This window comes from Microcoleus sp. PH2017_28_MFU_U_A (genome assembly GCF_020738035.1).
Classification (GTDB): Bacteria; Cyanobacteriota; Cyanobacteriia; order Cyanobacteriales; family Microcoleaceae; genus Microcoleus.
In genome coordinates this window covers 1-57,671 of record NZ_JAEQCX010000060.1, presented here as the reverse complement: position 1 = coordinate 57,671, position 57,671 = coordinate 1, and the positions used below count along the sequence as shown (strand labels likewise).

Annotated in this window: 52 protein-coding genes (1 of these 52 running past the window's edge); 26 read left to right on the top strand and 26 right to left on the bottom strand. The window is 45.1% G+C overall.

The features are described 5' to 3' along the window. Positions 1-650 carry the 3' portion of a 3-phosphoshikimate 1-carboxyvinyltransferase gene (gene aroA, locus JGK14_RS15540; protein ID WP_293218637.1) on the top strand. Its footprint begins 706 nt before the window's first position, so 650 of the gene's 1,356 nt are visible here — the last part of the coding sequence; its start codon lies off the left edge, out of view; its stop codon occupies positions 648-650. Positions 651-866: 216 nt separating this feature from the next. Here the strand turns inward: aroA and JGK14_RS15535 are convergent, their stop codons facing one another. Together JGK14_RS15535 and JGK14_RS15530 are read right to left on the bottom strand one after the other, a co-directional pair. Then, entirely contained in the window at positions 867-1,301 is a 435-nt protein-coding gene (locus JGK14_RS15535) for a CAAD domain-containing protein (protein ID WP_293197819.1), read from the bottom strand. A 196-nt stretch (positions 1,302-1,497) separates the two neighbouring features. After that, positions 1,498-2,502, bottom strand: a complete 1,005-nt coding sequence (locus JGK14_RS15530; RefSeq protein ID WP_293218635.1) for a 2-hydroxyacid dehydrogenase — start codon at positions 2,500-2,502, stop codon at positions 1,498-1,500. 244 nt (positions 2,503-2,746) lie between these two features. Here JGK14_RS15530 and JGK14_RS15525 point away from each other — a divergent pair, with 244 nt between their 5' ends. Next, the gene (locus JGK14_RS15525; protein WP_293183844.1) at positions 2,747-3,751 is read left to right on the top strand and encodes an ion transporter; all 1,005 of its coding nucleotides are present in this window, start codon (positions 2,747-2,749) and stop codon (positions 3,749-3,751) included. Positions 3,752-3,889: 138 nt separating this feature from the next. On the opposite strand, the gene JGK14_RS15520 is transcribed toward JGK14_RS15525, so the two are convergent. From JGK14_RS15520 to JGK14_RS15510, 3 genes are all read right to left on the bottom strand, one after another. Further along, the gene (locus JGK14_RS15520) at positions 3,890-4,624 is read right to left on the bottom strand and encodes an energy-coupling factor ABC transporter ATP-binding protein (protein WP_293183842.1); all 735 of its coding nucleotides are present in this window, start codon (positions 4,622-4,624) and stop codon (positions 3,890-3,892) included. Positions 4,625-4,771: 147 nt separating this feature from the next. Next, a complete protein-coding gene (locus JGK14_RS15515) occupies positions 4,772-5,428 on the bottom strand; it encodes an energy-coupling factor transporter transmembrane component T family protein (protein WP_293183840.1) in 657 nt (218 codons plus the stop codon). Beyond that, positions 5,421-6,347, bottom strand: a complete 927-nt coding sequence (locus JGK14_RS15510) for an energy-coupling factor ABC transporter permease (protein WP_293218633.1) — start codon at positions 6,345-6,347, stop codon at positions 5,421-5,423. Before JGK14_RS15510 ends, JGK14_RS15515 begins: the two co-directional genes overlap by 8 nt. Positions 6,348-6,868: 521 nt before the next feature. Here JGK14_RS15510 and JGK14_RS15505 point away from each other — a divergent pair. The 11 genes from JGK14_RS15505 to JGK14_RS15455 all read left to right on the top strand — a co-directional run bounded on the left by JGK14_RS15505 (position 6,869) and on the right by JGK14_RS15455 (position 19,343). Then, positions 6,869-7,501: a hypothetical protein gene (locus JGK14_RS15505; RefSeq protein WP_293183836.1), complete on the top strand. Its 633-nt coding sequence runs from the start codon at positions 6,869-6,871 to the stop codon at positions 7,499-7,501. Between the two features lie 174 nt (positions 7,502-7,675). Next, entirely contained in the window at positions 7,676-8,149 is a 474-nt protein-coding gene (locus tag JGK14_RS15500; RefSeq protein ID WP_293183834.1) for a hypothetical protein, read from the top strand. A gap of 21 nt (positions 8,150-8,170) precedes the next feature. Then, complete coding sequence (locus JGK14_RS15495) at positions 8,171-8,902, top strand: hypothetical protein (RefSeq protein ID WP_325315249.1); 732 nt, start codon at positions 8,171-8,173, stop codon at positions 8,900-8,902. A 202-nt stretch (positions 8,903-9,104) separates the two neighbouring features. Continuing rightward, the gene (locus JGK14_RS15490; RefSeq protein ID WP_293183830.1) at positions 9,105-11,003 is read left to right on the top strand and encodes a DUF3466 family protein; all 1,899 of its coding nucleotides are present in this window, start codon (positions 9,105-9,107) and stop codon (positions 11,001-11,003) included. A gap of 303 nt (positions 11,004-11,306) precedes the next feature. Continuing rightward, positions 11,307-11,741: a ferritin-like domain-containing protein gene (locus tag JGK14_RS15485; protein WP_293153590.1), complete on the top strand. Its 435-nt coding sequence runs from the start codon at positions 11,307-11,309 to the stop codon at positions 11,739-11,741. A 391-nt stretch (positions 11,742-12,132) separates the two neighbouring features. Further along, entirely contained in the window at positions 12,133-13,083 is a 951-nt protein-coding gene (locus tag JGK14_RS15480) for an FTR1 family iron permease (RefSeq protein WP_293183827.1), read from the top strand. A 1,295-nt stretch (positions 13,084-14,378) separates the two neighbouring features. Beyond that, positions 14,379-15,116: a response regulator transcription factor gene (locus JGK14_RS15475; protein ID WP_293153650.1), complete on the top strand. Its 738-nt coding sequence runs from the start codon at positions 14,379-14,381 to the stop codon at positions 15,114-15,116. Positions 15,117-15,640: 524 nt separating this feature from the next. Next, positions 15,641-16,678, top strand: a complete 1,038-nt coding sequence (locus JGK14_RS15470) for a chlorophyll a/b binding light-harvesting protein (protein ID WP_325315251.1) — start codon at positions 15,641-15,643, stop codon at positions 16,676-16,678. Positions 16,679-16,807: 129 nt separating this feature from the next. Further along, positions 16,808-18,283: a chlorophyll a/b binding light-harvesting protein gene (locus JGK14_RS15465; RefSeq protein ID WP_325315248.1), complete on the top strand. Its 1,476-nt coding sequence runs from the start codon at positions 16,808-16,810 to the stop codon at positions 18,281-18,283. 106 nt (positions 18,284-18,389) lie between these two features. Further along, the gene (locus JGK14_RS15460; protein ID WP_293186984.1) at positions 18,390-18,743 is read left to right on the top strand and encodes a hypothetical protein; all 354 of its coding nucleotides are present in this window, start codon (positions 18,390-18,392) and stop codon (positions 18,741-18,743) included. A gap of 84 nt (positions 18,744-18,827) precedes the next feature. Next, entirely contained in the window at positions 18,828-19,343 is a 516-nt protein-coding gene (locus tag JGK14_RS15455) for a transcriptional repressor (protein WP_293186983.1), read from the top strand. Positions 19,344-19,375: 32 nt separating this feature from the next. On the opposite strand, the gene JGK14_RS15450 is transcribed toward JGK14_RS15455, so the two are convergent. Both JGK14_RS15450 and JGK14_RS15445 read right to left on the bottom strand, forming a co-directional pair. After that, the gene (locus JGK14_RS15450) at positions 19,376-20,227 is read right to left on the bottom strand and encodes an Npun_R2479 family HD domain-containing metalloprotein (RefSeq protein WP_293186982.1); all 852 of its coding nucleotides are present in this window, start codon (positions 20,225-20,227) and stop codon (positions 19,376-19,378) included. Between the two features lie 176 nt (positions 20,228-20,403). Next, on the bottom strand, positions 20,404-20,607 hold the full coding sequence (locus JGK14_RS15445) for a hypothetical protein (protein ID WP_293153605.1): 204 nt from the start codon (positions 20,605-20,607) through the stop codon (positions 20,404-20,406). 457 nt (positions 20,608-21,064) lie between these two features. On the opposite strand from JGK14_RS15445, the gene rpsL reads away from it, so the two are divergent. From rpsL to rpsJ, 5 genes are all read left to right on the top strand, one after another. After that, the gene (gene rpsL / locus JGK14_RS15440; protein WP_325315247.1) at positions 21,065-21,427 is read left to right on the top strand and encodes a 30S ribosomal protein S12; all 363 of its coding nucleotides are present in this window, start codon (positions 21,065-21,067) and stop codon (positions 21,425-21,427) included. A gap of 243 nt (positions 21,428-21,670) precedes the next feature. Then, on the top strand, positions 21,671-22,141 hold the full coding sequence (rpsG, locus tag JGK14_RS15435; RefSeq protein WP_006632196.1) for a 30S ribosomal protein S7: 471 nt from the start codon (positions 21,671-21,673) through the stop codon (positions 22,139-22,141). Between the two features lie 339 nt (positions 22,142-22,480). Further along, positions 22,481-24,553, top strand: coding sequence for an elongation factor G (gene fusA, locus JGK14_RS15430; RefSeq protein WP_293186980.1), 2,073 nt, complete (start codon positions 22,481-22,483; stop codon positions 24,551-24,553). Between the two features lie 101 nt (positions 24,554-24,654). After that, positions 24,655-25,884 (top strand): elongation factor Tu, encoded by a 1,230-nt coding sequence (gene tuf, locus JGK14_RS15425; RefSeq protein WP_293186979.1) that lies wholly within the window; start codon positions 24,655-24,657, stop codon positions 25,882-25,884. A 259-nt stretch (positions 25,885-26,143) separates the two neighbouring features. Beyond that, a complete protein-coding gene (rpsJ, locus tag JGK14_RS15420; protein WP_442921454.1) occupies positions 26,144-26,461 on the top strand; it encodes a 30S ribosomal protein S10 in 318 nt (105 codons plus the stop codon). 358 nt (positions 26,462-26,819) lie between these two features. Here the strand turns inward: rpsJ and JGK14_RS15415 are convergent, their stop codons facing one another. The 4 genes from JGK14_RS15415 to JGK14_RS15400 form a co-directional block, all read right to left on the bottom strand. Then, positions 26,820-28,400: a hypothetical protein gene (locus JGK14_RS15415; RefSeq protein ID WP_325315246.1), complete on the bottom strand. Its 1,581-nt coding sequence runs from the start codon at positions 28,398-28,400 to the stop codon at positions 26,820-26,822. 248 nt (positions 28,401-28,648) lie between these two features. Further along, positions 28,649-29,320, bottom strand: coding sequence for a hypothetical protein (locus JGK14_RS15410; protein ID WP_293229742.1), 672 nt, complete (start codon positions 29,318-29,320; stop codon positions 28,649-28,651). A 148-nt stretch (positions 29,321-29,468) separates the two neighbouring features. Further along, positions 29,469-29,642 (bottom strand): hypothetical protein, encoded by a 174-nt coding sequence (locus JGK14_RS15405; RefSeq protein ID WP_293229739.1) that lies wholly within the window; start codon positions 29,640-29,642, stop codon positions 29,469-29,471. Positions 29,643-29,795: 153 nt separating this feature from the next. Further along, complete coding sequence (locus JGK14_RS15400) at positions 29,796-32,099, bottom strand: hypothetical protein (RefSeq protein WP_293229736.1); 2,304 nt, start codon at positions 32,097-32,099, stop codon at positions 29,796-29,798. Between the two features lie 178 nt (positions 32,100-32,277). Between JGK14_RS15400 and JGK14_RS15395 the strand changes: the two genes are divergently transcribed. The 3 genes from JGK14_RS15395 (at position 32,278) to JGK14_RS15385 (ending at position 37,931) form a co-directional block, all read left to right on the top strand. Continuing rightward, on the top strand, positions 32,278-35,838 hold the full coding sequence (locus JGK14_RS15395; RefSeq protein ID WP_325315245.1) for an eIF2A-related protein: 3,561 nt from the start codon (positions 32,278-32,280) through the stop codon (positions 35,836-35,838). Between the two features lie 299 nt (positions 35,839-36,137). Next, positions 36,138-36,779 (top strand): LON peptidase substrate-binding domain-containing protein, encoded by a 642-nt coding sequence (locus JGK14_RS15390; RefSeq protein WP_293213209.1) that lies wholly within the window; start codon positions 36,138-36,140, stop codon positions 36,777-36,779. A gap of 216 nt (positions 36,780-36,995) precedes the next feature. Then, entirely contained in the window at positions 36,996-37,931 is a 936-nt protein-coding gene (locus JGK14_RS15385; protein ID WP_293197702.1) for a PspA/IM30 family protein, read from the top strand. Positions 37,932-37,964: 33 nt separating this feature from the next. On the opposite strand, the gene JGK14_RS15380 is transcribed toward JGK14_RS15385, so the two are convergent. Both JGK14_RS15380 and pheA read right to left on the bottom strand, forming a co-directional pair. Further along, positions 37,965-38,609, bottom strand: coding sequence for a pentapeptide repeat-containing protein (locus JGK14_RS15380; RefSeq protein ID WP_293186437.1), 645 nt, complete (start codon positions 38,607-38,609; stop codon positions 37,965-37,967). A 28-nt stretch (positions 38,610-38,637) separates the two neighbouring features. Continuing rightward, entirely contained in the window at positions 38,638-39,585 is a 948-nt protein-coding gene (gene pheA / locus JGK14_RS15375; RefSeq protein WP_293186435.1) for a prephenate dehydratase, read from the bottom strand. Between the two features lie 212 nt (positions 39,586-39,797). On the opposite strand from pheA, the gene JGK14_RS15370 reads away from it, so the two are divergent. Next, a complete protein-coding gene (locus JGK14_RS15370) occupies positions 39,798-40,376 on the top strand; it encodes a DUF1997 domain-containing protein (protein ID WP_293186433.1) in 579 nt (192 codons plus the stop codon). A 143-nt stretch (positions 40,377-40,519) separates the two neighbouring features. Here the strand turns inward: JGK14_RS15370 and JGK14_RS15365 are convergent, their stop codons facing one another. From JGK14_RS15365 to pgl, 6 genes are all read right to left on the bottom strand, one after another. Next, a complete protein-coding gene (locus JGK14_RS15365) occupies positions 40,520-40,975 on the bottom strand; it encodes an FHA domain-containing protein (protein ID WP_293186431.1) in 456 nt (151 codons plus the stop codon). Next, positions 40,972-41,532, bottom strand: coding sequence for a hypothetical protein (locus JGK14_RS15360; RefSeq protein ID WP_293186429.1), 561 nt, complete (start codon positions 41,530-41,532; stop codon positions 40,972-40,974). The genes JGK14_RS15365 and JGK14_RS15360 overlap by 4 nt, the downstream gene beginning before the upstream one ends. Before the next feature lie 167 nt (positions 41,533-41,699). Further along, complete coding sequence (locus JGK14_RS15355; protein ID WP_293186427.1) at positions 41,700-42,434, bottom strand: PRC-barrel domain-containing protein; 735 nt, start codon at positions 42,432-42,434, stop codon at positions 41,700-41,702. Positions 42,435-42,491: 57 nt separating this feature from the next. Further along, positions 42,492-43,001 carry an FHA domain-containing protein gene (locus JGK14_RS15350; RefSeq protein ID WP_293186425.1) on the bottom strand — a complete coding sequence of 170 codons (510 nt, stop codon included), beginning with the start codon at positions 42,999-43,001 and terminating at the stop codon, positions 42,492-42,494. An 82-nt stretch (positions 43,002-43,083) separates the two neighbouring features. Further along, entirely contained in the window at positions 43,084-43,878 is a 795-nt protein-coding gene (locus JGK14_RS15345; protein WP_293186423.1) for an FHA domain-containing protein, read from the bottom strand. A 204-nt stretch (positions 43,879-44,082) separates the two neighbouring features. Next, on the bottom strand, positions 44,083-44,802 hold the full coding sequence (gene pgl / locus JGK14_RS15340) for a 6-phosphogluconolactonase (RefSeq protein ID WP_293186421.1): 720 nt from the start codon (positions 44,800-44,802) through the stop codon (positions 44,083-44,085). Between the two features lie 429 nt (positions 44,803-45,231). On the opposite strand from pgl, the gene JGK14_RS15335 reads away from it, so the two are divergent. Beyond that, complete coding sequence (locus JGK14_RS15335; protein ID WP_293186419.1) at positions 45,232-46,572, top strand: hypothetical protein; 1,341 nt, start codon at positions 45,232-45,234, stop codon at positions 46,570-46,572. After that, positions 46,573-46,818, top strand: a complete 246-nt coding sequence (locus JGK14_RS15330) for a hypothetical protein (protein WP_325315244.1) — start codon at positions 46,573-46,575, stop codon at positions 46,816-46,818. It abuts the gene before it with no gap. A 411-nt stretch (positions 46,819-47,229) separates the two neighbouring features. Here JGK14_RS15330 and JGK14_RS15325 read toward each other — a convergent pair whose 3' ends face one another. The 7 genes from JGK14_RS15325 to JGK14_RS15295 form a co-directional block, all read right to left on the bottom strand. Next, positions 47,230-48,396 (bottom strand): LptF/LptG family permease, encoded by a 1,167-nt coding sequence (locus JGK14_RS15325; protein WP_293208509.1) that lies wholly within the window; start codon positions 48,394-48,396, stop codon positions 47,230-47,232. Positions 48,397-48,595: 199 nt separating this feature from the next. Beyond that, positions 48,596-49,324 (bottom strand): LPS export ABC transporter ATP-binding protein, encoded by a 729-nt coding sequence (gene lptB / locus JGK14_RS15320; protein ID WP_293186416.1) that lies wholly within the window; start codon positions 49,322-49,324, stop codon positions 48,596-48,598. 409 nt (positions 49,325-49,733) lie between these two features. Next, positions 49,734-50,246, bottom strand: coding sequence for an LptA/OstA family protein (locus JGK14_RS15315; RefSeq protein WP_293186414.1), 513 nt, complete (start codon positions 50,244-50,246; stop codon positions 49,734-49,736). Between the two features lie 504 nt (positions 50,247-50,750). After that, entirely contained in the window at positions 50,751-51,350 is a 600-nt protein-coding gene (locus JGK14_RS15310) for a class I SAM-dependent methyltransferase (protein WP_293208513.1), read from the bottom strand. Between the two features lie 149 nt (positions 51,351-51,499). Further along, the gene (locus JGK14_RS15305; protein WP_293208515.1) at positions 51,500-52,432 is read right to left on the bottom strand and encodes a hypothetical protein; all 933 of its coding nucleotides are present in this window, start codon (positions 52,430-52,432) and stop codon (positions 51,500-51,502) included. 315 nt (positions 52,433-52,747) lie between these two features. Beyond that, the gene (locus JGK14_RS15300) at positions 52,748-53,161 is read right to left on the bottom strand and encodes a DUF309 domain-containing protein (RefSeq protein ID WP_293208519.1); all 414 of its coding nucleotides are present in this window, start codon (positions 53,159-53,161) and stop codon (positions 52,748-52,750) included. 307 nt (positions 53,162-53,468) lie between these two features. Next, on the bottom strand, positions 53,469-53,831 hold the full coding sequence (locus JGK14_RS15295) for a ferredoxin-thioredoxin reductase catalytic domain-containing protein (protein ID WP_293157224.1): 363 nt from the start codon (positions 53,829-53,831) through the stop codon (positions 53,469-53,471). Between the two features lie 299 nt (positions 53,832-54,130). Here JGK14_RS15295 and cas6 point away from each other — a divergent pair, with 299 nt between their 5' ends. Both cas6 and JGK14_RS15285 read left to right on the top strand, forming a co-directional pair. Next, a complete protein-coding gene (cas6, locus tag JGK14_RS15290) occupies positions 54,131-55,255 on the top strand; it encodes a CRISPR-associated endoribonuclease Cas6 (protein WP_293220649.1) in 1,125 nt (374 codons plus the stop codon). A 351-nt stretch (positions 55,256-55,606) separates the two neighbouring features. Next, the gene (locus JGK14_RS15285) at positions 55,607-57,355 is read left to right on the top strand and encodes a sensor histidine kinase (protein WP_293186408.1); all 1,749 of its coding nucleotides are present in this window, start codon (positions 55,607-55,609) and stop codon (positions 57,353-57,355) included. Positions 57,356-57,671: the final 316 nt, after the last annotated feature.

The window sequence follows — 57,671 nt, the reverse complement described above, 5'->3', positions numbered from 1 at the left end:
CAGTCAGTGGCCCAGCGCAACTGCAAGGACAGAATGTAATTGTACCGGGAGATATTAGTTCGGCGGCATTTTGGCTAGTTGCTGGGGCGATCGTCCCAGGTTCCGAACTCGTAGTCGAAAATGTCGGTGTCAATCCCACTCGTACAGGTATTTTGGAAGCTTTGGAGATGATGGGGGCGGACATTGAACTGCAAAATCAGCGAGATGCTGCGGGGGAACCGGTAGCAGATATCTTGGTTCGCTCTTCCCCACAGTTGCGGGGATGCACCATTGCTGGCGACTTAATTCCCCGACTGATTGACGAAATCCCCATTTTGGCAGTAGCCGCAGCCTTTGCGTCGGGTACTACCATCATTCGAGATGCGGCCGACTTGCGAGTCAAAGAGAGCGATCGGCTCGCCGTGACTGCTGCGGAGCTCAACCGCATGGGAGCCAAAATTACCGAGTTACCAGACGGTTTGGAAATTACCGGGGGAACTCCTTTAACTGGCGCGGATGTTGACAGCTACACCGATCACAGAATAGCGATGAGTTTGGCGATCGCAGCCCTCAACGCTACAGGTATTACTAACATTCACCGGGCCGAAGCCGCTGCCATTTCCTACCCCGACTTTACCGCCACTTTGCAACAAGTTTGCCATCCGAATTGAGAGGGGGAGAGGGGAAGATTTGGAAAATATTCCCGGGAGTATGTCATTTTTTCAAAAAACATTTTTTTACAGTGCTGTCCCCGCTCGCGATCAGGGACAGCACTACATACAAATGCAAAACTGAGATGCTCTCAATATTCCCTTTTCCTTCTGTCAACCCTTCTCTAAGCGAGCTGTCAACTGTCAACTGTCAACTGTCAACTGTCAACTGTCTAATTAAGAATCTTGACCGACAACTTGTTCTTTTAAAGAATCAATTTCCGTCAACAACTCTTTGCGGCTAGTAGCATTGAGCAAATAGCGGTAAACAAACCAACCCGTATATCCGATACCAATCAACTCAAAAAATGGAGCTACCAAAGGGACATCATTAAGAGCATCTAAAACTCCCAGCGTTACCTTAATACTAATAGCGCCTGCCAGGATTAAACCAATAGTTATCAGAGGTTTTTGATATTCAACAAAAAAGGTTGAGAGATAAGCTGGAAGCTCGGACAAAATTGTGAGAATTTGATCTTTAATATCTTGGGACTGGCTCCCTGGAGTTTCTGAGGTCATTGTAGTGATGACCCCTGGCTGGTCACTCACTAGGTCTACTGTCACAACTTCAGTGATAGTTTGCGTGTCGTCAGAAAAGTTAGCTTGGGTCATGGGATAATTCCTCCGTTGTCAAGTAAAATTGCACGCTTTGAGTTGCTGCCAATATAATTATCTGGCAATTAGCAAAGCATTCAGGCTGCTGGGGCTAATTGATGAGATTAAGGCAGAGCTTCACCAATTGCAAGCAAAAATAACGATATGGGTTGATTTTAAACAATTGCCTCCGTTGACAAATCGCTCTTTTGACTCATTTTTTCACTTCCCTGAGGTCGATTTGATTGGGACAAGTGCGCCCTTGTTCAAAATCGGTGATATTGCCGATCGTGGTTTCAGCGATATTTTGCAACGCTTCCTCGGTGAAAAAAGCTTGATGTCCGGTAATCAGGACGTTGGGAAAAGTCAGCAAGCGCTGAAATACGTCGTCTTGAATCACCTGATTTGACAAATCCTCAAAAAACAGATCCGTCTCTTGTTCGTAAACATCTAAGCCGAGGTAGCCAATTCTACCAGACTTCAGTCCTTTGGTAACAGCTTTAGTGTCGATCAACTGACCGCGACTGGTATTGATCAACATCATCCCCGGTTTCATTTGCCCGATCGCCTCTGCACCGATTAAATGATAAGTTTCTGGTATCAGCGGACAGTGGAGGCTGACAATATCAGAGTTGGCGAACAGTTGGGCCAGCGCCACGTATTCCATCCCCAAGGCTAAGCAATCGGGGTTTGGGGAAACATCGTATCCCAGCAAGCGACAGCCGAATCCGTGCAGAATTTTGGCAGTTAGCGCGCCTATTTTGCCAGTTCCGACGATTCCCACCGTTTTACCGTAGAGGTCAAAACCCAACAAGCCGTCTAGGGCAAAATTCCCTTCGCGGACTCGGTTGTAGGCGCGGTGGATTTTGCGGTTGAGGGACAAAATCATTGCGACTGCGTGTTCGGCGACGGCGTAGGGAGAATAAGCGGGAACTCGGAGAAGAGTTAAGCCTAAATCGCGGGCTGCGGCTAAATCGACGTGATTGAATCCGGCCGATCGCAAAGCCAACAACCGAACACCATTTTGGGCGATCGCCTGGAGCGTTTTTGCGTCCAAAGAGTCGTTAACGAAGGCGCAGACTGCCGGAAATCCAGCAGTCAGAACGCTAGTTTCCAGGTTCAGGCGCGGTTCAAAAAACACCAACTCGTGTTTGTCGGCGTTGGCTGCTGTCAGAAAAGTGCGATCGTAGGATTTGGTGCTGAATACGGCTACCTTCATGATGTTTGCCTGCAAATCCAGTAATAGTTGGCGATTCCTTCCAGATTAACTCTAAATTTTACTAAAATGCCGTTGCCCCAAACCACCCACTTTCCCCGATCAATATGGAGTTTTGCAACGAAAACATCTCTGAAATAACCAGATTTTTAGCCCTCCTCACAAATCCTACTGACGTTTTCAAAAAAACTTCTTAAGCTATGGTAAAGGGCGAGCATGAATTGCTAATTGTTTAGGAGAAACTCAGGTGCAAAAACAACTCAGACCAATAATTCATGAAATCTTAGAAGGTTCAGAGCGTAGCAATTTATACAGCTTAGCAGGCAATATTATTATCACTGGTTTGATTCTGATAAATGTTGCAGCTTTTATTGCTTCTACTTCCCCCAGTTTCTCCCAAGAACAAAAAAGTATTCTAGAAAAGATCGAAATTGTTGCATCCTTAGTATTTACAATAGAATATGGTTTGAGGCTGTGGGTATGTACAGTAGATCGCAGATATAGCCACCCGCTTTGGGGAAGATTGAGATACAGTCTGACACCACTAAGTCTAATAGATTTAGTTTCAATATTGCCATTTTTTACAGTGCTGTTATTTCCCGAGTTAAGCTTCATCAATTTAATTCGCCTGTTGCGTTTGTTACGGCTGCTAAAAATGAGCCGTTATTCACACTCAGTGCGAACTATGGGAGCAGTATTGTACGCAAAAAAAGAAGAATTAATCGCCACAGCTTTTGCAGTTTTCATTCTGTTAATATTTGCCTCTAGCATCATGTATTTTGTTGAATACGAAGCGCATCCCAAAGCTTTTGGGAGTATCCTCGATTCAATGTGGTGGGGAGTTGTGACATTGACGACTGTCGGCTACGGCGATATTTATCCTATCACTCCTTTAGGTAAATTTTTAGGAGCAATTTTAGCATTTTTGGGAATCGGGATTTTTGCGCTACCCGCAGGGATAATTGCTTCTGGTTTTTCCGAGGAAGTGCAAAGGAGAAAACAGGAAAGAATTGGGGCAAACTTAGACCAATCTGCTAATTGTCAATCGGTACCAATGCTCGGGGAAGTCGAGATTGGTTTTGAAGAACAGCAAAGGGCGATCGCGCTTTACGTCGAAAGTTCCGCCGACTTAATGCAAATGTGCATCAACTCGGCGAAACAGAAATTAGGAAGTCATATTGAGAATGAAGAAGTTCTTCGGGATTTAGCTATTCATCTGTACAACGAGACTGTTCGCAAATTCCAGCTTTAATCAAAGCCATTGACAGTTGACAGTTGACAGTTGACAGTTGACAGTTGGTTCAAATTACCAATGACTAATGACTAATGACTAATGACTAATGACTAATGACTAATGACCAATGACCAATGACTAATGACTAATTACTAATTACCAATCTGGCGGTAAATTGTAATATTCAAGAGTCGATCGATCTTTGAGCAATTCTTGAGTTTGTTCATCCACCCGAATCTGACCATCAGCCAAGACTAACGCCCTTTGAGTCGTTTTCCCAATCCAGTTCAAATCGTGGGAAGCGATCAAAATTACCTCGATCGGCAATTGCGACAAAACCTTAGCCAAATGCCTCCGCCACGACGGATCTAGTCCATTTGTAGGCTCATCCAAAATTAAAATTGCCGGCTCTAATGCTAAAATTGCAGCTAATGCTGCCAACCTTCTTTGACCCCCAGAAAGCTCGTGGGCCGAACGGTTGGCAAATTCAACCAAACGGAATTCGTCTAATAGTGCTAAAGCCCGATCGCGCGCAACTCCCTCTGGTACTCCATAATTGCGTGGCCCGAACATCACATCCTCTAAAATAGTCGGCATAAATAGCTGGTCATTCGCATCTTGAAAACAAAATCCAATCTGCTTACGCGCTTCCGATAAAGTTGCCTGTTCCAGCTTAGTTCCCTGCACTCTCACCTCGCCAGATTGTGGCATTTTTAAGCCGATTAAATTTTCCAGCAAAGTGCTTTTTCCAGCGCCTGTCAAACCAAGTAAGGCAACTCTTTCTCCCGGTTGTAAGGTGAAGGAAATTCCTTGCAATACAGGTTTTTGCTGCGGATATCCGAATACTAAGTCTTGTACTTCGATTGTTGGCACAACTTTGAGATTAGTCAATTTTATTTACCTCAATTTTAGGATTAAGAGTATTTAGCCGCAGAGACCGCAGAGGGCGCAGAGAGGGAAAGAGAAAAGGAAGAAGCAAGAGGGAAGAAGTAACAATTACCAATTACCAATTACCAATTACCAATTACCAATTACCAATTACCAATTACCGTAAGAAGCTATTGTTAATCCGGCTGCGGTTAAAATCGTGACTGTCAGCCAGAGTCGCTCTTTTGGTGTTGATTTTGAGTCGGCGGGCAAACTGCCTTTGTAGCCACGAATCATCATGGCTGCGTGGACTCTCTCGGCGCGATCGAGACTTCGCAAATAAAGCGCTCCTATCATCGAAGCACTGGCGTATCTCAGCCATCCCACGCTACCCGACAAACCTCGCAGTTGAGCGGATCGTTTCATCCGGTTGACTTCTGCGAGCAATATTTCTAAGTATTGTCCAGCTAAAAGCACAATCTCTTGTAAGCCTGCTGGTAGGGGCAATCCTTTCAGGGCAATTCCGAAGCTGTGTGGCGGCAAAGTTAGCAGAAAACTGTTCATAACTAGCAAGCAAATGAGGGAACGCAGCAACAGAAAACTCGCTCGTTCCCAACCTTGTGGTAGCACTAATAAGGAGAGGAAAATTAATTCTGCTCCTAATAGTTGCAGCAGGGTTCGCAGCGGTGCTTTCAGCCAAAGTGACCAAAAAAGTGCGATCGCCCCATAAATGCCCAGCCACAGCCAAGCACCTGTCTTCATAAAACCAATCCCAATCACAATTGTGAGAGACAGTCGCAATCGAAAAGGTATGGAAAGTTTAAGCATCTTTAGATTTCACCAACTGAGCAATCCCAAAAGCCGTACCGAAACAAATACCAGAGCCTAAAACTCCAGCAATGCTAGTACCTATTGGTTGTTCTTCTAATCCTTTAACACCGTAACCAGCTAGAGGAGTTGGAATCTCAATCGCCACAGCTTCTTTATCTTTAAAACCGTATTGTTCTGCTACCGCTTCTAACCCATCAGGCCAACTTGAAGCAAACAATGAAAGCACGCCACTAATTAATAACACCCCAATTACTGGCACTAACCATTTCTGTAATTGTGGCTGTTCTCCTGGTAACAAATCCGGCCGTACTTTCACGAGATAAGTTAAAACACCGCCTGTAATTAGCCCTTCACCAATCCCAATTAAAATATGAATACCTACCATTGCTGGCAATGCGATATTCAGCTCTACTGTGCCCGAAATTGCCAATTCAATCGCCACACAAATCGAAGCAGCAACAACGCTGAGAGCGGCTGCAATCCCCGCAGCTAGCGGCAAACGATTTCTGGAACCTCCCAATAGTTGCTGCAATGGCTGCAACAGCCACCAACCCACCCAAATTCCGACTAGCCCCATATTAAAAATATTCGCTCCCAGTGCGGTGATGCCCCCATCCGCAAACAAGACGCTCTGAATTATAAAAACCGTACTCATCGCCAGAGTTGCCGCCCAAGGGCTACCCAAAACCACGGAAGCTAGTGCGCCTCCCAACAAGTGCCCGCTGGTGCCACCTGCTACAGGAAAGTTAATCATCTGGGCCGCAAACACAAAAGCCGTGGTTAAACCCATGACTGGAGCTTGTCGCAACCCAAGACTGGCGCGGGTTCGATTTAGGGCAACTGCAATAAATGCTGCGCTTGCTATGCCCGTGGCAATTGCTACGGGCGGTGAAAGAAAACCATCAGGTATGTGCATCGATATCTCCAAAACATGAGAACTCCCAACCTTTTAGTCAACTATTTTTTACAAAACTTTACAATCCCCTCTGGGGGGATTTTTGCCGATTTTGGTTTCAGAAGCCACGTATTATCGGCTTTTTGATAACTATTATCAATAATTCGCGATCGACCTGGCAGTAAAATCCCTGAAGAATCAAGCTTTGACGCAAATCTTAAAATAAAATTAACAAAAGACTAAAAGTCAATAATGTCCCTTATTATCGGTTCTTGAGAATTAGTTGCATTACTTGCTTTCTAAAAGAAGCGGTAGAAATGCCGAGTAAGCAGTAAAAGTAAAAGTTTTGGGTGCTCTAAAAACTAAAAAGCCGGATTCTATTGCTAGTTAATGTCCTTTTAGCAGTATTTTAAGGCGATCGATCGCGTGAATGTGCGATCGACTCCTCCGCACGGCTTGTATTCTCAAGAAAGTCAAAATACTAATGCAACTATTCTCAAATACGTTCCCGAACAATCCAAACTCAATGAGGCCCGATAGCGGTGCAAAATTCAATCGAAAAATCAACTACCGATTTAGTTCCATCTGAATTTCCCAGACAATTAGATATTGCTCAAGTTTCTGTCTACGGGCTGAGCATTTTATCCGCTGGTTTATTTCTGTTTATGCCTTTCGTTAACCTACTCCATCCCAGCCCTTGGCAGCGATGGATGGGAACCATTCACGGCATGGGTTCAATGTTGGCATTAGTAGTCATGGCTTATACCGGACACTTAGCATTTCCCTTGCTACGGGGAGTCGGTAAAATCTTGCCACAAATGCGTACATTAGCCTTTTGGTCAACTCTTTTGAGTTTTTTAGCCATTGCTACCGGCAACTTATCATATATGCGCTATCGAGCAGGCGCAGATTTTGGCGGAGCTCGTGCTTGGCTGAAATCAAACTCGCCTTTAGTCCAGTACATTTTGATGGAATATCACGAATTTAGCGTGCTATTTACATTGCCTTTGACAGTAGCTTGTGCGTGGATTTTGTGGCACTATGGCGACTCAATTTTAGAGAAAAAAAATCGCCCCGTTTTAGCAGCCACGTCTGTAGCTTTGATGGCAATCATGTTTTTTGCAATGGGCGGCATGGTGAGCGGACTTGGTGTTGCTAAAATTCACGCTCTTTAGTAAATAGTTAGTTGATCTAAGATTTTGCACTATTCGCAATAATCTTCTTATGTGCGGGCTAGAAGCCCACCCCACGAAAACATTTATTTTTTGTGGAACAGTCATCTTGCCTGTTTATTTTGACACTATTAGCAACAGCTAATTACCAATTTTCAAACTTAGGAGATTTCTGCAATGACTCGACAGTTTTCCCGTGACAAATCTGCTGCAAATGAACCTTTTTACGGCAAAATTTGGACTAATCTAAAACGCTTCCCCAATGCTTTAGCTGACGGAGCAGAAACTCCGCCTAAAGATTCTGGCCCTGCGGCTGCCGCATTAATTAGTGCTGGAATTGGCTGTTTTACAATGATGGTAACTCACCACTTGTCAGACACATCCAAAGCCACAGAAAAACTTGTTTGGAATCTCGGTACTTGGATTCCCGGAAGCAAGACTGATAACGAATTGTGGGGAAATATCGGCAGTTACACTGGCAAAGAAACTATGTTGCTTGTCGGTTGGCTTGTCAGTTGGCCCATTCTCCATGCTTTATGGAAGAATAAGAACATTAAAAGCCGCACCATATTTTTATGGATGTTTGGCTTATTAGTTGCCGCCACAGCTATGTGTTGGCATCCTCTATTTCCCTATTTGCCGTTAACTTAAGTAATACGAGGTTTGTTGTCAATGGAAACTAAAAATAAGCCACTTCCAGCGAGGGAGATGCACAAATTTGTTTGGGTTGGCGTAGGAGTTTTTACTCTTTTTTGTGTGACTTATCCCATCGCCATGTGGCGTGTCACTCAAAAAGAAAAGTTTCGCGGTATTTACGTCAAGTCTTTGACAATTGAGGGGAAAGATCCCGCTAAGGTAGCAGATGTTAATGCTGTTGCTAATAAACCGGCGGAGCCAGCTATGGCGACTAGCACAACACCTCCGGCTTTAGCTGTTGATAGCACAAAAAAACTGCCTGAAAAGTCTCCTGAAATTGCACCTGTTGCTAATAAGTCTCCTGAAACGGCTATTGCGAGTAGCCCTATAGATAAGACTGTCCAAGCATTGCCTGTGTCAGCAGGTAAGCAGGAAGTTCAGGCGGTTGAGGTCACTAATCAGACAGCGGAAATTACCGATCGCACCAAACTAGATGAGTTAGCTCTCAAAGTGTACGATCGCATAAATCAGACTTGGCAAGCTACTCCCACATTCACTCAAAATCTAGTCTATCGAGTCACTGCAAGTCAAGACGGGGCGATCGGCAACTTCGAGCCCCTCAACCAACCAGCCAAGGATTACACCCAAGAAACCCCCCTGCCAAATATGCTGAAGTCTTCCCAGACAGGCAGCACCAAGGCGACAGTACCCGCAGCTAAGTTTACGGTAGTATTCGCTCCTAGCGGAGTATTGGAAGTTAACCCGTAAAACTAATATTAGTCATTTACTGGATAGGGCGAACCTTTAGTCATTGCAAAAGGTTTGAGATTTTTCCAGTGCGGCATCGACTCAATTCTCATCAGGTTTTTTCGAGATTATAGCATCAATCTTGATCCCAAAGTCTAACTTCAGGGTGTAGTTTTACACGCGCTCAAATACAACCCAAACATACATATCAAAGGAGTTTCTAATGGTTCCCGATAACTTGTTGAATACATCATTTCCCCTGTTTCCCAATACTGCTATTGCAGACTTAGGAATATCCAGTGACTTGTCGCAGTTGAATAGTCTGATTGCAAAGTCGATTGGCTCACCCAGCACCCTCAATTCAGAAAGAACCGCCAGCGAAATTAAACTACTAGATAATGACAGCCTAATCACAGGCGATGGCAGCGGTACACTTTTTGCAGGCACTGGTAAAGACATCATCAATGCCGGGGCAAAAGCCACCAGCATCTTCGCTAGCGAAGGTAATAAAAGCATCGTCGGCAGCCCAGGTGACGATACCATCTACGCTCAAACAGGCAATGACATCATCAATGCCGGAGAAGGTAACAACCGCGTCTTCGCAGGCAAAGGCAACAACCGCGTGGTTACAGGTAGTGGCAACGATTTCGTCACCGCAGGTAGTGGCAACGACCAAATCTACACCGGTGCCGGCGATGACAACATCAACGCAGGCGACGGCGATAACTTGATCAAACCAGGAACTGGCAACGATACAGTTTCCCTTGGCAATGGTAGCGATCAAATCGTTCTCGAAGCAGGCCCTGGTTCCGTTACCATATCTGGATTTAATGGGAGTACAGATAAACTGCGCTTAGGCGGCAGCCTCGCGGGCCAATTCCTCTCCTTTGTCACCGAAATGGGCAACACCCTAATCAAAGCCGGAGATGACTTGTTGGCAACCATCAAAGACGTAGCTACGGGAGTACAAAAAGCTCTCCTTTCCAACGATATCCCGCTGTACCGCTACCAGGCTATTGACCTAGGTTCGATCGCACCCACAGGCAATGCCACCCAAGCTAATGCTATTAACGACAAAGGACAAATAGTTGGTCGTTCCCAAACCACCGAAGTAAGTGGCACAGGCTTCCGCAATCAAGGATTTGTTTGGGAAAATGGGGAGTTCAAGCCACTGACTAGCACTGGCATCAAAAATGGCGGCGGTGACAATACCGGAAAAGAGGTTACTCAGCGCGGTGGTGGCGGCTTTACTGCGGCCATCAATGATCTAGGTGCGATCGCCGGTACAAGCGATGAATTTGCCGGTCGAGCCACAGACCGCGGCTTGCTGTGGCAAAGGGAGGCTGGTGGCGATTACACCCTACAAATCACCGATTTGGGTGGTGTTGAAAGCTACTTCTTCGACATCAACAACAAAAACGAAATTGCTGGCCGCCACATCTACGGGCCCGGTTCTACCTCAACAGCCTCAAATCGCACCCGCGCCTTTTATTCAAGCGAAGGTTTCATCAACCCCCTGCCAGATTTGGGCGGTGACACAGGTAGAGCGGTTGGAATTAACAATAAGAGTGTAATTGTCGGCGAAGTTGACAGTGACGGACTCAACGACAAGACCGTAAACACTGCGGCGTTGTGGGAAAAAGGCGCAGACGGTAAATATAAACTAACCAACCTCGGCACCTTTGGGGCAGAACAAGCCACTCTCCGTGACATTAACGATAGCGGTCAAATCATCGGTAGTACGAGCGGTGGCACTGGGGCTACAGCCACAAGCTCACCCTTCCTCTTGCAAAACGGTCAAAAAATCAACATCGGCAGCCTTGGCGGTGCAACCGGTGCCGCCGCTGGCATCAACCAATTCGGTCAAGTGGTCGGCGTCTCCCAGAATTCGAGCCTTCAAAACCGCGCTTTTGTCTGGAACAACGGCACTATCAAAGACTTGAACAGTTTGATCCTCACAAATCCGAGCTTTGGCGGCTCGAATGTGACATTAACTAACGCTACTGGCATCAATAACTTTGGCGATATTTCTGCCTATGGCAGTTACACCTACAGAGATGCGAAGGGCGTAAACCAAACAGGAACTCGCGCTTATCTGCTGAAGGCATTGGTGACGACTTAAATAATCAGTCGAAGTACAAACGCAGATACTTTTTGGGTATCTGCGTTTTTCTGTGTGCATGTGGGGTTAAAAAATTCCTTTATTTCTGATAATTATAATAATTATCAGAAATGTCAAAAATGCTAAGTTAAAACGATGTACTGAGGGCGGGAGCGATCGATAACTTTTTCCTCTTCCAATCGAGACATTAGCCGCGTGACGGTAATCCGAGTTTTGCATTCGATATTGCTATATTGCTATTAAATTAAAAAATGTGATATTATGACAACTGCTCTTGACTGCATCTTAGATCGAAAATAGCAAATGAAAGAACTCGACGAGAAAAAAACCCAAGAACTGCTATGCACCATCATGGAATGGGAACTAGCAGGAGTAGTGCGCTACACCCACTATGCACTAATGGTGACAGGGCCAAACCGAATTCCCATCGTGCAGTTTTTTCAAGCACAAGCAACCGAATCCCTACTCCACGCCCAACAAGCCGGAGAAATTTTAACAGGTTTAGACGGACATCCCAGCCAAAAAATTGCCCCCATCGAAGAAACATACAAACACTCCATCAAAGACTTGTTGGAAGAAAGTTTAAATCACGAGAAAAAAGCGCTTAAAAAGTATAAATCCTTACTAGAAGTCGTCACAGACTCCAGCGTTTATCTCGAAGAATACGCCCGCACTCTAATTGGACAAGAAGAATTGCACCAAGTGGAACTCAAAAAAATGCTGCGGGATTACAGTTGATTTAGTCATTAGTCGTAGGGTGCGTCGGTACAAAGAATCACTCAAAAAAAATAGACAATCTCAAAGCGACGCACCTTACCATTCGTCATTGTCATTAGTTACTCCAGAACCGCCTTAAGAGTATCTATAGCGTATCTAGCTCTCATATTCGCGGACGTTGTTGGGAAGAGATCCCTATACGTTCAAGGGTTATAATAACCTGTCAGTCATACCTCATCTTTTTGAGAAAGGCTATAAGTCCTTCTCTTAGTTTCTATTCCTTCACGCCCTAGCGCTTACGCGCGGCTTCGCCTAACGCGCCTTCGCGGATCAATAAATTGATATTCTGCCAGCGCTAAAATAAAAGTTGCTAAAGACTAAACACTAACTACAAATTAGCAGTTATCAAAAAATGAACTTTACTGAAGCCATCCCAACCTTTGTAATTACCCTCCGCGAAGGCGTAGAAGCCGCCTTAGTCGTCGGAATTGTCCTAGCTTGCTTGAAAAAAGCCGACCAAACTCACCTCAATTCTTGGGTTTATGCAGGTATCGCAGCCGGCATTGCTGCTAGCGGTTTTGTCGGTGTTTTATTCAATGGATTGCTCGCAGCACTATCGACATCAAATCAGCCTTACGCACCCGTAATTAAACAGCTATTAGAAGGCGTATTGGGGATTTTTGCGATCGCCATGCTAAGCTGGATGCTAATTTGGATGACTCAGCAAGCCCGCTTTCTCAAAGCCGAAGTTGAAGGCGCACTTACCGCAGCTTTAAAATCAAACACGAATGCTGGGTGGGGCGTATTCGGCTTAATTTTTATCGCCGTACTTCGCGAAGGTTTTGAAACAGTTATATTTATCAGCGCTCAATTTCAACAAGGTTTAACTCCAGCTTTAGGTGCTGTGGGCGGTTTGCTTGGGGCTGCAATCATTGGTTCCCTAATTTTTAAATGGGGTGTCAAAATCGATATCCGCCAGTTTTTCAAATTTATGGGAATCTTATTATTGCTAATCGTCGCCGGTTTAGCAGTCTCTGCACTCAAACATTTTGACGCCTCCGCTGCCATTTTGTCCCAGACGGATAGCCAGTATGCAGCAATTTGTGTTTTTTACGATCGCACTGCACAACTCCACTCTTGTATTTTAGGCCCGATGGTGTGGAATGTAGCGGGAGTTTTGCCCGATCGACAATTTCCGGGAGTGATTCTCAAAGCGCTCTTTGGATACCGCGATCGAATCTATCTTTTGCAAGCTGTTGGTTATACAATATTCTTACTAACAGTCGGCGGTCTTTACTTCCAAAAATTAACCCCTCAACCGACTCTTCCTACCAAAAATACTCAGCCTGCTCCCCCTCAGTAGCCTTAGCCTTGCTAGCAGTTTTTATCCTTTGCTTGGCTGCTCCAAGGGCGATGTTCAGTTGACAGTTGACAGTTGACAGTTGACAGTTGACAGTTGACAGCACTTGACAAAGGAAGGAAGAGGATTGGAGTAATGAATCGTCTTCTTTTGATTTCTCAAGGGCGATCGGGCGGGCGGGCTTTCAACCAATTCTTTATGGTAAAAAAATAATTGAAAAAAAATCACCCCAAATTTTCAGGTTGCGGGATTGATTGTTTGACTTATGTATGATACTATTTGATAATGGGAATATTTTTTATTTTTTTGATAAATACTTATATTTCAATTATTAAATTATACAGTCAATAGCCCTGAAAAGCAAGTGGCAATCCTCAAAAAAAAGAAAGTTTTTTAACTAAACTTAACAAAATTTTAAAAGTTAACAGTTAGCCGTTAACAGATGTCTCAAAGACCGGGCTTAAGTGGTACAGCATTTAAGCAGTATATTTCAATGACCCGTTATCGAGTCGCCAAATCCTCTATCCGAATTCCCCTATATGGGTCGATCGCCACAGACAATCTCTGGCACCCGCAGTAGCTTACCCTTAGCGCCATTGCCTGAAGTCGCAGGCAAACCCAGAAGAAACAGGAAGCTGTTCTTGCCGGCAAAAAATCGACTCCCAGCAAGATTTTTGGCGAACAGTTTTCTGATATGCGCTCAAGAGGGCTTATAATTAGTACAAGAATATTTACAGAACCCTAAAAGTTCTTAATGAACCTTATAATCCTTAGTCAGGAACTCCGAGGCTCAAGCCACTGAGCTTGTAAGAAATTGCAAGCTGTTCTGACCAGACCCCTCTTGGGAGGAGACGTTATTTAGGTCACGACACCGGCGAATGCGACGCCAGTTTTCCGCTCTGTCACCTGCGATTAAACAGTTTTAAAGTCACTGAAACAGTGTCGCAGGTCTAACAAGCCTTTATAACCAGGTCGAGGCGAACATTACCCCGGAAGGGAGGCTCCATCAGGAGCGAACATTATGCGTACAGGGTTGCAAGATTTGAGATGGTAATTGTCCCATTGAAAGTACATTACAAAAGTACACCAGACTCTTGCAACTCCAAGGCGGTAATGGTAAAGATTCAAGGCGGTTGAAATCGCCTGGTCATTTTCCTCTCAGGTCTTTCATACCCTGAGTTTCCCACTTACCGAGTTTTTTTATGAAGCTTAAAATTAAAAAATTGCTCCTTAAAGTTACCTGGAACCCCCAGAAGGCTGTAGCCTCCGCCATCTGGTTAGCGGTGAGATAAATGATGATGCCTCGGATACTTGTTATTGATGATGACGCGGCGATCGCCGAACTCGTAGCCGTCAACCTAGAAATGGCTGGCTACGAAGTCACCCAGGCAGAAGACGGCATCAAAGGTCAGGCACTAGCAATACAAATGCTCCCCGACCTGATCATGCTAGACCTGATGCTGCCTAGAGTAGACGGATTCACAGTGTGTCAGCGATTGCGGCGTGACGATCGCACCGCCGACATACCCGTCTTGATGTTGACAGCCTTAAGTCAAACTCAAGATAAAGTAGAAGGCTTCAACTCCGGCGCCGACGATTACCTGACCAAACCCTTTGAACTAGAAGAAATGCTGGCACGAGTGCGAGCCTTGCTGAGGCGCACAGACCGCATCCCCCAAGCTGCCAAACACTCAGAAATCCTGAATTACGGCCCGCTAACTCTTGTCCCCGAAAGGTTTGAAGCTGTTTGGTACGTTAATACCGTCAAACTGACTCACCTAGAGTTCGAGTTGTTGCACTGCTTGCTCCAGCGCCACGGTCAGACAGTCTCTCCCAGCGAAATTCTCAAAGAAGTCTGGGGTTACGACCCCGATGACGATATCGAAACAATTCGCGTACACATCAGACACCTGAGAACCAAGATGGAACCCGATCCCCGCCATCCTCGGTACATCAAAACCGTATACGGCGCGGGTTATTGCCTGGAGTTGCCCAGCAACGAGCAAGTAGCTGAAGAAAGTAAATCCTCTGCTTGAGCTAGCACCTCAGATTAATTCCGGTTGTACTGCAATGATAGAGGAGACGGCAATGCCGTGTCCCTACCCAAAATAATATTGTAGGGACACGGCACTGCCGTCTCCTCATCTCGGCTAATCAAAATTCGGATGCTACCGAATTTGATATCAAATGCAACAAGCAATTAAATATCTAGCTAAAAAAGCCTGGGAACACTTGTTCTCAGGCTTTTGAGTTGAAATATCCACTCCTGTCTATTTCTGCACCTTACTAAAATTCTTTATCAATAAATCTAGACATATTTACTTACTGCAAATCTACACCAGTAATGAAAATAGTCATAGCCGATCGGCATAACTCCACAAAATCCTTGCTACGCAATCTTTTCGGCAGCCTTGTTACATATCTCAACCAAACTTAATGATAATCTTTAGCAAAAAGACTTGACTAAGCCAGCAAAATTGTTGATTATCTATATCAATAAGCTGCACAAGCTTAAGACTCAATTGACATCATTCTCAAGAGGTGACTCGCCGTGACAAACATGGCAAAAACATCCTTCCCAGCCGAAGGAGAAACCTTCCCCTGGTGGGCCGGCAACGCCCGCTTAATCAACCTTTCCGGTCGTTTGCTAGGCGCTCACGTCGCCCAAGCCGGCCTCATCGTCCTCTGGGCGGGAGCCTATACCCTGTTTGAGCTTTCCCGCTTCAACCCAGAATTGCCCATGTACGAACAAGGCTTAATTCTGCTGCCCAACCTAGCCAGACTTGGCTTGGGTGTCGGAGCCGGAGGCAAAATTGTTGATACCTATCCGTACTTTCAGATTGGTGTCATTCATCTAATCAGCTCAGCCTTTCTCGGCTTCGGTGGCATCTTCCACTCCCTCAAAGGAGAAGCCACCCTCGAAGAAAAAACTCCTTTCTTCGGCTACAGATGGGAAGACAAAGACAAAATGACCACCATCTTGGGCATCCACCTAGTTTTGTTAGGTGTTGGTGCCTTCTTGTTGGTGGCCAAAGCAATGTATTTCGGTGGTTTGTATGATACCACGATCGGGCAAGTGCGGGTGATTTCGGAACCCACATTCGACCCAACTGTGATTTTCGGCTACCTATTCGGCGCAGGTGGCAAAAACTGGATTGCCTCCGTCAACAACCTCGAAGATGTTGTCGGCGGCCATATGTGGGTAGGAATTCTCTGCATAATCGGCGGGTTGTGGCACATTCGCACTCAGCCTTTTGCTTGGACAGAAAACCTGTTCGTCTGGTCAGGAGAAGCTTATCTCTCCTACAGTCTTGGCGCTTTAGCCTTAATGGGTTTCATCGCCGCCTACTTTGTCTCAGTCAACACCCTGGTTTACCCAGTAGAATTCTTCGGCCCAGCCTTAAAAATTGGCATCCAGCAATATCCCTATTTCGATAGTGGAGAAGTTTTGACTTCTCGAACTTGGCTGGCAAATTCTCACTTCTGGTTAGCCTTCTTCTTCTTGCAAGGACATATTTGGCACGCCCTCCGAGCAGCGGGATTTGACTTCCGCAAAGGCGAAGTCGTCAACCAAGTTGCAGCGAATGCAGCGAGTTAACCCAGAATTTACGCGCGGGGGTCAAAAACCCGGTTTCTGCACCAACATTTCTCGAAAAAAGCGACGACTTTTGTGAGAAACCGGGTTTTTTGGGCAACTCCAATTCACCGAAATTAGAGGAAAGCGAAAATGCAAGCAATAGCTGAACCGAATTTAAAACCAGAACTGGAAAAGCCAGAAAACGAGTACGGCTGGTGGGCTGGTAACGCCCGTTTCACAGAATTGTCAGGACGAATTTTAGGAGCTCACGTCGCTCACGCAGGTTTGATTGTACTGTGGGCCGGGGCGATGACTCTGTTTGAAATTTCCAATTTCAACCCGCAGCAGCCCATGTACGACCAAGGTTTAATCCTGCTGCCACATTTGGCAAGTTTGGGTTTGGGAGTAGGTAAAGGTGGTCAAATTGTTGATATCTATCCCTATTTTGCGATCGGAGTTGTGCATTTAATTAGCTCCGCAGTTCTTGGTGCCGGCGGCCTTTATCATTCCTTGCTCGGCCCGAAAGTATTGCCACAAAACAACACTTTCTTTGGTTCCTTCGGCTACGACTGGGAAGACAAAGATAAGATGACCAGCATCATCGGCATTCACCTATTACTATTAGGTGCTGGTGCTTGGCTGCTAGTCGCAAAAGCCTTATTTTGGGGAGGTCTTTACGATCCCCACGTCGCAGATGTACGAATAATTAGCGAACCAACCCTCAATCCCGCCCGCATTTTTAGCTATCTCTTGCCCGTACAAGGCCCGGAAGGAATGGCAGCAGTTGACAACTTAGAAGATGTTGTGGGCGGTCACATTTATGTCGGCTTGCTCTGCATCATTGGCGGTTTCTGGCATATCTTCACCAAGCCTTTTGCCTGGGCCCAGCGAGTGTTGTTTTGGTCGGGAGAAGCTTACCTTTCTTACAGTTTGGGCGCTTTGGCTTACATGGGCTTTTTGGCTGCCTACTTTGTGACAGTAAACGACACTGTTTATCCAGAGGTTTTCTACGGCCCTGTGGGTTTAACCGGCCCGGAAGCCACAGTAGTTTCTTCGCGGACTTGGCAGGCAACAAGCCACTTTATCTTAGCGATTTTGGCGCTTTCCGGTCATATTTGGCACGCCCTGCGGGTACGGACAAAAGCAGCAGGATTTGATTTTCGATCGGGCGAATTTGTAACGGCAACTCCTGCTATGGTTCCAGTTGCAAGTGCAACGACAACCGTAAGTTTTTCTGACACGACTGTAACTTTTTTGCGGAATTTGCCGATTTACCGCAAGGGATTGTCTCCCATAGTCAGGGGATTAGAAGTTAGCTTGGCTCACGGCTATTTCCTGGTAGGAGCTTTTGCAGTATTGCTGCCTTTACAAGAAAAAGGTTTAGCACCTCTGGCAGGATTGCTGGCAACTCTGGCATTAGTCTTGATTTTGGCAATAGGCCTCTCGATTTACGAGAATCGGAACATCGAAGCAGGTAAAGTTCTTTACTGGCACAAAACGCCGGAAGATTGGAGTTTATTCCGGGGCGGTTTTGTGATCGGAGGTACGAGCGGAGCTTTCCTTGCTTATTTGCTGCTAGACAATTTTGCTGGCATTGATGCAATTTTCCGAGGTGTTGTGAACTGAACTCAAAATAGAATCTGAATCGAATTTAAGCAAGAAATTAGAACTTTGTTTCTTGCTTAAATTGGCTCATTTCTGGATTTGTGTGTACTGTTGAGAAAATCACCCTATGACTGTTTTTATTTGCTGTTTCTGTATCGGGACTTTGATGGTTCTGTTTTTGTGGAGTATTTCGGTAGCGCTGCGAGAAGGATTCTATCAAATTCGGCGACTGCATCAAATTCCGTGTTCGGATTGCGAGTTTTTTACTAATGACTACCGTCTCAAGTGTACCGTGCGGCCGTGTGTTGCTTGTACTGAAGATGCGATCGGCTGTACCGACTTTGAACCGAAAACTTGTTTTGCCAATTCTTGTCAACAACATTGCTCTAAGCTTCATAAACCTTACACAGAAATACCGACAACTAATCCTTCAGTTACACCTTTAGCAAGAGGGAAAAGCGGCTATAGCCCTCAATTATGAATTGCGAACAATTTGTAGGGGTAGTGCCCCGTGCCTACCCTCCTCTCCTCTCCTAGATAACTAAATCCTTCTGCCTTCACAAATATGAATTTATACAGTGCTAACTCACTCAAAGTCGAACTCAACCAGAGGGGCTGTCGCCTGACTCCCCAGCGAGAAACTATTTTAAGCGTCTTTCAAAATCTACGGCAAGGCAATCATTTGAGTGCAGAAGAGTTATATAAAACTTTACAGAGTCAAGGAGAAAAAATTGGCTTATCTACTGTATATAGAACATTGCATTTATTAGCCAGAATAGGGATTTTGCGCGAACTAGAATTAGCAGAAGGACACAAACATTATGAACTAAATTTGCCTGAATTACACCACCATCATCACCTGGTTTGCATTCAGTGTCACAAGACTTTTGAATTTAGCGATGAATCGATTTTTAAAATTGGGAAAAAGCAAGTTGAAAAAGCTGGTGTAGAATTGCTGGATTGTCAGTTAACTGTGCGTGCTGTTTGTTTTGAAGCGCTGCGGGAGGGATGGCCTTCTTTGATACCTAGCAATTGGTTATGTCCTCAATACCATTCGGAAATGGAGAGTGAAGTTCTTTAGGGGCGGTGGCTGTGAGCTCCCGCCCTTGGCAATCAAGCAACCTCTGAATCGAAACGTTGGTGTTCCATCCGAAATACGTTGGCGTACAAACTAGCAACAATCTGTTTGCCTTCCTGGGTCAACTGCAAATAACCGAGAGATTCGCTAATGTGAGGATAAATTCCACTCCAGTAAAACTTAGAGTAGCTTTGGAGCAAGTCGCCCGGATGTCGGTATCCCAAAACTTTAGTAGCACCGCTTTCTTCCAATTCGTAAAACAGCGCGCCAATTTTTTGTAAATATTGTGGGTTGCTGAGCTGACCTATCAAGTCAGCACCGCGAACTAAACTAGAATAATTACCTGCATCTTGGTCAATGTTGCCGTCAAGCACCGAGAAACGAGTCTGTTCTATGTTCTGCTTGATTATCTCAGCATTAATTAGCTTGTGGTTGCCGAAGCGCTCGTCAATGAATAGTTTTGCTCTGTCAACTCGGTAAGGAGATAAACTAGCCGCTGTTGCACCAGGAGCAAGTGCAATTCTCATGCCATCTTTTCCGGTAGCATACAATCCTGCTGATGCTTGGTCTTCTCGGCAAACTCCTTTGACATATCCGATATCTTGGCACAGCAAAGAAATGATGAAGTGCAGCCAATTTTCACACGAGACTCCGCCCTTGCGAATGTGTTTTCCCCGCAAAATTTCTTGACCGACCAAGGTAATACAAATGGCGTGTTCTGTATTGTGATAAAGAGCGTCGCTGCTGGCAATGTTTTCTAACGCCATTGCCCCCACCCAGGCAATAATGTCGGCATAGTCGGATTTGTAGCCTCCGTAAGTGCGACTATATCCATTTTCTAGTTGTTTGATGAAAGCTTCGATCAGCAGTTCTGTAGAATTAAACATACCCTGTCCTTTTCCTTGAATATTGCCTGTCAAGTGTGGTGAGTCTTATTTGAGTCTCTATATAATATAATTTATATATGATTTTATGGATGAGATTTTAACTCAAAACTGAAAACTCACTCACCTGCGTTGTTGGCGCTTGCCTTTGGAGGTAATATCAACACTCCAAACGCCACTTAGTCCATGACTAAAAGCCATCCCCGTCGGACTGCATAGAGCAGTCTGCTAACAATTTTTAGCTCGTCTGAACTTTTTAAAGTCTCAGAATTAATTTCGTATTGAATTTGGTGGAACACCGTCCGATCTATCTTACCGGATTTCCAAATATTCAAGTAAAGTTCGGAAATTGTACTTTCAGGAATATAAGTTTTGGTTTTCATCTGCGCTCAACTAAATGTATATTGCTTATTATCAGGTAATTTTATATAACTTTATGTGATGTCGATCTCTCTGAGGCTGTGATGCGAGCGGCTGTGATGCGATCGCACGGTAGAGTTGATGGGCGTCTCCGAAAAATGGTGGTTCGATATTTCGCGCGATCGATTTTGCACCACTGCTGTGACCCTCTTCAAAGTTGGGCTTCAATATATAATGCCACATATGTATTGGTACGACGGGCGATCGCCGCATCCCAACTTCGAGCAAACAAGCAAGAAAGTTCGCCCGCCGTGGAAATTTCTTGCCAAAAAAACTCGAGTCGTGTACTATATAGAGTCTGGTATCCTCACTTACCCATAATTATTTTCATTTATCCCGTCCCCACACAGGGGAAGGGACTTTCAGTGCGGATGCCGCCAAATCACTATATTCAGCAAAAAGCTAGAAATGCCGTAACTCATGCCCACTATTCAGCAACTCATCCGTTCAGCACGGGAACAAACGCAGAAAAAAACCAAATCGCCAGCTCTCAAGAGTTGCCCCCAGCGCCGCGGAGTTTGCACCAGAGTGTACACGACCACCCCGAAAAAACCCAACTCGGCGCTGCGGAAAGTGGCTCGGGTACGGCTGACCTCTGGTTTTGAAGTGACAGCCTACATCCCCGGCATCGGTCACAACTTGCAAGAACATTCGGTAGTAATGATTCGAGGCGGTCGGGTAAAAGATTTACCTGGAGTTAGATACCACATCATTCGCGGTACATTAGACACTGCCGGCGTGAAAGACCGCAAGCAAGGTCGTTCAAAAACAGTTGACAGTTGACAGTTGACAGTTGACAGTTGACAGTTTAAGAGCGACCTCTACCTAGAAGGAAGAGGATTGGAGTAATGAATAGTCTGATTTTAACTTCTCCCTCACTCGTGTTCCGGCTTTCAACCAATTCTTTCTGGTAACTCGCATCCTTGAGGGGTGGAAAAGCCAAACTTTCGATCGTCCGCGATCGATAATATCTGAGTTCAAAACCCCAAATTCAATCATTCAAAATCAAAAATCCCAAATAGAACTATGTCTCGCCGCACAGTTATTCAAAAACGTCCAGTTCCTCCAGATCCAACCTACAACAGCCGGTTGGTAAGCATGATGGTGAGACGGATCATGCAGCACGGCAAAAAATCCGTGGCCTCCAGCATAGTCTACGACGCCCTGAAAACCATCCAAGAACGCACAGGAGCTGAACCGTTAGACTTGTTTGAAAAAGCAGTCAAAAACGCTACACCCCTGGTAGAAGTCAAAGCCCGCCGGGTAGGTGGCGCTACATACCAAGTGCCGATGGAAGTACGTTCCGATCGCGGAACCACCCTCGCACTCCGTTGGCTGATTAGATTTGCCCGCGCCCGCACAGGCCGCTCAATGGCAGCTAAACTGGCTAACGAACTGATGGATGCAGCCAACGAAACAGGCAGTGCTATTCGCAAGCGCGAAGAAACACACCGTATGGCAGAAGCTAACAAGGCTTTTGCTCACTACCGTTACTAATTGCCAAATCGTCGGGCATGGAGAAGAGGTCGATCGCGCGGCATAAAAGCATCGGGCGATCAATTGAAAAGTGTAAATTTTGAGTATTGAGATTGCTTCTCCAGGGACAATGCTGCCGGCCATTCGTGAAGCAAACTCAAAACTCCCAAAGTAAAAATTCACCCGGTCTCTGAATCCTCCATGTCGCATCCTTAATATTTTTGTAAACAAATGTTGCAAAAAATATTAAAATGTAACAATACGCTCCATATACTTATGTTCTAAGTCGGTAGCGATGGCAAACAAAGTTATTATGTAGTATAGTTGTATTATAGCAACACAAACTCCAAGGAGGTAGCTGTGGCACGTATCGTCCCGCTAGAGAAAACTCGCAACATCGGCATCGCCGCCCACATTGACGCGGGCAAAACAACAACAACAGAAAGAATTCTGTTCTATTCTGGCATGGTTCACAAAATGGGTGAAGTGCACGATGGAACAACAATTATGGACACGATGGCGCAAGAGCGAGAGCGGGGAATTACGATTACTGCTGCCGCTATCACCACCACTTGGAAAGAGCACAAAATCAACATCATCGACACTCCCGGACACGTAGACTTCACTATCGAAGTAGAACGTTCCATGCGAGTGCTTGACGGAGTGATCGCAGTATTCTGCTCGGTAGGTGGAGTGCAACCACAATCGGAAACAGTTTGGCGACAAGCCGATCGGTATAAAGTACCGCGAATCGTGTTTGTCAACAAAATGGATCGGATGGGCGCGAACTTCTACAAAGTCTATGCTCAAATTTGCGATCGGATGAGAGCGAACGCTGTACCCATCCAAATCCCGATCGGCAGTGAGGAAAACTTCCGGGGAATTGTAGACATAGTGCAAATGAAAGCCTATATCTACAAGAACAACACGGGCACTGATATCGAGGAAGTAGAAATCCCCGATGAAGTCCAAGAGCTAGCGGCCCAATATCGCACCAAGCTGATCGAATCCGTAGCAGAAACCAGCGACGCCCTTACCGAGAAATACCTCGAAGGTGTAGAACTAACCGAAGACGAAATCCGTTTGGCCCTGCGCCACGGTACTGTCCAAGGTACGATCGTCCCCATGCTGTGCGGTTCGGCATTCAAAAACAAAGGCGTTCAGTTGTTGTTGGATGCAGTCATCGACTATCTGCCGTCGCCCTTGGAAGTTCCCCCAATTCAAGGACTCCTACCCAACGGCGACACCGCAGAGCGCTTTGCCGACGACAACGCCCCGCTGTCAGCTCTGGCATTCAAAATCATGGCAGACCCCTACGGTCGCCTGACCTTCCTCCGCGTTTACTCCGGTGTCCTCAAAAAAGGTAGCTACGTCCTCAACTCCACCAAAGACAAAAAAGAGCGGGTTTCTCGCCTAATTGTACTCAAAGCGGACGATCGGATAGACGTAGAAGAACTCCGCGCCGGAGACTTGGGAGCAGCCTTGGGTCTGAAAGACACCTTCACAGGCGATACCATCTGTGAAGAAGGCTCCGAAGTGATTCTGGAGTCCCTGTTTATTCCAGAACCAGTCATCTCGGTAGCGGTGGAACCCAAAACCAAACAAGACATGGAGAAGCTCTCCAAAGCCCTCCAGTCACTCTCCGAAGAAGACCCCACCTTCCGAGTCAACGTTGACCCAGAAACCAATCAGACAGTCATCGCCGGCATGGGAGAACTGCACTTGGAAATTTTGGTAGACAGGATGCTGCGCGAATTCAAAGTAGAAGCCAACGTCGGTCAGCCGCAAGTAGCCTACCGCGAAACCATTCGCAAATCCGTCCGCGCCGAAGGTAAATTTATCCGCCAAAGCGGCGGTAAAGGTCAGTACGGTCACGTGGTGATCGAACTAGAACCTGCTGAAGAGGGAACCGGCTTTGAATTTGTCTCCAAAATTGTCGGTGGCACTGTACCGAAAGAGTACATCAATCCGGCAGCACAAGGGATGAAAGAAGCCTGCGAATCAGGTATTCTAGCAGGATATCCCGTGATCGACCTCAGAGCTACTATGGTAGACGGGTCTTTCCACGATGTAGACTCTTCAGAAATGGCATTCAAGATCGCCGGTTCAATGGCAATCAAAGAAGCCGTGATGAAGGCGTCGCCTGTGCTGCTAGAGCCTATGATGAAGGTAGAGGTTGAAGTTCCCGAAGATTACATCGGGAACGTCATCGGAGACCTCAACTCGCGTCGGGGTCAGATCGAAGGTCAAGAGACGGATCAGGGAATTGCCAAAGTTTCTGTAAAGGTTCCACTAGCAGAAATGTTCGGTTACGCTACTGACATCCGCTCCAAAACCCAAGGTCGAGGCATCTTCACAATGGAATTCAGCCATTACGAAGAAGTGCCGCGAAATGTGGCTGAAGCCATTATCGCTAAGAACAAAGGGAACTAATGATTTAAGGTTTTAGATTTTGGATTTTGGATTGAATCCAAAATCTAGAATCTAAAATCTCAAGTCTAAAATCGCTAAAAAAAACAAGGAACAAATCGAGAATGGCACGCGCAAAATTTGAACGGACTAAACCCCACGTAAACATCGGCACAATCGGTCACGTTGACCACGGCAAAACAACTTTGACCGCGGCGATTACGATGACTCTCTCTGCACTAGGTCAAGCAAAGGCTAAGAACTACGCCGACATCGACGCTGCGCCCGAAGAAAAAGCACGGGGTATTACGATTAATACCGCTCACGTAGAATACGAAACCACAGGTCGTCACTACGCCCACGTGGATTGCCCCGGACACGCTGACTATGTGAAAAACATGATCACCGGTGCTGCTCAAATGGACGGCGGCATCCTAGTAGTGTCAGCGGCAGACGGCCCCATGCCTCAAACTCGCGAACACATCCTGCTAGCTAAGCAAGTTGGTGTTCCCAGCTTGGTTGTCTTCTTGAACAAGGAAGACATGGTGGATGACGCTGAACTGTTGGAACTGGTAGAACTGGAAGTTCGCGAACTTTTGAGCTCTTACGATTTTCCTGGCGATGACATTCCCATCGTGACTGGTTCTGGCTTGAAAGCTCTCGAAGCGATGCTTGCTAACCCCAAAACCAAGCAGGGCGAAAATGAGTGGATTGACAAGATTTACAAGCTGATGGAAGCAGTAGATGCTTACATCCCTACTCCAGAACGCGAAATTGACAAGCCTTTCTTGATGGCAGTTGAAGACGTATTCTCGATTACTGGTCGGGGTACTGTGGCTACTGGTCGGATTGAGCGCGGCAGTGTCAAAGTAGGCGAAACTGTCGAAGTGATTGGTCTTAAGGACACTCGCAGCACTACGGTGACTGGTGTGGAAATGTTCACTAAGTCCTTGGATGAAGGCTTGGCCGGCGACAACGTGGGTCTACTCCTCCGGGGTATTTTGAAGGCTGATATTGAAAGAGGCATGGTAATTGCCAAGCCAAAATCCATCAGTCCTCACACTCAGTTTGAATCTGAAGTTTACATTCTGAAGAAGGAAGAAGGCGGCCGTCACACGCCATTTTTCTCTGGCTACCGCCCTCAATTCTACGTCCGTACAACTGACGTAACCGGTACAATCATGCAGTTCACTGCTGATGACGGTTCGGAAGCTGAAATGGTGATGCCTGGTGACCGGATCAAAATGACTGTAGATCTGATTCACCCGATCGCGATCGAACAAGGAATGCGCTTCGCAATTCGCGAAGGCGGCCGCACCGTCGGCGCCGGCGTTGTTTCCAAAATCCTCAAGTAGGAATCCGCTAACAGCCCTGATAGCAGAAAAGCCACCAAATGTCAATAGGCTTTTCTGCTATTTAGTGAGTAGTTAGTAGTTATTGGTTAGTAGTTATTGGTTAGTAGTTAGTGGTTAGTAGTTATTGGTTGGTAGTTATTGATTAAATATTCGATAATAAAGAACAAATAACAAGTAACAAAGAACAAATAACAAGTAACAAAGAACAAATAACAAAGAACAAAAAATAAACAGAACCTAGAAAATTAAAGAAACCAAAATGGCAGCTATCCCACAACAAAAAATTCGCATTCGCCTCAAAGCTTTCGATCGCCGAATTCTCGACGCATCTTGTGAAAAGATTGTAGATACAGCAAATCGGACAGCAGCTACTGCGATCGGTCCGATTCCCTTGCCCACAAAACGGCGGATTTACTGTTTGCTGCGATCGCCCCACGTAGACAAAGATTCTCGCGAACACTTTGAAACCCGCACGCACCGTCGCATTATCGACATTCACCAGCCTTCTGCTAAAACAATTGACGCTTTGATGAAATTGGATTTGCCAGCCGGCGTAGATATTGAAGTCAAGCTGTAGATTGACAGTTTGGGAAATAACAAGAGAAGGAACAATGGAAAAATACATTGTTCCTTTTTTTTCAATTTTGGACGCAAGGATAGTCAGAAACCGGGTTTTTTTACGAAAATTCTGAGTTATGACTCGGCGGTTGAAACCGCGTCTATACAAACAAAATCGGCCTGCGCCGATTGAAGAATAAAGGGGTTTGGAAACCCGGATTTGGTATTAGGTAAAAAAACCGGTTTCTTTGGTATGAGTGCGTCCAGGACTGTGTTTGATGAAAATTTGGGCGATCGAGTAGCAAAAACAAATGCGGGCAAAAGCAGATAAACCCCACTTGTGGAAGCCAGATATAGCCCAGTTTGTTTAAGTCCTACTAGACATTGACAAAATAGTTGGCGCTGAGGTTGAGATTGGTGGAACCTTGAACGATCGCAATTAGTTCCGCACGGCTTTCATTCAGGAAGATGGCTGTACCCACAGCTAAACCAGTTGGTGACGCTCCCAGACTATACCTCGACTTGGGGCCGGACAGTTGGATCGTATCTTCTAAAGCATTGAAATCGGTAATTACCGCAAAATCGCTAAGACCGGAGGTGCTAATATTATTATCGCTGTAGAAAGCTCCCTGAGTAGCGCCTAGCACAAAGCGATCGCGCCCAGCACCACCAGTCAAGCGATCAATTTCGCCAAAACCTCTTCCTGCTGCTGCATCTGCGCCCGTCAGCACGTCGTCGCCATTATCTCCAAAAAGGCGCTCGTTGCCAGTACCGCCGAACACTGAATCGTTACCACGTCCACCATTAAGGATATCGTTGCCACTATCCCCAAAGAGGGCATCATTACCATCACCGCCAGTAATTTTGTCGTTTCCTAGACCGCCACTAATGTTATCATTGGCTCCACCACCTGCCAGGTTATCGTTGTTAGCGGTAGCGGGTAGATTGAGAGCAACAATACTTTTATTGTTTTTAGTGCTAGCATCGTTTTCCCCAGTAAATCCCGCGTTGAATACGGTGTTGAGATTTAGGAGAGAGCCGTTAGACTGAGTAAAACTGTTGCCTTGGAGCAGTTCTGTGAAGAGGGTAGTACCGTAGGTATGATTGCCACCTAAAAAGTTCTTCGGGAAGATAGTTTGTCCAGGTTGGTACCATTCTTTTTTATTTGCATAAATATCGAGAGTACCTAGCCGATCGTTGTAACCTAATACCTGGCTGGTATGAATAGCTACGACGCGATTAGCATCAGTTGGGTCGAGGCGATCGCCTGCACCCTTACCTTCAAATGCCGGGCCAGCGGGGTCTAATCCCACAATTTGATTAATCACTTTTCCGGTGGATTGGCGATAGGCAGAGGCTGCAAATCCAGCAACGTGAGCTCCTAAACTGTGTCCGATTAAGGTGGTGTAATTAGGATCTACACCGCTATTTTTCAAGTAAGCAGATAGCTGATTGCCAACATTCTGTGTTTTGTCGGCAGAAGGGAAATACAAGACATTACCAGCATCTTTTTCCCAGTCAACAACGACGAGATTTGCATGAGATTCTCGCTGGCGTATAGTTTGAGCTTGGTCTGCCAGCCAATCCCCTGGCTTGTAGCCGTTGCCTGCATTTCCGCCGGTATTACGCCAGCCGTGAATAAGTACATAAGTTGGTGCGTCAGGATTGATCCGTGCGGAACGGTCGATCGAACCGTTGTTACCCCAAATATTAAAACTAACTCCTGAAGCGCCATTAGGATTAGAAGACATTGACCCAAAGGCGTTCATGGTTGTACTCATGTTCATGGTTCCCGGGCTCATATTGGAAAACATATCGAGGGATAAACTTGCATCCATTCCTGGCAGACTAGAAAAGTTATTGAGCGATAGGTTGCTATTCATGACTCCGAGACTGGTATTGTTTGATGAGGAAGTAATGTTAGAGTTAGAGCTAGAGGTAAAAATCGAAATTGCCATTGGTTTCTCCTTATGTATGTGAAGATTTTCGCTGAATTAAGTTAATTGACTTTGCTGACTTTTGAAATGTCAGATTTTTTCCCATTTTTGGGATTATCTACTGTTCGCCAGTCATCGGAGTCATTGAAATCGATTAGGACTTCTTGATTCGGTTCTCATTGAAATCTCCTCTTGTGAACTATTCAAACGAAGGTGCGCTAGCAGATGGCATAACGCACCCATAAGCTATACTCTGCAAAGTAGAAAATCTAAGCAGCAGAAGCCAGTTCGCCATCACGCAAGACTATATATTCGTGTGAGTAATACTGTTCAGCAGCCTCTAAAAGCCCACTCACTAGCCACCAGTTAACCCCTCCAGAAACAATTCCACCAACCAAGGGAATCCAAGCTGTACCAGTCTTTGCCATAAGTTTCGCAACTAACTTTGCAGCAGCTTTAGATGCAGCTTTAGATGCTAATTTTGCTCCGAGTTTAGATCCACCTTTGAGAGCTACTTTTGAAACAAGAACTCCGGCTACCTTAGCAGCTATCTTCGGTGTTGCTTTGCTACAAACTTTAATACCAACTTTTCCGACTGGAATGGTACTTGCGGCTTCTCCAAGCCCTGTCCAAATAGACATGATTAAATTCATATCTACGTCGTAGTCAACATCAACACCTTTGATATGACCAATCCCGAAACAGCCCAAGGCACTGACTCTCCCACACCAGGCCAGATCCGCAGGTATTGCTGCTAACCCCATAGGGCCTCCTAAAGCACCTGATATTCCCCCAGATGCTACTACCATCCGTATGCGTTCACCTTTCCATTCATCTATCGTGTAACCTTTAATTTGTTTTTTCAGTTGTTCTCGTTCCATACTACTGCCGAGGTTTGCCAAATCTTTGAACATCTGTGCGATGTTATTATTGAGGCTCATATCGATCGCTCCTGTTTTTAGATTGATAAGAGAGTAGAGCTGTTGGGAATTGGTAAAATGGGGTATTAAGGTAACTGCCGAAGCTGTAAAATAGCTTTACCATCTCCGGCAGCGAAGGCTTACGCTGAAAAGGGATTCGTTACTTTATTTAAGCCTTCCAATCGTTGTGATTATTCAAACCATTGGGATGGTGATGGACGTATGTGTCCACTCCATTCAGCGCAGCTACGATCGCAGCGAGACCACTAGCAACCGATGCTACTACTTCCAAACGTTGCTGCCATTTGGGCTTATTGGAGTTATCTTTGTCTGATTGAGCCATTTTGTCCTCCTTTAATCTTGCAATCTTTGGCTATGACTCAACTGTCTCATCCGAAGCTAGAATCGTGCCAGCACAAAAACAGATCAGTTCGATTCCCTGTATAACGATCTGAGTTTGTGCTTGACAACGAGGGGGTAAAATGTTACCCGAAAACTAAGGTTGTTGCTTCGATATTTCATCTGCAACTGCTAGAGCAATGGGTAAAATAAAGACATATTCAGATAATTTCTGGTTAAAGACACCATCTATCTTATCTTTTCCATCCTGCTGTATCTTTGATGTATCCTTACCAAGTGCTGAAACAGCTAAATAGTAAACAGAATCCTTCCCTAAAGGAGCTTCCAACCTTTGCATTAACCGAACTTCTGCCAACTGTTTTAGGGATTCTTTGAAAGCAGGAACAGCATCTTCCCCTAAAGCATTCCCCATATTTAATAAACACTTACGCACTTCATCAGAAATCATCCTACCGATGTCTTTTTGCTGTAAAACTTTACTCTTCTTACTAGAAGTATCCTTATTGTCTTTACTCTTGGGGTTATAACCTGTGCCTCCCAGCGAACAGAATCCATCAAAAGACTCATCATCCAGTTTGTCAAAATTTGACGGTACAAAAATACCTTGACCGATCATCTTTTCGTAGAAACTGTTCAAAAACAATCGGTCTTGTTCTCCATCTTTTTTAGCATAGAGGTCGGATTTTGGAATGACGCAGATAAAATTTATCCCTGATAAATTACCTCTTTGCGTTTCTAGATCGCTGATGATTTGTTCCAAAAGATATAACTGATTGACCGTAGCTCTACCCTCGCGTGATTTATTGACGACCGCATAATTTTCCGCAACAGCTTTCCAAATTTCTGCATTGCGAGTTTTAGTCAATTTTTCGCGAATAGTAGGCTCAATCGATAAGTCAAAGAAAAAGATAATTGTATTAGCATTTTTCAGGATTCTCAGTACCCAAGGTTGAGAACCTTCTTCTGTCAAACTGCGCGCCACATCTTCTCCCGCTATATCGGTAAAGACAAAGTGAGTTTTATCGAAATTATTTGAACCAATTTCAGGAAACTGCACAGAAAGTTTAATACTGGTTTTAGTACCTGTTTTTGTGGGTTTAGGAATCGACCCATTACGATACTCTTTTTCTAGCTCTTGCAATCGTTGTCGATCATCTGGTAAATCAAGGGCTACAGTTGCTCCCAAAACTTGTACGTGATCGAAAAAAGAAACTAACCCTGTGAGTAAAACACTTGATTTGCCAGTACCCGGACTTCCTAGTAAGATAATTGAGTGAGTTTCGCTTTCTTTGGGATACCAACCGCACCGTTTATTATTATCTCCTGAAGGCCCTGTACAGGAAAAATTGACTAGCTTATAAATTTCTCGACCCCATTGTTTGACAAGTTTTCTCACAAACTCTTCAAGTAGAGCTTCGCTATTTAGCGTATTAGTCTTTGGGGAAATATTTGATGCTTGTTGTACGTTTTGTTGCTTCAACAACTTCTCTTTACTAGATTTTAACTCTTTCTGCAAATTGTCTGATAATCTCAGTTTAGGATTACCTAACACCACTTCCGAGTGAAGAATGTCTAGTAAATTACGGTATGAAATAATTGTTTGCCGAGGTAAGGTAAATGGCACATTACTATCTAGAGAGATTGTTTTTAGTTCATAAATGTCACATTTTTTACTGTTGTGTCCCAGAACTATCGCTAAAACAAATTGCCCTCTAATAATAGCTTTGAGTAATCCTTCATCATCTTTATTTTTACCATGAATTTCCTCTAACTTATTTAAGTACCATTGGATTGTTGGACAAACTTCATTGAGTAGTTCTTTGAGCCTTTTTCTGTTTGGTTCGCTCTCAAGTTTTTTCATCCATTCAAAGACATTCCTTTGGTCAAAAATCAAATCCATCAAATTCCCAACTAAAGAACGAGGTTCTATACCACGCAGGAGAGATTTACATTCTCGATCCAAAAGTTCTTGGTCAGTTTCTGTTTTGAGTGGGAATTTATCATGATTTCTGATTTGCTCAAAAAAGTCTAACTTTTTCTGAACAAAGTCTTCCGCAGCATCTTTGCCTAAAATACCTCGATACATCCCTTGATGAGATAATTCTCGTTTATTTTGAATTGCATCGTTGTTTTCTTCATCATCATCAGCATCAACACTTTTATCATCGGAAAAAAACTTTCTTTCCTGCCCGTATGGATAACGACCATCCGTTGATGGTTTTAATAACAAGTTTCTTTGTTCTAACTTAGTTTCCAATCTTTCTAAGAAAAGCCGTAGGGCCGCAATATTGCCATCTAACTCTAAGCGTAAGTTATCAGTCAAAATCATTTCATAGCCTTGAGTTCTGATACCAATGGGAGAGCCGCAAGCCGGACAGGTAATATAGTTCTCCTCACTTTCAGCCGTTTTCAGAAAATCAAATACAGTATTGGATGTCATAATTGATGTTACTCCTGGATTGTTTGTAGAGAGAGGCGTTACCAAGAATCTTGCAATCCTTAGTTATGACTTAACTGTCTCATCCGTCCCATGAATACTCCAGCACAGAAGCAGATCAGTTCGATTCGGTGTATAATGATCTAAATTTGTGCTTGACAACCAGGGAGTATAATGTTATATGAAGAGTCTTAAAGCTTCTCTTCGGGGACTGGCTAGGATAAAACAGGCTAGAGAAGAAAGGGGATGGGCAATAGAAGACCCTATATGGCGTGAAGAAGCCAGTCAGATCCTTGACCCTAATCGAGATTGGGAGAACGTAGAGGAAACATATTTAGCTGTATCAATAGGGACTTGGAAACGATTTTTGCAGGGAACACCTATTAAAAACAATACTTTCAAAGCTTTCTGCCAGGTTTTGGGTCTGAATTGGGAAGAAGTTGTCGATAATAATCCATCTCAGTCAACCACTCTGGCTGTATCTTCAAGCCAAGACTGGGGAGCAGCACCAACTGTCTCCTATTGCTACGGGCGCACTCAGGAACTAGATACATTAAAAAAATGGATTTTGAAGGACAAATGTCACTTAATTTTTCTGCTAGGTCAAGGAGGTATAGGTAAAACTACTCTCTCGATCGAATTAGCAAAAGAAATTCAAAATAAATTTGACTATATAATCTGGCGAAGTCTTGGGGCATCGCCACCAGTAGAAAAAATCCTAGCAGATGCAATCAAATTTTTGTCTGATCAGCAAGAAACTACACTACCAGAAACTTTAGAAGAGAAGATCGGCAGACTGGTTCATTACTTAAAATCTTCACGCTGTTTGTTCATACTGGATAATGCAGAGTCAATTCTTCAAAGTGGTAGCCACATAGGTCAATATCTGGAAGGATATCAAGGGTATGGTGATTTGCTAAAACGAATAGCTCAATCATCTCATCAAAGCTGTTTAGTAATTACCAGCCGAGAAAAACCAGAAGCAATTGAATTGATAGCCAGACAGAATCAAAATATACGTTCATTATATTTAGATGGTTTGAAGGTAGAATATGGTCGAGAAATATTTACTGTATTTGGAGAATTCTCTGGATCAGAAGATGACTGGAAAAACGTTATTGAAAACTATGCAGGTAATCCTTTTGCTTTAGAAGTTCTAGCACAAGATATTCGAGATTCTTCATTAAGAGGGGACATATCTCGATTTGTAAAAAGATATTTAAATAGAGGCAGAGTAAAATTTACTGAAATCAACAATTTATTAGAACGTCAGTTTGAACGGCTATCTCTGTCAGAAAAACAAATTATGTACTGGGTGGCAATTAATTATGAGCCAGTTTCAGACGAAGAATTACAGGAAGATATTATTTTATGGGAAGCTCAACAGGAATTAGTCGAATGTTTAGCGTCTTTAAAGCGACGATCGCTCATCAAAAATACCGAATTGGGATATACACAGCTACCCGTATTGAAGGAATACATTATCCATCGACTAATAGATGAACTTTGCCAAGAAATTAAAACAGAGCAAATAGAACTTTTGAACAGCTACTCTCTGTGCAAAGCCACATCCCAAGACTATATTAGAGAAACTCAAGTTCGCCAAATTATCACGCCTTTGCTGGAAAGATTGCTTCAGGAACTTGGCGGGAAAAGAAATGTCGAAAGTAAACTCAAACAAATTATTTTCAATTGCCAACAACAATCGCCTAAAGCGCCTGGATATTTAGGAGGTAATATTCTTAATATCTTGTGCGAGCTAGAAACCGATTTGACAAACTATGATTTTTCGGATTTAACTATTTCTCAAGCCTATCTTCATGGAATTCAATTACATCAGGTTAATTTTGCCAACTCTGACTTATCTAAATCTTTTTTTTCTGAACCTTTGGGTAGCATTCTATCAGTAGCATTTAGTCATGATGGTCAATTATGGGCAACAGGTGATGCAGATAAAAATATTTATATTTGGCGAGCGGATGGTCAACTCATAACTACTTGTGTAGATCATACTAATTGGGTAAGGTCAGTTGCCTTTCATCCTCAAAAACAAATTTTAGCTAGTGGGAGTGACGATCGCACTGTCAGGTTATGGGATATTAATACAGGTCAATGTCTTGCTACATTACAGGGACACACCGATCGAGTTTGGTCAGTAGCCTTTAGTCATGACGGTAAGATATTGGCTAGTGCTAGTGATAATGCCGATCGCACCGTAAGATTGTGGGATGTGGATGATGTTGACTCTCCTCAATTTCTGCGAACTCTACCACATAGTTACTGGGTAGTCAAAGTTGCTTTCAACGATCGAGGGACAACTTTAGCCAGTGGGAGTGCCGATCGAACTGTAAAATTATGGGATGTTAATACAGGTGAATGTCAGAATACCTGGCAAAACCTCTCGCATCAGGTTCGATCGATCGACTTTAGTCCTGATGGTGAAACTCTAGCGACAGGTACGGATGATAAACTTGTCAGATTGTTGGATATTAAGACTGGTAACTGTCTCAAAGAATTTTTGGGACATGATGGAAGAGTGTGGTCAGTTGCTTTTAGTCCTGACGGTCAAACTCTGGCTAGCGGTGACCATCTAACTGTCAAGTTATGGAACATTGAAACGGGTGAATTATTACTCACTTTACCAGAAATCGATCGCCGAATTAGAACAATAGCTTTTAGTCCAAATGGTGAAACTTTAATTACTGGTAGTGACGATCAAAGTGTTAGATTGTGGGATGTCCGCAAAGGCGAATCTTTGAAAACTATCTATGGCTATACTCAAAGAGTTTGGTCAGTTGCTTTTTCTCCTGATGGGAAAACTGTTGTTAGCGGCAGTGACGATCGCACAGTAAAACTGTGGGATATCGAGACAGAGAAATTCAAAATACTGGGTATAGCTACAAAGCGCGTTCAGTCAGTTGCATTTCATCCTCAAGGCACAAAAATAGCCAGTGGCGGTAATGATGGGAGAGTACAGTTATGGGATCTAGCTACTCGTAAATGTTCAAATTTCTCAGAGAAGCACAAAGATTGGATTTGTTTAGTAGCTTTCAATTCGGAAGGAACAAGACTGATTAGCACTGGTGACGATTGCAGGATAAAAATATGGGATGCTAATACGGGTCAATGCTTGGAAAATTACGAACATCCACATTGGATTCGATCGCTTGCTATCAGTCCTGATGGTGAGAATATAGCGATCGGTAGTGATGCTACAATCTTACAAATATGGAATATTCAAACAAAACAACTACTCGATATAGGAAAGCATCAAAAAGGAGTGTATGCAGTTGCCTGGAGTCCTGATGGTAAAATTATCGCCAGTGGAAGTGATGACCTCACTATCAAATTATGGGATAGTAACACGCATGAATGTCTGCGTACTTTAGAAGGACACAGACAGCCAATCAGATCGGTTGTGTTTAGTCCTAATAGCAGCCTTGTTGCTAGTGGCAGTGATGACTGTACGATCAAACTATGGGATGTAAAAAGTGGTGCTTGCCTCAAAACTTTTACAGAACATAAAAATACCGTTCGCTCTGTTGCTTTTAGTGCTGACGGATTAATGCTGGCAAGTGGCAGTGAAGATGAGACAATTAAACTGTGGAATATTGAAACACTTACCTATATTAAAACGCTGAAAGCTGAACGCCTTTATGAAGGAATGAATATTGCAGGTGTGACTGGGATTACTAACGATCGCAAAGATACGCTGAAAGTATTAGGCGCAGTAGGAAATTAGCGATATGTTGAGGTTAATAGGCAAACCTACTCTATTTTAATCCTTAAACCTACGTTGCTCCGATTTAACGGGCGATCGGAAATTTTGGCAAGCTATTATGTAGCGCGATCGCGTCCAGGACTGTAAATCCCCCTAGGTCGGCTGCCGATCGCCGGTGACGGATGTTTTCAAGCTGACAGCACTGGGTACACTTGCATTTAACCGAATTTTCCCGCGATCGCCCCTCACCCCCGCCCGGAATTACTCAAATCAGTTAAAGTAAGAAAAAGAAGCGCAAGTACCGTCACCTTTGAGCGACAATGGCATCCTCCTCCTCTGTAGCAGTTCGCGAACTCCCCTTATTTCCCTTGCCGGAAGTGGTTCTATTTCCAGGTAGACCGCTGCCACTGCAAATTTTCGAGTTTCGCTATCGAATTATGATGAACACGATTCTGGAGGGCGATCGCCGTTTCGGTGTGCTCATGTGGGACCCGAACCAAAACAAAGTCTCTGCCGTTGGCTGTTGCGCCGAAGTCATTCACTGTCAGCGCCTCCCGGACGATCGCATGAAAATCATGACTCTCGGACAGCAGCGGTTCCGAGTCCTCGACGCTGTTCGGGAAAAACCCTATTTAGTCGGTTTAGTAGAATGGATTGAAGACGAACCGCCACAAAAAGACCTCCGATCTTTGGGCAAAGAAGTCGAACAACTGCTTCGCGATGTAGTTCGCCTCTCTAGCAAATTGATGGATCAGCCGATCGACCTACCGGAAGACATTCCCAGTTTGCCCACAGAACTATCCTACTGGGTAGCCAGCTACCTTTACGGTGCAGCTACAGAACAGCAAACTCTCTTAGAATTGCAAGATACTGCTGCGAGATTGGAACGCGAAACCGAAATTTTAACTTCCACTCGCAATCACTTGGCAGCAAGGACTGTACTCAAAGATACGCTCAAGTAGTCAATAAGGCAGGCAAAAAGTACGATCGACTTTGCCTGCATTCAAGCCAAATTTACAGACAAATCATACTATTTTCGATTTGAAATTTTCGCATTGGAGATTAAATAATTGAGAATTAATAGACCTTTTACAAAAATATCTAGGAACGGGCAAGATGCCCGTTCCACAAAAGTAAATTTTTCTGTGGAACGGGCATCTTGCCCGTTCCAAAATTAGATGCTTGTGTCACAAAATCTCGACCAACCGAAACCATACGATGCAGTTAGAGGCGGTCAACTGCCGCCTCCGGTGGGCGGTGTGGTACTCGGCGGACTAGCAGGAGTCAGACACCGACTGTCTAGTTCAGTCAGCGAACATCGGATTGCAGCGCTAAAGGAAGCCTTCAATTACGGCGATGCAGGCTTAAAAATAGTCATCAAGATTTGTCAAAGCGAAACAGGGCCAGTGCAGCGGGCGGCCTGCGATTTGCTGCGAGAAAGGCTGAGCGCGATCGCCCGCGAAAAATTACAAGCCTTCGTACCTGCAAGTTTAGATTCAGAAACAGCGACAGACAGGACTCAAAAAATCTTAAAGAACTCAGCCAGTACAGTCTCAGAAAAAGGCGATCGGCAGTTATCAGAAGCACAGTTAATATTTGAGACAACTGTGCAGCAGATGGAACCCAATTTGTTGCTCTTAGAAGCATTAGTAGCCTCTGTAGAACGCGAAGGCTTTACCAGCGAACTGATGAATTTTTGGGATTTATTAATCTTAGAAATTCAGGAACCTCTCAAAGAACTTCGTCAGGCTGTTGGCAGCGCGATTTCAGCCCAACTGCGGATTCAGTGGCAGTACAATCAATCTGAATCCCAAGCCAATCAGTGGCAGCAGCGAGCTTTGCTAGCTCTTCAGAAAGGCGATGAGAACTCCGTTCGACAAGCCTGGGTTCGCAAGCAAATAGAGTTGGATAAGGTAGCAAAAGTGAAGATAGATTTAGACGACCAAACTGTACGAGTAGAAACTCTCAATCGCAACTTGCTAGCTTTGGAAAGTAAGATTGCCGAAGCTAATTCTAAGAAAGAAATACTAAAGATGCAGGTTCATTTTTCTAAGGTACAGGAGCAAATTAACTGCACTTTTAGCCAAATGAATACTATATTTTTTAGTCCTTAGCTGTCGGATTATGTGCGGATATATTGCCTGATTTCAGACTTGTCTGATGCAAAACTGAATTGCCCTGCTTAAATTTGTAGCCTCATCTAACTTAGCGCCTTCGCGGTTAGCGCCGCACAAAAATGCCCCGCTCAAATTAGCACCGCGCAAATCAGCTTCTCTCAAATCCGCATCCTGAAGGTTACTTTCAGACAAAAATGCTCCTCTCAAGTTGGCTCTTCTGAGACTTGCTCCCCGCAGTTTTACCTCACTGAGATTTGCTCCTTCGAGATTGGCTTCATCTAAGCAAGCATCTATCAGGTTGGCTTCCATCAAGTTCGCTTTATACAAGTTTGCCCCGGTTAAGTTGACACCAATCATTTTCGTGTCTCCCAAGTTGGCGTTTTCCAGGTTTGCATTAATCAGCTCAGCCCCTGTTAATCTGGCACGAGTTAGCTTCGATCCCCTGAGATCTGCCCCATTCAGATCCGCCATGATCAGACAAGCATTTTCGAGGTTTGCACCAATTAAGTTAGCCCCACTTAGGTCTGCTTCAGCTAGAATTATGTCCTTTAAATTGGCACAGGCGAGGCAAATATGAAGTAGGGAAGCTTGTGACAGGGAAGCACCTATTAAGTTGGATTCGTGAAAATCTCTTTCTCCGGCTGCATATCGCTTGAGAAGTTCATCAGCATTCATCTCGCTAGCCCCCTAAGTATTAATACAATCATACTACTGACAGTACAGTGTAGCAACCAAAGATTTTTAAAGTTTCCGTGTGTTTTTTTAACTCTTCTAGTGCCGATCGCACTAATGTAGAACAAGCATCGGCTTCCACGTCCATAAAGAAGATATATTCTCCGAGCGATCGCTTAGTCGGCCGAGATTCAATGCGACTTAGGTTAATACCGCGACTAGCAAATACTTGCAAAGGTTTTACCAATGTTCCGGGCATATTAGCAGGTACGCTAAAAGCTAGTGACGTGTGAGTACAATTCGCCGAAGTTGAATCTAGGTGCGAGTTAGCCCCTAGTGTGGTGCCGGATGTCATTGATGACTCGTGGGATTCTGCGAAGTTTCCTAATTTTCCTGCATCGGAGCCAAGTACCCAAAATCGAGTGTAATTGTCGGGATAATCATTAATCGGGCTCGCTAGCACGGGCAATTTGTAGAGTTCGGCGGCTCTTGGCGAAGAGATTGCCGCTATACTGCTATCTTCTAGATAGTGCAACGCTTCCGTCGTTGAATTAGCCGGAATCAACTGAGCCTGTGGGATAAACTCGGCCAACCACAATTGACACTGAGCTAGGGCTTGCGGGTGAGAGTAAACTTTTTGAATCTGGTTAAAATTTTGAGCATTTGACAGCAGTGCGTGGGAAATCGGCAAAACCAGGGCGTGTTTAATTCGCAGTGCATCCAGCCGCCACAGGGTATCTAGGGTGACAGTGACGCTACCTTCTATGGAATTTTCTACCGGCACAATTGAGTAATCAACCAGCCCGGAGGCAGATGCCTCTAGTGCCTGAGAAATGGTGGAATAAGGATACAGGGTACATTCGGAGTTAGTTTCCCGGCTCAACCAATTGACATAAGCCTGAGCCGCTGTTTCTGCATTGGTACCTACAGGGCCGAGATGTGCGATCCTCTTCGAGGGCTTTGCTAAGGAAATTTTCATAATAATCGGCAATTTTGCGTTACAAATGTTTGCTTTACTCTCATCAGCCAGCAAGTATGATGAAAAAATTAGCCTGAGTCCCAAAAGCTTTTATCCGTTATTTCTCGGATGAGATGGGGCGAGTGGGCGAGTTAGTGCGCGACTCAAATCACCTTAAAAAAGTTATAGTTTATTAAGATATCCTTACGAATCCCACATATTGACATATTCTCATGTATACCCGTTTTAATGCTTCCCAATCCGTTGAGATCGCCGTACCAGATGAACGGGTTCCCATTCAACATTATCTGCGCCAGCCGAGGCGATTGGTGAACGCCCTAGTCGATCGTACTCGCACAGAGCAACTAAGCGATGACTGTTTCCGCCTGAAAATGCGACCGTTACAATTTATGATGCTCAGCATTCAACCCACAGTAGACATGAGGGTATGGGCGCAGTCGGAGGGCGCAATCAATTTGGAGTCAGTCGCCTGCTCGATTCTTGGTGTGGATTATATAAACGATCGCTTTGCTCTCAATCTTAAAGGAAAGCTTTACGTAGACCAAAGTAGTGGGGTAGCGTACTTGAAGGGAAAAGCGGATTTAGAGGTGCAAGTCGAGTTACCGCCACCGTTTTGGCTGACGCCCAAACCAATTTTAGAAGCAACGGGCAACGGCTTGCTCAAGAGTGTACTGCTAAGCGTCAAACAGCGATTGATGTATCAATTGCTCTTAGATTACCGCCGCTGGGCAAGCAGCGAAACAGAAGTAATATCGAGCGATATCCCTCAAATCTTATCGGTTGAAGGTTGAGCGGGTATTAGAGAATGACGTTGCTTAATCAGGGTATGAAAATGGGTAACTTGAAAATTCAGCTATATTAACTGACCAGACGATCGAATGCAATGCAGCCTGAATTTTGTTGAAATTTGCTAGCTCCCATAGATAGCAGCGGGTCATTCAAAATCGATGTGAGTCAGCGCTCCATCATCGTCTTCCATGATTCTCCTAGGCCCAGACCAAGCTGTTGATTTGTCTTGTGAAACTTCGGCCTTTTTGTCGGTGAGTTCGCGCTGTGGTGGTCGAGTTTTTGGGCTCGGTTGCACATTCGTCGCCCCCACCCGGATTCGGATTTTTGGTCCGGAATTGCCCAAGCGAATTGTCATCCCGTCCGCTACCGATACCTGAGCGATCGGCTTATCATCTACATAAGTGCCGTTAGCGCCAAAATTAATAATTTCCCAGCCATAAGAATGATTCCACAGCTCTACGTGGTGGCGGGAAACTACAGCGCTGTAAATAATTACATCATTGTCGTTCGATCGACCGATCCGAACCACAGATTCGGATTCAAAACACCAACTTTGAACTGGGACAGACTGAATAGGATGTAGCAGAGTTAAGGTAATCACTGATGTTTTGACACTCCCCCGCATGACTGAAACGGGGATGCTTCAAGAACCAATTTTTGCGATAAAACCGCAAAAGATTTGATGCTTAAAGGCGTTGTCAGTGCGCCGCTACTCCCTCGCTTTGCCGTAAAAGTTGAAGTTTTGACTGCTTGAGGCATTTGAACAAACTTTTGATTGTTGGCTTGGACTCCAGGTGCGAACTTTGCCTGTCCTCGATCGCCACCAAACACGATATTAATCTGGTGAACTTGGCCGCGATTGACAGCAGTGCGAAGTTCTCGATCGATTGAATCTCGGATGGAGCTACCCGGCCGATCGCCCATCTGGGCCGATCGATCGGTGGAGTGACCATTTTCCCACAGATCGATCGGAGAATTCAACTCAGACGAGTGCTGGTTGCACCGCTGATTCGAGTTGTCGATCGGGCGACAGTCTGCGACGATCGGCGAATTGCTGTTTGCCCCTACAGAAGTTAACCAATTATTAAGGCTGCGGGTTCTAGATAAAATAGGAGTTGGTTCTCTCAAACAGCATAGGTCTTTTAGGGTTGCTAACATTTTTCGTATTGATGCGATACCTTTAAAATACAATGCTTTGAGCACTGGAATTCCTCGCCCAGAAAGCCTCTATTTCGCGTACTCTGTACCGATCGAGCTTTCGGGTGCCGGCCACCCCAAAAATGCGATCGGCAAGCAGCTACTTTCTCGATCGGGAAAGCCGCACTTCAGGGCAAATCCGACTCTGGCGGTTCCACCGGATCGGGCGGTACAGATTCATCCCTTTGGCGCTTCAACTCTGCGACTTTTTCTTGAGCTACATCCCTGACTTCTATAGCTTTATCTTGAAGTTTTTCCGCCAGATTTTGAGCGTTCCGCTTCACGCCAGCCACATTTTTAAGAGTTCTGTCAAGATCTTCCTGTAAAAACTCGGCTACCATGCCGACTTTATGGTGCAGTCCCTCCGCGTACTGCACGGGTTCGGATACAGCAGCCTCAGAGACGATCGCCCGCTTGCTGCCGATCGTCGAAATCGCCTGCACCGGCAACAAGTAAATCCCGTCTAAAACGCCGCGCCAGCCGCTAGATTTAAACAGGTAATCCCTAACAGAACCAGTCCGGACATCAAATAGGTAGTCAACCACCGTACCTGCCTTATTTCCTGCGTCCGTAAGTACCTCAAGGCCGATCGGACAAACAGCTTGTTCCGGCTGATGCAATTCCGGAAGTTCCGGGTTAATCGTCACCAAAACATTTTCGCCCACCGTATCAACTTGCGCCCAAGCGAACCAGCGTTTTTTGTTGCCCAAAAGTCCCGACTTGCAAGTAAAGCCGATCGCCCGCTGGGAGTGAGGATCGAGCCAAAGCCGATCTACCCTGCCGACCTCTTCCGCCGTGCGGCGGTCGATCGTGCGGCGGTTGATCAGTTCGCTGCGCTTAACAATCTGTTGTGATGTACTCATAAATAAACTCCTGAGTGCCGCCTGCAAGAAAAATGTCGATCGTCCAAAGATGTCGATTTAATATTCTTCTTCTTCTTCTTCTTTTTCTTCCGAATAATGGGGAGTATTTTCTGCCTCAGTTAACTCGTCTTCTTCCCTGGAAGTGCCAATTTCTTTTTGGCTGGGAATAGGAATCGTGCTAAGCAGTGCGCCCCCGGAGGGAGCGTGAATTGCCTTAGCATCCCTTGACTTGACGCTAGTTTGTGCTAACTGGGCTGAGGACTGATTCCCACCGACGTTGATTTGAATTTTCGGGCCCGAGCGAGCCAAGTGAACGATCAGACCGTCCACAACGGGAACCTTAGCGATCGGCTTACCATCGAGGTAAGTACCGTTGGTACCTAAATTGATCAGTTCCCAATTAATGCCGCTGCGTCGCAATTCGATGTGGCGACGAGAAACCACAGCGCTAAAAAGAACGACGTGGTTTTCCGTCGATCGCCCGATCCGGACGACCTCTTCGTCTTCAAAGATCCAACTGCGGACGGGAATAGACTGGAGTGGATGTAGCAAGGTCAGCTTAATCACATTGGCAGCATTGAGTTTTGGTAGAGCGCCTCAAGATGCGATTTTAGATTTTAGACTTTCGATCGCCCAATCCAAACTCGATCTAAGAGATTTGAAATAGAAACGTAACCAGGTCTCCTTTTCCCAGAGAGATGCGGTCTCCCGGTCGCAACCGATGTCGGTTTCCCTTGGGCAGGGGAGTATTGTTGACGTAAGTGCCGTTAGAACTGCCTACATCTTCTAGGTAGCAAGCATCTCCCTCCACCCGGAGATTTGCGTGTACCCGAGAAACTATCTCAGAATTAGCAAATCCCGAAACATCAATATCTGGCGGCACCAAGTCATTTGGCTTGCCAATGTGAATCACAGCGAGATTGTGAGGCAATTCCATCGGCGTATTTGTCTGAACGTGTATCAGTCGCGCCGACTGCTGTTGCAGTTGAGTTTTAGCCACACCCGCTGGCTGTGGGTCGGGAACCGGGGGAGAGGTATTTGGTGCTGTTGTCACCGATTCTGTTGTAACAGGAACCGAGAGCGACGGCGAGGGATCTGGAATCGTCGGAATGCTGGCGGGAGTTTTTTCCAAGTTCGGCCCCTGATGTGGGGTAACTAGAGGTTCCATTGCGATCGTCGGCGGTTCGGTTGATCCTAAGTCCGGCACCAGTGGCGATACCACTGTGGGGCCCACAGGCGAGACGGACGGTACTGTCGCCTCAACTTCTGGAACGTAGGAACCCGGACGCAAATTAAAGCCACACTGACCGCAAAATGCTGCATCTGTCTGAACCGCTGCACCGCAGTTTGAGCAACTGGCGGTAACGGGTAAAGGCGTGTAACAAGACTCGCACTGGCTGGCCCCGTCGGGGTTCTGGTGATTGCAATTGGGACAGACAATCATCGATTTCTCCTTGCTATCGGCCAGATTTTCCAATCAGCCTCGTAAAAATAGTTGTGTATATGGTCAAATTTTAACTTTAACCGCCACAATTCTTATATTGCTTCGCTAATACTAGCAACTGAGTTCGCGCCGTGACATTCGGAACGAAGGAAAAGATTGAGTTAGTAATACTGCTGACAGTGCTGACTCTGGAGGCTCTCTCAGCTATTTTACTGCAACGCCTGCCGCAGCATCGAGCAGCCACCAAAGTTCGCCTTCTGGTTGAATGAGTCTGGCTGGATAGGTCATGGAGTCGGCTGCGGGGGCAAAAATTTGACTGAGGGCGGGTTGTTTGCTGGCTCCTGCCACCATGAAGATGACGCACCGGGCGCGGTTGATTAAGGGGAATGTAAAGGTGATGCGGGGTTGACCGTCTTTGTTGCCGACGGTTATTAGGGAGTCACGGACTTGTAAGGCTGGTGTGCCGGGGAATAGAGAGGCTGTGTGGGCGTCGTCTCCTATGCCCAATAGGATGATGTCGAAAGCGGGAAACTCGCCGTCGGATATTTTGAAGAATTGCTGCAATTCGGTTTGGTGCGTCGAGGCGTCGGCTGCGGGGTCAGCCGCGCCTGTGGGCATGGGGTGGATGTTGCTGGCGGGGATGTTTACTCGATCGAGCCAAGCGAGGCGCGCCATTTTTTGATTGCTGTCCGGGTGATCTGGCGCAACGTAGCGTTCGTCACCCCAGAAAACGTGAATTTTGTCCCAAGGCAGGTCTTGGGTGGCGATCGCTCTGTAGAGCGGTTCTGGTGTGCTGCCACCCGCCAAGGCGATCGTGCAAACTCCACGTTCTGCGATCGCTGCTGGGATTTTGGACAGGACAACCGCGAGCGATCGCTCTATGAGTTCTTCCCGATTTGCTAATACTTCTACTACTTTTTTCATTAATTTCCTCTCAACTTTTCTCTTCGTCTGGAGCTGGGCAATTACTCAAATTCGGCCTTGACATTTTGCTTTGAGGTCGATCGGCTGACACGCTTGGAAGGCTCTACACCGCGTCAACTCTGATTTTATCATTATTTCCGCTTTATTTTGCTGGGCAAAACTTATTTCGGTCGGTACTCAATCGAGCTTCACCTGTGGCATACATCTGTAGCAACAGTTTCCGAGAGTTAGGACGTTCTTAATTGCACTTTTCACAAGATATATGTAATGGAACTTCCTTCATAGTTCTTGCTTCTGCTATTATGTTTTTCGCAACTTGCAATCAAAATCGCGATCGCACTTACCTGGGGACAGCAAAAATCATCAAGATTGATATGGTAGACTATGGAAAATAGTTTTAGGTCCCGAGGCTCGGATGGAAGCAAAACTATGTCAAATTTTAAGAAATTTCCTACATCTGTCCGCTATCTAATAGCGCGTTTCCGCCACTGGACGCAACCGTCGGTTTGGGCTCCGCTAGCCGTGCTGTGTGCGGGGGGGTTATTTATCTGGGAAGTCTCCGTACATCCAGAAAGGTTGAGCATAGATGGCGAAGAAGAAGCAGCAAACTCAAACAATCCAGATGCGATTCCCGGACTGTCTGCTGAAGATAGTGCCATTGCTGCTGAAATCGACAGCTTGCCAGTGCTAGTCAATCAGTTCAATCGCTCCAATTCTGAACTGAACTTGTTCAATTCATCAGCAGTCAAAGGCAAAGGTTTATTCGACGAAATTCGCACTCGCGGCTTAGAAAAGCCTAAGCCCTCTTCAGAGCCAAAGTCGGCGGCAATCAACACATTTGTGTCGCTGTCAAATTTACAAAATCCTGCGATTGGGACAGTCAACAATAACCCGCAAAATTCCAGCTTACCAAGTTCAAACCCGACATCTGATTTGAGTTTATCTGGCAGTGGGACGACCATTTCCGGCATAAGAGCGATCGAGCCTGAGTCTGCGGGTGCACCGGAAGCATCAGGTAGCGGTAATTCCAGCAAACAAAACGACAATCCTGTGCCTTTGAGTCCGCTGCAAGCAGCCATGAAAAAATACGTCGCTGCTGACACTTCAGCAACGGCGGCGGCCGTGAAAAGTGCAAACACCCCTAAATTGCTCGATCGACCGGCTTCCCTTGGATCTGGGACAAATCCGGCAAATTTGTTGCCAACGGTCGCTACAGCTCAAGGAAAAGCAAATCCTGGGAATGTTCCTGCGACAATCTCCCCACTTCCGGCTTCTACTAATACAATTATTAGCGACTCTCAACAATTTTTAAACCCGGCAGCTACACTTCCTGAATCATTTACCGGGTTAAATTCCAAAGCATCAGTCATCCCCACAATTACTCCACAGGTTCCAACGGTGGCTTTGCCCAAAAATCCCTATCAAACTAATTTATCCGACTCGGGCTTGATACCGGAAGTTCAACCTGTGGCGCTTCCTGTCGCCACACCTTCACCAATACCGCTAATTCCGAATTTCGGGCAATCCCCTAGCACGGGAGTAAACAAGATCATTAATCCTCAATTCTCTCCCAATTCAGCGAATTCTCAATTTCAACAACCTCAACCAAGTCAGATTAATTTGCCAAGCCAGCCTAACTTTGGAGCAGTTCCTCAAAACACCAATCAGGGCGGGCAGCCAATTCAACCGCAACCTTTTTCTACACCTCGCTCTTTGACTCCGGGACGCTATATTGGTGGCGGCGAAATTAATACTTTTGCTAATCCTTAAATGAAGGAAGAAGGAAGAAGGAAGAAGGAAGAAGGAAGAAAGAAGAAGGAAGAAGGAAGAAGGAAGAAAGAAGAAAGAAGGAAGGAAGAAGGAAGAAGGAAGAAGGAAGAAGGAAGAAGGAAGAAGGAAGAAGGAAGAAGGAAGAAGGAAGAAGGAAGAAGGAAGAAGGAAGAAGGAAGGGGAGCATCTCAGTTTTGCATCTGTAGTGCTGTCCCCGCTCGCGAGCTATACGAGCTCGCACTGTAAAAAAATGTTTTTTGCAAAAATGAGATGCTCCCGAAGGAAGAAGTTGAATTGTAGGGTGTGTCGCCCTTGAGAATCCCTGAAGTTGACAGACAATTTCACAGATCCGCACCTGAAAAACCCGGTTGAATTGTAGGGTGTGTCGCCAGATCCGCACCTGAAAAACCCGGTTGAATTGTAGGGTGTGTCGCCCTTGACAATGCCGGAATTTGACAGACATTTTTACAGATCCGCACCTGAAAAACACGGATGGAAGAAACAAACCTAACACTTTTTTGTAGTAAAAATTTGGAGAAATGGTATAAGGTGCGTCGCCATGAGATTGTCGATATTGAGTTAGAGATTTTTCTTGAGCGACGCACCCTACGACTGTTAATTTTTCCAATTCTCAATTCCCAATTTGATTGGTAAAACTTACCTAGAGGCGGCTCTTCCCAACAACAATCCGCCGATTCCCAAGCCAAATGCGATCGGCAACCAAGCCGATAGAATCGGTGTTAAAACAGCTTTCACGCCCATCGAACTGGTGACGAAAGAAAATACATAGTAAGTAAAAATCACCACTACGCTAATACCAAAACTTGTTCCTTTCCCCGATCGCCGCGGTTGAGTTCCCAAAGCGGCTCCCACTAAACCAAATACCAAGCACACGAAGGGAAAAGCATATTTTTCTTGAATTCGCACCCGGAGTTTGCGAATTTGCGGTGCATCGCCGCTGTTTTTAATGATTTCCAAACGCTCTAAAGCTTGAGCAATATTCATTTCCTTGAAATCTCGCACTCTCGCAGCTAAATCTAAGGGCGTGCGGGGGAGTTGCAATTGCTGGTGTTGAAACCTAACTATATTACGGTAAGAGCCGTCTGGAGCTACTATATAAGCGGTGCCGTTGAAAAAATCCCAGGTGTTTTCTGAGGGATTCCAAGTCGCTGATTCTGAAGAAACAATTTGATTGAGGCCTGGGGCGGAGCGATCGATAATTGTTAAACCTTTCATTTGCTGGCCGTCAAACTGTTCTGCATAAAAAAAGCGGGACAGGATTTCTTCGCCACCTTTTTCGGGTTTGCGAAATTCTGTGTAGATAATATTTCGATCTTGAAACGTCGGTTTTTCTCGCTTCAGGGCTCTGTCTAAAGTTAAAGTGGCTCTGTAACTGGCGGCGGGTACAACTAATTCTTGCAAAGCAAAGGTGAAGCCGGCAACGATTAAACTCATAATGACTGCGGGCATTATCAATCGGTAAACGCTAACTCCGCAACTGCGGAGGGCGATGAGTTCGCTGTCGCTGGAGAGTCGGCTGTAGCTCATTAAGGTTGCTAGCAGCATTGACATGGGGAAAGCTAATACTACAAAGTACGGAATTTGCAGCAGAAAAATTTCCAGGGCGGCGCCGTAGGGGAGGCCTGATTCTGCTACTCTGCGGACTAATTCAAATAAGGCTCCCACGGTGACGGCGACTGATGTAAATAGTCCGACGCCAAACAGAAATGGGCCGATTAGTTCTTTGGTAATGTACCAGTCCATTACTGAAATTCTCGGCAGCCAGTTGAGGGGATTGAAGGATTTGGACATTGCTATTTTCATACTTTGGCGTTTTTGCCGATCGCTCCTTAAGTTAAAATTTAAATTCTCAATTCTAAATTTCTTGGGAGTTACGCAGGGGTGGTCAGAAACCGGGTTTTTTTACGAAAATCCTTCGTTATATTCCAAAGATTAACTAAAAAACCCGGTTTCTTGGACTTTGAATGCGTAAGTCCTGTTTCTGTCTTGTGCTTTTAAAAGACTATCGCACGAAGTTGTCGCCTAGGTAATACTGCCGCACTAAAGGGTTGCTGTAGAGTTCTTCTTCAGCCCCGGAGGCTAAAATTTGGCCGTCTCGCATGATGTAGGCTCGATCGGTAATTTCGAGGGTTTCTCGGACGTTGTGATCGGTGATCAGGATGCCGATTTTACGATCGCGCAGTTTGGCAATTATCGTCTGAATTTCGTCAACTGCGATCGGATCGACGCCTGCAAACGGTTCGTCTAAAAATAGAAACATCGGCCCGTCTCGCCCAGCAGCTAAGGCTCTCGCTAGCTCAGTCCGCCGTCTTTCTCCCCCCGAGATTTGAATTCCCAAACTGGATGCTATTTTTTCTAAGCGAAATTCTTGCAACAGGAAATCGACTCGCTGCTTCCATTCCCAGCGTGGCACTTGAGTTTGTTCTAAAACTAACAAAATGTTGTCGCGCACGCTCATGTTGCGAAAAATGCTGGCTTCTTGAGCGAGATAGCCTATTCCCAACTCCGCTCGTTTGTGCATCGGCAATTTAGTGATGTCTAAATCGTTGAGCCAAACAGTTCCTTGATTGGGTTTTTCTAATCCGGTAGCTATGTAAAATGTTGTGGTTTTGCCTGCACCGTTGGGGCCGAGGAGTCCGACGATTTCTCCTTGGGCTACTGAAAGGTTGACGCGACTGACTACATTGCGTTTTCCGTAGGATTTGTGAATATTTTCGAGTACAATTTTCATGCTCGTCGAGGCAACTTTTAAGAAGAAGTCATTAGTCATTAGTCATCAGTCATCAGTCAGGGAGCATCTCATTTTTGCAAAAAGCATTTTTCTTTGAGTGCGAGCGTCCCCGCTCGCGTATTGTACAATACGCGAGCGGGGACGCTCGCACTATTAAAAGCAAAACTGAGATGCACCCATCAGTCATCAGTCATCAGTCATCAGTCATCAGTCATCAGTTGGTCAACTGTCAACTGTCAACTGTCATTCGCATCTATTCTGGGTTCTCGATTGTCGCGCATTTCAGCTTTGAGATCGGAACAGGCAGGATGCCTGTTCCACAAGAATGGCAATAAAAATTATTGTTTTAGGTAGATATGCAACAGTTGATGTTTTTGCCGATGCGAAATTTTGCTGCTACCGGGGGCTGTTACTTAGGAGCTGTTCGGGAACGGGCGGGCGGTTTAACAGCGGGATTTGGATTAACCGGAGCTGGTTTGGGCCCGATCGAATTTTGGGCTGCTGCATCTTGTTCTGGCGCCACCAGATAGACGGATTCTACTTGTCCTGGATTGTCTGGGAGCGCAATAAACCGCCCTTCGTCAATCAGGTATGTGATGGTTTCGCCGCGCAGGCTGTTTCCCTGCTGCAATACGTACACGTCACCGCTGAGAATGATCCGGCGCTCGCGGCTGAAGTATTGAGCTTGAGCTGCGGTTGCTTGTATTTGGCGGGCTGGGTAGTTGATTTGGACGTTGCCGCGGGCTGTCACGATGCCGGTTTTGGAGTCGGCTTCTTGGATGTCCGATCGCACGGAAAGAGTGCGGGGCGGTGCGGCTTGCGGGTAGGTAGGAGAGGCGATCGCGCCAGCCAGAGTCAGCGGCAACAGCAGCGATAATCCTTTGAATAGGCGGGAATTGAGTAGTTTAGCGGAGGGCATCATAGCTTGCAAGCCTCAAAATTTTTGAAATTGCTGAAGGGCATTATCTCACCCCTGATTTTTCTCTATGGAGATTAGATCCACCACACCCGATCGGTTAGGTATTTTATCTTAACGGCCGTGAAAAATTCCCGTAAGGTCGATCGACCTGCCCGAGAGCGTCAACCAATTATCCTAGCAAGACAATAGCCCTTTCTTCGCCTGTTTGGATGATTTACTGGAGAAAGCAAGTTTTTTGACGGTTTGGGCGATCGGGAAGTTTCGGGCAGTCTCAAAGGTAGATTGCATAAGCTGTCCGCAAAAAGATAATCTTACAACTGTGCTGATAAAAGTCAGAATCTTTGGAAACAATTAGTCCACATTGTCCCGTTCGATCCAGCGTGCGGCTGTGAATTTCCCATTGCTTGCCCCGGCTCCAACGCACTGTTAGCCTGCGCTTTGCAGCCATCATACTTCCATAGGCAACATTAACTACCCAAGCTGGTACAAATCCATTCCAATCGTCGCTCAAGTCTTTTGAGCAATGATATAAACATGATTCTCAGGATATTGATCGTATTCAAGGTGAAGGGATGTAAATTGAGACTCACTCAGAATCTTTAGGAAAGCATTTACACCTAGTGTGCTGTACTCAAAGTCTTGACCTTGAAATGTTCCAGAAACTTCACCTGCTTCATGCCCACCCCCACACGTGAACATCAATACACCATCAGGTTCAAGAGCATTGCATAGCTTTTTCATCACAGATTCTTGCATATCTAGCGGCAGATGAAATGTGCTGTCCCAAGCAACAATCAAGCTGTAGGGTTTGGGAGGATTCCAACAGCAGATGTCTGCTCGATAGAAGACGATGTTTGGATGCAGTTGTTTGGCTAAATCAATCATTTCTGAGGAAATATCAAGTCCTTCCACTTGAAATCCATGTTCGCTTAGGACTTTAATAAAGCGTCCACTGCTTCCACACCCTATATCAAGAGCTACCTGCTTTTTATGGGTGAATTGAATAGCACGCTCCAACTGTGGGATACCATAAAGCGAATCTTGATGCTGAGTTTGCCACCAGTGGGCAATACGATCGTATCGGGCTGCTGTATCCTCTGTATCCATGTTTATTCTTACTTATGACTGTCTCAGCATTAACCTGAAGCAACCTAACGGCAAAACGCAGCGGCGGCAGATAACCTTGAACTCAGTATTAAGAACCTTCGCCCGTCCGCTGCCGTGACGTGTTAGCTCTCTTGGCAGGTTGCAATTAATTAGCTAGTAATCAATGATTCATAGTTTTCCCACGTTTTCCCTCTAAGTTTCTGTGCAAGATCTGCTGTATCTATAGCTTTTAGCTTTCCAATATCAAAATATTGCTTGCTAACGAACATTCCTCCCGAACTTGCTTTAACAAAATTGGTAGGATGCATATCATCCAGTACGAATACCCTTACTGGATACCAAGACTCTCCGATCTTTTGGCGACGTTCTATCGCAATCTTGATCAACTCTTTTTCTGGTCGGCTAACATTACTCCAAACCAAGCTCGCTTCATCTTCAGATTCCAGATCTACGACCGCTTCAATTTGTGATATTTGTTCAACACACTTATTGCGATATGTCCCAAAATACAAACTGCGACGATGATTATATGATCCAGCCTGCGCTGGACAGGTGTATATTTTGTGCTCCAATACACTATCAAAACTCCCCTTACAGTTTACGACATCCAAGCGATATTTCCAAGACGGCAACAAGTTATTTTCGTCAAAATATTCGCCTAAATCTGAAACTGCATCAATTAGGTTTTTGGGTAAATAAGGTAACTGAATTGCTTGAAGAAACTGTTCAAAGCTAACAGATATAAAGGCGACATCTTCATATTTAGCCTTAGTTTCAACAGTCTGCAAGACTGGGTTATTTGTTGGATCTTGCTCAAAATTTCCTAAAGCTATGAGTATCTTCTTTCCTTTCTTTTCTTTCAATGTATCTAGATGATCTAAAAGCTGTTTTTCACCGAAATCGCTACCGAGTTTTGTCTCAATAAAAACCGAGAACGAATCTTGGAAAATTTCACCATCTGGCACGCTGTCTTTTGCACGACGCTGTTGAATGAATTTTACACCTACAGTTCCTGAAAAATTTTCGCCAAACAATAAACCTAGCGCTTCCGAGAGAAATTTTGGATTCTCTTCATACAGCATCTTAAGAATTAAAAGACAGTGGTTTGTTGTTTGATTTTCTTTCTGTGAGTAGGTCGGAAATAGGCGTATATTTCGACTCATAATTTTGGTAATCTTGAGTTAAGTATAATGTTGATTCTACTTTCAAGCTCTCAGTCAGATATTTAAACTTCTACACAACCGTTAACTAGAGAGGGCTAACTTATAGTTATATAGCAAATGCGGTACAATACATAAAATGAGCTACAAATACCGCAGGTCGCTCATGTATATCAACCCCTTCTTACTACCGATCGGAATCTCCTTTTCTCGATCGAGTTCAGTGTTCTAGCCTGCTCATATTGAAGTTTGTTCTACTTTGAGAATTCGTGGTAAATGCAAGCCGGCAACTTCTGTACCTGCGAACAACGGTAGAAAATTAGCTACGGCTTCCGGGCCAGCTTGCTGCAAAGCACTCAAAAGTTTAGCACTTTGTCCGAGCAAATCTTCAACGGCAATTCCCGCATAACTCGGTTGATAATAATTGAGCCGATTTATGCCTTCTCCCAGCAAGATTACTGCACCGCGCCAGTTTTGATTGCTTAGGTGATAAAGCGCGACAGAAATTTGCAATATTCCCTGATAAAATCTTTTGTCCGGCTCGCCGGCTTCCATCCACAAAGCCTCTAAGGTATCGTGACAAGCGTAAAAATCTTGGCTGTTAAACTGTTCGATACCTTGCCAAAACTCGATCGGCATTTCCTCTGTCATTCGCTTGGAGATTGGGATTTTGGATTGGGGATGCGTGTTAGAGTAGGCGGCGATCGTTGAGGTCGCTGTCAACTGTCAACTGTCAATTGTCAACTGATTTACGACCTATTTTCACAACAATTACCAATTTTACCAGAAAGAATTGGTTTAAAGCCCCAAGCCCGATCGGGAAAAATTAAAAGAAGACTATTCATTACTCCAATCCTCTTTCTTTCAGGTAGAGGTAGCTCTCAACTGTCAAGCGGTCAACTGTCAACTGTCAACTGTCAACTGTCAACTGTCAACTGAAGACCGCCTACTTAACCGATTACATGGTCTCTCTGACTGCTTGAATCTGATCCATGCTAATTTCCTGATTGGTTCCAGCAAAATCGTTATCTGGCGTCAGAAATAACATACAGTGACATTCTTTCCGCTCGCGCATGGGAATGCAAGGACAGTTCCAGTAGGCGGCTTTGACTTCGGCTTCTTTATCTTCGTAATGGCGACAAGGGCATAGGGGAGCACCTAGTTCATCTTTGTGCTTTGCTAGTCCTTCTATAACGACAGCAGTGACTGAAGGCTCGGAACAAAAGTAAGTTCCGGTGCGCTTGGCGTAGGTTTCGGAGAAATTCTTCATCGCCTCCAAAGTTTTTTCGTTGGAGAGTTTGGATTTTTCTGTTGTGTTCATAGTTGAGGATCGGAGTTGAGGATGCTACGAGCTTTTGACAATTGTACCCCAGAATGTGATTTTAAACACTTGATATTTCTCTTTACTTACAAGGAGGAAAAACTTGACAAAAATTGAGTTTTAGGTTGTCGGTTTTTTGGTGATTTTTCTGCATCCCTCCGATTTCGGGAAACTGGCGGTTGACACGGTTTTTGGAGCTGCTAATAGATTTGACCGATCGCCCGCCCAGACAAAAACATCCCCCAACGGGGATAAAAAAAGATAAAATATGAGACCGCTGTCCCTGTTTCCGGCATCTCATGGCAATTTCCCCGCATCCCACCCGCACCAAAAAAGTTCCTTCCTCTAAGCTAATTTGGCCCGCTGAGACCGAGTTAGTCGGATTAGTGTTTGAATTGACCCCCCGCGCAGCTAGCTATCTGTACGCGCAGTATGCTATAGGTTTGCACGCTTGGTTTTTGCATCAAATTCAGGAAACTGACCCGGAATTATCGCAAATTTTGCACGACTCGCAGTCAGAAAAAGCCTTTACTATTTCGGGATTGGAGGGTGATTTGCTTCCAGCCGGTAAGGAATTTCAGCTTTTGGGCGATCGCATTTACCGCTGGTATGTCACAGGACTGTCCCAGCAAGTAGTACAATGGCTGAGTCAGTGGCTGCAAAATTTGCCCCAAGAGATTGATTTGCGAAATGCTCCGCTGGTAATTCGCTCTTGGGATATTGCTTTTTCTCCCACAACTTACCAGCAATTGCTAACAGCAGAACATCCATTATCTAGAAACATAAAACTTAGTTTTGTAACTCCTACAAGCTTTCGCAGCAAAGGGCATCACTTCCCGCTACCAGTTCCCGAAAATGTTTTTCACAGCTATTTGCGCCGCTGGAATAACTTTTCGGGTATGAATGTTGACCAAGCAGAATTTCTGAATTGGATTGACGAAAATGTAATTATTAGCCGCCACAAGTTGGAGTCGCAAAAGGTGGCGGCGGGCAAAAAAGGCATGGTAACGGGATTTACTGGGGCTGTGGAATTTGCGATCGGGCGATCGGCCGGATTGCGCCCTGATTTTGTACAATTATTTTATGCCTTGGGGCAATTAGCACCTTACTGCGGCACGGGCCACAAAACAACCTTTGGATTGGGACAAACGCGATCGCAATGGTTGACAGAATCCCTACCCGAAGTCTCTATCCAAAGCGTATTGGCGGCGCGAATCGATGAATTGACAGAGAAGTTTATGGCGCACAGAAAGCGTACAGGCGGGAGTCGGGCTGGTGAGATTGCGGAAACTTGGGCGACGATTTTAGCGCGCCGGGAATTGGGGGAATCTTTGTTCGATATTGCTGCTGATTTGGAAATGCCTTATGAAACTGTGAAAACTTATGTAAAATTAGCAAGAAGAGCTTTGAAAGTTGAGGATTGAAGCAGACACAGAAGGAAAAAGCACAGGGGTGTATCTGGCGCAAGGTAAATATATCTGTAGGGGCGAAGCATGACCGCAGAAAATAGGAGATTATAACTAATAACTTATATGCGGTCATGCTTCGCCCTCTTCCTTGCGCCAGATGCGCCCGATCTATTTACTATTAGGAGACCTGAGGAAAATTCTCGAATTAGTTGATTTATTTTCATTCCTGGTTTTTGTTTTTTACAAGTAATTGTGATTATAATATATCCAGTGTCCACCATGAGTTCTATGCCCGAACCTAAAAATAGATTTAAACTTGGTCTCTTATTAGATCTATATGAGAGCCATTTCTTAAAGCATTCATTTATGCGAAAGTTGCGTTTACGTCATCTGAAGCATTGGTTCAGTTGTCTCAAGGTAGGACAAAAGATTAGTGTGGGCTATGGACTGGCGCTGGGAGTGGCAATTCTGGGAACCGCTACAGGAATCTCGATCGCTGACCAATATCATCAACAAGCTGTTAGACACGAACAAAATGCGATCGAAGAAACTCAATTCATCAGTGAATTGCAGATCCAGCTCGTTCAAGTTCTCCTCCACCAACAGCAGATCCTGATGCTATTGGAAAATCGAGATTTGCTAGACCAACAGTATTCCTATTTTTTAAACCATGTGGCTCTATTCAAAAAAGAATGGTCTGAGTTTAAATCTTCGGAAGGGGATACAAAAAATCATAAGGTTGACGAGTCACCTGCTGAAATAAATACCGTCAGACGTTTTCTGCAAGCCAATGAAGAGATTCCAGAGGCTTACTTGCAGCAGACAGAGGCGATATTAAAGGCAATTAATTCCGCTGAATTATCACCCGCAGAAATTCAGATATTCCGCAGCCAGCTCTTGACTTTTGGTAGCAGTCCTACATCGCTGCAATTGAAGAAATTTTTACAAGATATAGAGCAATTAAAGGTAAGGGCGTATAAAGATTACAAAGAAGCAAAAACTGAGTTTGCAAATGTACAGGTGCTACGAGTACAGGTTATTGCTGGGAGCATGATTTTGTCAGTGGCGATCGCCATCTTCCTCGCGATTTATACCAGTCGGGCGATCGCTCGTCCCCTCCAGCAAGTCACCCATATTGCCCAGGAAGCAACCCAAACGGGCAATTTTGATTTACAAGCTGCTGTTACCACTCAAGATGAAATTGGTATATTAGCAACAGCCCTAAATCAAATGATTCGACGAGTCAAGCAACTGCTACAGGAACAACAAGCCGCATCCACAGAACGCCTAATTCAACATGAAAAAATGGCGACTTTGGGACAGTTGATTGCAGGAGTAACCCATGACATTAACAATCCAATTAATTCCATAGCCGGCAACCTAACCCATACTGACAGATACCTAAAAGACTTACTAGAACATTTGCACATCTATCAGCAGCATTACCCCGAACCTGCGTCAGAAATTATCGAACACGCTGAAGCCATTGAGCTAGAATTTGTAGAAGAAGATATACCCCTAATGCTTGCATCTCTTCAGCAGAGTGCTGAACGTATCCGCGATATCAGTTATTCCATGCGGTTGTTCGCACGAGCAGACTCTTCCCAAAAGATTGCTTTCGATATCCACGAAGGCATCAACAGCACGCTATTAATTTTGAAACACAGACTCAAAGCCAATAATAATTATTCGGAAATTACTGTTGCCAAAAATTACGGCAAGTTGCCAAAGATTAAATGTTTCGCTGGACAATTAAATCAAGTATTTATGAACATTATTGGCAATAGTATTGATGCCCTAGATGATGTAATGGATCGAAGTAAAAATTCTGATAATTCTGAACTCGTGCTGATTCCTTCTATTCAAATTCAAACTGAAATTATCGAAGATAATTGGGTCAGAATTAGGATTGCTGACAATGGTTCAGGCATCGATGAAGCGTTGAAATTACGCTTATTTGAGTCATTCTTTACAACCAAAGATGCCGGGAAAGGCACCGGGCTAGGACTCTCAATGAGTCACCAGATTGTGACGGAAAAGCATGGGGGGAAACTCTACTGCAATTCCCAACCTGGACAGGGAGCGGAGTTTGTGATTGAGTTACCTATTGGTTAATTTTAATGAATAATCAAAAGCAGAGTTATACGAATTTTTTATGAGGCTGCATAGAATCCGAATACAAATTAGGTACGTAGTTGCGCTTTAGCGCTCTTTATAATATTAGGAAAGAACGCTAAAGCGCAACTACGTACCTATGATGACAATAAAATCAGCCTGCTTATTCAGGGGAACTTAGGGGAGATCGGGATATGTGCAAGTTCACATTAAATTGGTATTATAAAACTTTATTAAGTTTGTAAGCAGTAGTAAGCAATAGTAGTATCATCTAGTCAAAATGGTCAAGAGAATTATTGCGATCGTCAAAAAATGG

Excerpts from the sequence above, each read along its gene's own strand:
- lptB (WP_293186416.1), bottom strand. The coding sequence starts at position 49,324 with ATGAAAATTGTACTCGAAAATATTCACAAATCCTACGGAAAACGCAAT.
- JGK14_RS15460 (WP_293186984.1), top strand. The coding sequence starts at position 18,390 with ATGACTGTTTTTATTTGCTGTTTCTGTATCGGGACTTTGATGGTTCTG.
- JGK14_RS15315 (WP_293186414.1), bottom strand. The coding sequence starts at position 50,246 with ATGATGCCCTCCGCTAAACTACTCAATTCCCGCCTATTCAAAGGATTA.
- JGK14_RS15485 (WP_293153590.1), top strand. The coding sequence starts at position 11,307 with ATGAAAGAACTCGACGAGAAAAAAACCCAAGAACTGCTATGCACCATC.
- JGK14_RS15410 (WP_293229742.1), bottom strand. The coding sequence starts at position 29,320 with ATGAGCCTCAATAATAACATCGCACAGATGTTCAAAGATTTGGCAAAC.
- JGK14_RS15455 (WP_293186983.1), top strand. The coding sequence starts at position 18,828 with ATGAATTTATACAGTGCTAACTCACTCAAAGTCGAACTCAACCAGAGG.
- JGK14_RS15285 (WP_293186408.1), top strand. The coding sequence starts at position 55,607 with ATGCGAAAGTTGCGTTTACGTCATCTGAAGCATTGGTTCAGTTGTCTC.
- JGK14_RS15415 (WP_325315246.1), bottom strand. The coding sequence starts at position 28,400 with ATGGCAATTTCGATTTTTACCTCTAGCTCTAACTCTAACATTACTTCC.
- JGK14_RS15500 (WP_293183834.1), top strand. The coding sequence starts at position 7,676 with ATGACTCGACAGTTTTCCCGTGACAAATCTGCTGCAAATGAACCTTTT.
- JGK14_RS15335 (WP_293186419.1), top strand. The coding sequence starts at position 45,232 with ATGTCAAATTTTAAGAAATTTCCTACATCTGTCCGCTATCTAATAGCG.
- JGK14_RS15360 (WP_293186429.1), bottom strand. The coding sequence starts at position 41,532 with ATGTTAGCAACCCTAAAAGACCTATGCTGTTTGAGAGAACCAACTCCT.
- JGK14_RS15465 (WP_325315248.1), top strand. The coding sequence starts at position 16,808 with ATGCAAGCAATAGCTGAACCGAATTTAAAACCAGAACTGGAAAAGCCA.
- JGK14_RS15405 (WP_293229739.1), bottom strand. The coding sequence starts at position 29,642 with ATGGCTCAATCAGACAAAGATAACTCCAATAAGCCCAAATGGCAGCAA.
- JGK14_RS15390 (WP_293213209.1), top strand. The coding sequence starts at position 36,138 with ATGGCATCCTCCTCCTCTGTAGCAGTTCGCGAACTCCCCTTATTTCCC.
- JGK14_RS15345 (WP_293186423.1), bottom strand. The coding sequence starts at position 43,878 with ATGATTGTCTGTCCCAATTGCAATCACCAGAACCCCGACGGGGCCAGC.
- JGK14_RS15395 (WP_325315245.1), top strand. The coding sequence starts at position 32,278 with ATGAAGAGTCTTAAAGCTTCTCTTCGGGGACTGGCTAGGATAAAACAG.
- rpsJ (WP_442921454.1), top strand. The coding sequence starts at position 26,144 with ATGGCAGCTATCCCACAACAAAAAATTCGCATTCGCCTCAAAGCTTTC.
- JGK14_RS15445 (WP_293153605.1), bottom strand. The coding sequence starts at position 20,607 with ATGAAAACCAAAACTTATATTCCTGAAAGTACAATTTCCGAACTTTAC.
- rpsG (WP_006632196.1), top strand. The coding sequence starts at position 21,671 with ATGTCTCGCCGCACAGTTATTCAAAAACGTCCAGTTCCTCCAGATCCA.
- cas6 (WP_293220649.1), top strand. The coding sequence starts at position 54,131 with ATGGCAATTTCCCCGCATCCCACCCGCACCAAAAAAGTTCCTTCCTCT.
- JGK14_RS15470 (WP_325315251.1), top strand. The coding sequence starts at position 15,641 with ATGGCAAAAACATCCTTCCCAGCCGAAGGAGAAACCTTCCCCTGGTGG.
- JGK14_RS15535 (WP_293197819.1), bottom strand. The coding sequence starts at position 1,301 with ATGACCCAAGCTAACTTTTCTGACGACACGCAAACTATCACTGAAGTT.
- JGK14_RS15475 (WP_293153650.1), top strand. The coding sequence starts at position 14,379 with ATGCCTCGGATACTTGTTATTGATGATGACGCGGCGATCGCCGAACTC.
- JGK14_RS15355 (WP_293186427.1), bottom strand. The coding sequence starts at position 42,434 with ATGAGTACATCACAACAGATTGTTAAGCGCAGCGAACTGATCAACCGC.
- JGK14_RS15305 (WP_293208515.1), bottom strand. The coding sequence starts at position 52,432 with ATGCTGTATGAAGAGAATCCAAAATTTCTCTCGGAAGCGCTAGGTTTA.
- tuf (WP_293186979.1), top strand. The coding sequence starts at position 24,655 with ATGGCACGCGCAAAATTTGAACGGACTAAACCCCACGTAAACATCGGC.
- JGK14_RS15480 (WP_293183827.1), top strand. The coding sequence starts at position 12,133 with ATGAACTTTACTGAAGCCATCCCAACCTTTGTAATTACCCTCCGCGAA.
- JGK14_RS15400 (WP_293229736.1), bottom strand. The coding sequence starts at position 32,099 with ATGACATCCAATACTGTATTTGATTTTCTGAAAACGGCTGAAAGTGAG.
- JGK14_RS15530 (WP_293218635.1), bottom strand. The coding sequence starts at position 2,502 with ATGAAGGTAGCCGTATTCAGCACCAAATCCTACGATCGCACTTTTCTG.
- JGK14_RS15490 (WP_293183830.1), top strand. The coding sequence starts at position 9,105 with ATGGTTCCCGATAACTTGTTGAATACATCATTTCCCCTGTTTCCCAAT.
- JGK14_RS15370 (WP_293186433.1), top strand. The coding sequence starts at position 39,798 with ATGTATACCCGTTTTAATGCTTCCCAATCCGTTGAGATCGCCGTACCA.
- pgl (WP_293186421.1), bottom strand. The coding sequence starts at position 44,802 with ATGAAAAAAGTAGTAGAAGTATTAGCAAATCGGGAAGAACTCATAGAG.
- JGK14_RS15325 (WP_293208509.1), bottom strand. The coding sequence starts at position 48,396 with ATGAAAATAGCAATGTCCAAATCCTTCAATCCCCTCAACTGGCTGCCG.
- JGK14_RS15310 (WP_293208513.1), bottom strand. The coding sequence starts at position 51,350 with ATGGATACAGAGGATACAGCAGCCCGATACGATCGTATTGCCCACTGG.
- JGK14_RS15330 (WP_325315244.1), top strand. The coding sequence starts at position 46,573 with ATGAAGGAAGAAGGAAGAAGGAAGAAGGAAGAAGGAAGAAAGAAGAAG.
- JGK14_RS15450 (WP_293186982.1), bottom strand. The coding sequence starts at position 20,227 with ATGTTTAATTCTACAGAACTGCTGATCGAAGCTTTCATCAAACAACTA.
- JGK14_RS15385 (WP_293197702.1), top strand. The coding sequence starts at position 36,996 with ATGCTTGTGTCACAAAATCTCGACCAACCGAAACCATACGATGCAGTT.
- rpsL (WP_325315247.1), top strand. The coding sequence starts at position 21,065 with ATGCCCACTATTCAGCAACTCATCCGTTCAGCACGGGAACAAACGCAG.
- JGK14_RS15515 (WP_293183840.1), bottom strand. The coding sequence starts at position 5,428 with ATGCTTAAACTTTCCATACCTTTTCGATTGCGACTGTCTCTCACAATT.
- JGK14_RS15295 (WP_293157224.1), bottom strand. The coding sequence starts at position 53,831 with ATGAACACAACAGAAAAATCCAAACTCTCCAACGAAAAAACTTTGGAG.
- JGK14_RS15300 (WP_293208519.1), bottom strand. The coding sequence starts at position 53,161 with ATGACAGAGGAAATGCCGATCGAGTTTTGGCAAGGTATCGAACAGTTT.
- JGK14_RS15495 (WP_325315249.1), top strand. The coding sequence starts at position 8,171 with ATGGAAACTAAAAATAAGCCACTTCCAGCGAGGGAGATGCACAAATTT.
- pheA (WP_293186435.1), bottom strand. The coding sequence starts at position 39,585 with ATGAAAATTTCCTTAGCAAAGCCCTCGAAGAGGATCGCACATCTCGGC.
- JGK14_RS15380 (WP_293186437.1), bottom strand. The coding sequence starts at position 38,609 with ATGAATGCTGATGAACTTCTCAAGCGATATGCAGCCGGAGAAAGAGAT.
- JGK14_RS15510 (WP_293218633.1), bottom strand. The coding sequence starts at position 6,347 with ATGCACATACCTGATGGTTTTCTTTCACCGCCCGTAGCAATTGCCACG.